At 62.1% G+C, this 56,798-nt stretch carries 53 protein-coding genes and 1 tRNA gene; 23 read left to right on the top strand and 31 right to left on the bottom strand.

What is annotated here, in order from left to right:
* Nucleotides 1-705 (top strand): NAD(P)-dependent oxidoreductase (locus tag WEB61_RS13555; protein ID WP_368064872.1); only part of this gene is annotated, 705 nt, incomplete at its 5' end.
* On the top strand, nucleotides 662-1,519 hold the full coding sequence (locus WEB61_RS13550; protein WP_368064871.1) for a LysR family transcriptional regulator: 858 nt from the start codon (nucleotides 662-664) through the stop codon (nucleotides 1,517-1,519). The genes WEB61_RS13555 and WEB61_RS13550, both read left to right, overlap by 44 nt.
* A gap of 6 nt (nucleotides 1,520-1,525) precedes the next feature.
* On the opposite strand, the gene WEB61_RS13545 is transcribed toward WEB61_RS13550, so the two are convergent.
* From WEB61_RS13545 to WEB61_RS13530, 4 genes are all read right to left on the bottom strand, one after another.
* On the bottom strand, nucleotides 1,526-2,224 hold the full coding sequence (locus WEB61_RS13545; protein WP_368064870.1) for a M23 family metallopeptidase: 699 nt from the start codon (nucleotides 2,222-2,224) through the stop codon (nucleotides 1,526-1,528).
* A gap of 129 nt (nucleotides 2,225-2,353) precedes the next feature.
* Nucleotides 2,354-3,010, bottom strand: coding sequence for a dTMP kinase (tmk, locus tag WEB61_RS13540; protein ID WP_368064869.1), 657 nt, complete (start codon nucleotides 3,008-3,010; stop codon nucleotides 2,354-2,356).
* Between the two features lie 3 nt (nucleotides 3,011-3,013).
* Nucleotides 3,014-4,168, bottom strand: a complete 1,155-nt coding sequence (locus WEB61_RS13535; protein ID WP_368064868.1) for a D-alanyl-D-alanine carboxypeptidase family protein — start codon at nucleotides 4,166-4,168, stop codon at nucleotides 3,014-3,016.
* A gap of 57 nt (nucleotides 4,169-4,225) precedes the next feature.
* On the bottom strand, nucleotides 4,226-5,218 hold the full coding sequence (locus WEB61_RS13530; protein ID WP_368064867.1) for a septal ring lytic transglycosylase RlpA family protein: 993 nt from the start codon (nucleotides 5,216-5,218) through the stop codon (nucleotides 4,226-4,228).
* A 190-nt stretch (nucleotides 5,219-5,408) separates the two neighbouring features.
* Here WEB61_RS13530 and WEB61_RS13525 point away from each other — a divergent pair, with 190 nt between their 5' ends.
* On the top strand, nucleotides 5,409-6,749 hold the full coding sequence (locus tag WEB61_RS13525; protein WP_368064866.1) for an MmgE/PrpD family protein: 1,341 nt from the start codon (nucleotides 5,409-5,411) through the stop codon (nucleotides 6,747-6,749).
* Nucleotides 6,750-6,751: 2 nt separating this feature from the next.
* Here WEB61_RS13525 and WEB61_RS13520 read toward each other — a convergent pair whose 3' ends face one another.
* Nucleotides 6,752-7,015, bottom strand: coding sequence for a hypothetical protein (locus WEB61_RS13520; protein ID WP_368064865.1), 264 nt, complete (start codon nucleotides 7,013-7,015; stop codon nucleotides 6,752-6,754).
* Between the two features lie 319 nt (nucleotides 7,016-7,334).
* Between WEB61_RS13520 and WEB61_RS13515 the strand changes: the two genes are divergently transcribed.
* Nucleotides 7,335-7,424 (top strand) — tRNA-Ser (locus tag WEB61_RS13515).
* 171 nt (nucleotides 7,425-7,595) lie between these two features.
* Here the strand turns inward: WEB61_RS13515 and WEB61_RS13510 are convergent.
* The 3 genes from WEB61_RS13510 to WEB61_RS13500 form a co-directional block, all read right to left on the bottom strand.
* Nucleotides 7,596-8,015, bottom strand: a complete 420-nt coding sequence (locus tag WEB61_RS13510) for a PaaI family thioesterase (RefSeq protein WP_368064864.1) — start codon at nucleotides 8,013-8,015, stop codon at nucleotides 7,596-7,598.
* A 40-nt stretch (nucleotides 8,016-8,055) separates the two neighbouring features.
* Complete coding sequence (locus tag WEB61_RS13505; RefSeq protein ID WP_368064863.1) at nucleotides 8,056-8,451, bottom strand: hypothetical protein; 396 nt, start codon at nucleotides 8,449-8,451, stop codon at nucleotides 8,056-8,058.
* 142 nt (nucleotides 8,452-8,593) lie between these two features.
* Entirely contained in the window at nucleotides 8,594-9,211 is a 618-nt protein-coding gene (locus WEB61_RS13500; protein WP_368064862.1) for a glutathione S-transferase family protein, read from the bottom strand.
* A 166-nt stretch (nucleotides 9,212-9,377) separates the two neighbouring features.
* Here WEB61_RS13500 and WEB61_RS13495 point away from each other — a divergent pair, with 166 nt between their 5' ends.
* The 4 genes from WEB61_RS13495 to WEB61_RS13480 all read left to right on the top strand — a co-directional run bounded on the left by WEB61_RS13495 (nucleotide 9,378) and on the right by WEB61_RS13480 (nucleotide 13,706).
* Complete coding sequence (locus WEB61_RS13495; protein WP_368064861.1) at nucleotides 9,378-10,652, top strand: MFS transporter; 1,275 nt, start codon at nucleotides 9,378-9,380, stop codon at nucleotides 10,650-10,652.
* Nucleotides 10,645-11,214 carry a gamma carbonic anhydrase family protein gene (locus WEB61_RS13490; protein WP_368064860.1) on the top strand — a complete coding sequence of 190 codons (570 nt, stop codon included), beginning with the start codon at nucleotides 10,645-10,647 and terminating at the stop codon, nucleotides 11,212-11,214. Before WEB61_RS13495 ends, WEB61_RS13490 begins: the two co-directional genes overlap by 8 nt.
* Nucleotides 11,215-11,298: 84 nt before the next feature.
* Nucleotides 11,299-12,591 carry an MFS transporter gene (locus tag WEB61_RS13485; protein WP_368064859.1) on the top strand — a complete coding sequence of 431 codons (1,293 nt, stop codon included), beginning with the start codon at nucleotides 11,299-11,301 and terminating at the stop codon, nucleotides 12,589-12,591.
* Nucleotides 12,592-12,662: 71 nt separating this feature from the next.
* Nucleotides 12,663-13,706 (top strand): CoA ester lyase, encoded by a 1,044-nt coding sequence (locus tag WEB61_RS13480; protein WP_368064858.1) that lies wholly within the window; start codon nucleotides 12,663-12,665, stop codon nucleotides 13,704-13,706.
* Nucleotides 13,707-13,722: 16 nt separating this feature from the next.
* Here WEB61_RS13480 and WEB61_RS13475 read toward each other — a convergent pair whose 3' ends face one another.
* The 3 genes from WEB61_RS13475 to WEB61_RS13465 form a co-directional block, all read right to left on the bottom strand.
* Nucleotides 13,723-15,243 (bottom strand): wax ester/triacylglycerol synthase family O-acyltransferase, encoded by a 1,521-nt coding sequence (locus tag WEB61_RS13475; protein ID WP_368064857.1) that lies wholly within the window; start codon nucleotides 15,241-15,243, stop codon nucleotides 13,723-13,725.
* Nucleotides 15,244-15,366: 123 nt separating this feature from the next.
* A complete protein-coding gene (locus WEB61_RS13470; protein WP_368064856.1) occupies nucleotides 15,367-16,167 on the bottom strand; it encodes an esterase/lipase family protein in 801 nt (266 codons plus the stop codon).
* 262 nt (nucleotides 16,168-16,429) lie between these two features.
* Nucleotides 16,430-17,533 carry an NADH:flavin oxidoreductase gene (locus tag WEB61_RS13465; protein ID WP_368064855.1) on the bottom strand — a complete coding sequence of 368 codons (1,104 nt, stop codon included), beginning with the start codon at nucleotides 17,531-17,533 and terminating at the stop codon, nucleotides 16,430-16,432.
* 162 nt (nucleotides 17,534-17,695) lie between these two features.
* On the opposite strand from WEB61_RS13465, the gene hspQ reads away from it, so the two are divergent.
* Together hspQ and WEB61_RS13455 are read left to right on the top strand one after the other, a co-directional pair.
* Complete coding sequence (gene hspQ, locus WEB61_RS13460; RefSeq protein WP_368064854.1) at nucleotides 17,696-18,028, top strand: heat shock protein HspQ; 333 nt, start codon at nucleotides 17,696-17,698, stop codon at nucleotides 18,026-18,028.
* Nucleotides 18,029-18,310: 282 nt separating this feature from the next.
* Nucleotides 18,311-18,832: a DapH/DapD/GlmU-related protein gene (locus tag WEB61_RS13455; RefSeq protein ID WP_368064853.1), complete on the top strand. Its 522-nt coding sequence runs from the start codon at nucleotides 18,311-18,313 to the stop codon at nucleotides 18,830-18,832.
* Nucleotides 18,833-18,835: 3 nt separating this feature from the next.
* Here the strand turns inward: WEB61_RS13455 and WEB61_RS13450 are convergent, their stop codons facing one another.
* The gene (locus tag WEB61_RS13450) at nucleotides 18,836-19,384 is read right to left on the bottom strand and encodes an invasion associated locus B family protein (protein ID WP_368064852.1); all 549 of its coding nucleotides are present in this window, start codon (nucleotides 19,382-19,384) and stop codon (nucleotides 18,836-18,838) included.
* 213 nt (nucleotides 19,385-19,597) lie between these two features.
* Between WEB61_RS13450 and WEB61_RS13445 the strand changes: the two genes are divergently transcribed.
* The 3 genes from WEB61_RS13445 to WEB61_RS13435 are packed head-to-tail and all read left to right on the top strand — an operon-like array spanning nucleotide 19,598 to nucleotide 24,045.
* Complete coding sequence (locus tag WEB61_RS13445; protein WP_368064851.1) at nucleotides 19,598-21,409, top strand: extracellular solute-binding protein; 1,812 nt, start codon at nucleotides 19,598-19,600, stop codon at nucleotides 21,407-21,409.
* A gap of 2 nt (nucleotides 21,410-21,411) precedes the next feature.
* Entirely contained in the window at nucleotides 21,412-22,347 is a 936-nt protein-coding gene (locus WEB61_RS13440; protein WP_368064850.1) for an NAD(P)H-dependent flavin oxidoreductase, read from the top strand.
* 36 nt (nucleotides 22,348-22,383) lie between these two features.
* Nucleotides 22,384-24,045, top strand: a complete 1,662-nt coding sequence (locus tag WEB61_RS13435; protein ID WP_368064849.1) for a class I adenylate-forming enzyme family protein — start codon at nucleotides 22,384-22,386, stop codon at nucleotides 24,043-24,045.
* Between the two features lie 6 nt (nucleotides 24,046-24,051).
* Here the strand turns inward: WEB61_RS13435 and WEB61_RS13430 are convergent, their stop codons facing one another.
* The 3 genes from WEB61_RS13430 to WEB61_RS13420 form a co-directional block, all read right to left on the bottom strand.
* On the bottom strand, nucleotides 24,052-24,651 hold the full coding sequence (locus WEB61_RS13430; RefSeq protein ID WP_368064848.1) for a VOC family protein: 600 nt from the start codon (nucleotides 24,649-24,651) through the stop codon (nucleotides 24,052-24,054).
* Between the two features lie 69 nt (nucleotides 24,652-24,720).
* A complete protein-coding gene (locus tag WEB61_RS13425; RefSeq protein ID WP_368064847.1) occupies nucleotides 24,721-25,479 on the bottom strand; it encodes a histidine phosphatase family protein in 759 nt (252 codons plus the stop codon).
* Nucleotides 25,476-26,606 (bottom strand): CaiB/BaiF CoA transferase family protein, encoded by a 1,131-nt coding sequence (locus WEB61_RS13420; RefSeq protein WP_368064846.1) that lies wholly within the window; start codon nucleotides 26,604-26,606, stop codon nucleotides 25,476-25,478. Before WEB61_RS13420 ends, WEB61_RS13425 begins: the two co-directional genes overlap by 4 nt.
* A 150-nt stretch (nucleotides 26,607-26,756) precedes the next feature.
* Between WEB61_RS13420 and WEB61_RS13415 the strand changes: the two genes are divergently transcribed.
* On the top strand, nucleotides 26,757-28,313 hold the full coding sequence (locus tag WEB61_RS13415; RefSeq protein ID WP_368064845.1) for an acyl-CoA synthetase: 1,557 nt from the start codon (nucleotides 26,757-26,759) through the stop codon (nucleotides 28,311-28,313).
* Here the strand turns inward: WEB61_RS13415 and WEB61_RS13410 are convergent, their stop codons facing one another.
* The 4 genes from WEB61_RS13410 to WEB61_RS13395 form a co-directional block, all read right to left on the bottom strand.
* A complete protein-coding gene (locus WEB61_RS13410) occupies nucleotides 28,314-28,523 on the bottom strand; it encodes a hypothetical protein (RefSeq protein WP_368064844.1) in 210 nt (69 codons plus the stop codon). It abuts the gene before it with no gap.
* Between the two features lie 110 nt (nucleotides 28,524-28,633).
* Complete coding sequence (gene putP, locus WEB61_RS13405) at nucleotides 28,634-30,154, bottom strand: sodium/proline symporter PutP (protein ID WP_368064843.1); 1,521 nt, start codon at nucleotides 30,152-30,154, stop codon at nucleotides 28,634-28,636.
* Nucleotides 30,155-30,208: 54 nt separating this feature from the next.
* Nucleotides 30,209-30,430 (bottom strand): hypothetical protein, encoded by a 222-nt coding sequence (locus WEB61_RS13400; protein ID WP_368064842.1) that lies wholly within the window; start codon nucleotides 30,428-30,430, stop codon nucleotides 30,209-30,211.
* Nucleotides 30,431-30,603: 173 nt separating this feature from the next.
* The gene (locus WEB61_RS13395) at nucleotides 30,604-31,383 is read right to left on the bottom strand and encodes a glucose 1-dehydrogenase (RefSeq protein WP_368064841.1); all 780 of its coding nucleotides are present in this window, start codon (nucleotides 31,381-31,383) and stop codon (nucleotides 30,604-30,606) included.
* 145 nt (nucleotides 31,384-31,528) lie between these two features.
* Here WEB61_RS13395 and WEB61_RS13390 point away from each other — a divergent pair, with 145 nt between their 5' ends.
* Nucleotides 31,529-32,182 carry a DsbA family oxidoreductase gene (locus WEB61_RS13390; RefSeq protein WP_368064840.1) on the top strand — a complete coding sequence of 218 codons (654 nt, stop codon included), beginning with the start codon at nucleotides 31,529-31,531 and terminating at the stop codon, nucleotides 32,180-32,182.
* 20 nt (nucleotides 32,183-32,202) lie between these two features.
* Nucleotides 32,203-32,646 carry a hydrogenase gene (locus tag WEB61_RS13385; RefSeq protein ID WP_368064839.1) on the top strand — a complete coding sequence of 148 codons (444 nt, stop codon included), beginning with the start codon at nucleotides 32,203-32,205 and terminating at the stop codon, nucleotides 32,644-32,646.
* Between the two features lie 7 nt (nucleotides 32,647-32,653).
* Here the strand turns inward: WEB61_RS13385 and mfd are convergent, their stop codons facing one another.
* Entirely contained in the window at nucleotides 32,654-36,157 is a 3,504-nt protein-coding gene (gene mfd, locus WEB61_RS13380; RefSeq protein ID WP_368064838.1) for a transcription-repair coupling factor, read from the bottom strand.
* Between the two features lie 4 nt (nucleotides 36,158-36,161).
* Nucleotides 36,162-36,467, bottom strand: coding sequence for a succinate dehydrogenase assembly factor 2 (locus WEB61_RS13375; protein WP_368064837.1), 306 nt, complete (start codon nucleotides 36,465-36,467; stop codon nucleotides 36,162-36,164).
* Nucleotides 36,468-36,563: 96 nt separating this feature from the next.
* Between WEB61_RS13375 and recG the strand changes: the two genes are divergently transcribed.
* Nucleotides 36,564-38,648 carry an ATP-dependent DNA helicase RecG gene (recG, locus tag WEB61_RS13370; protein WP_368064836.1) on the top strand — a complete coding sequence of 695 codons (2,085 nt, stop codon included), beginning with the start codon at nucleotides 36,564-36,566 and terminating at the stop codon, nucleotides 38,646-38,648.
* A gap of 6 nt (nucleotides 38,649-38,654) precedes the next feature.
* Here recG and WEB61_RS13365 read toward each other — a convergent pair whose 3' ends face one another.
* Nucleotides 38,655-39,467, bottom strand: coding sequence for a DUF502 domain-containing protein (locus WEB61_RS13365; protein WP_368064835.1), 813 nt, complete (start codon nucleotides 39,465-39,467; stop codon nucleotides 38,655-38,657).
* A gap of 117 nt (nucleotides 39,468-39,584) precedes the next feature.
* Between WEB61_RS13365 and WEB61_RS13360 the strand changes: the two genes are divergently transcribed.
* Genes WEB61_RS13360 through WEB61_RS13340 form a run of 5 tightly spaced genes read left to right on the top strand, consistent with a single transcriptional unit; the run spans nucleotide 39,585 to nucleotide 43,969 of the window.
* Nucleotides 39,585-40,619, top strand: coding sequence for a hypothetical protein (locus WEB61_RS13360; RefSeq protein WP_368064834.1), 1,035 nt, complete (start codon nucleotides 39,585-39,587; stop codon nucleotides 40,617-40,619).
* Nucleotides 40,591-41,625 (top strand): phosphotransferase family protein, encoded by a 1,035-nt coding sequence (locus WEB61_RS13355; protein ID WP_368064833.1) that lies wholly within the window; start codon nucleotides 40,591-40,593, stop codon nucleotides 41,623-41,625. The genes WEB61_RS13360 and WEB61_RS13355 overlap by 29 nt, the downstream gene beginning before the upstream one ends.
* Before the next feature lie 10 nt (nucleotides 41,626-41,635).
* Nucleotides 41,636-42,010, top strand: coding sequence for a DUF6285 domain-containing protein (locus tag WEB61_RS13350; RefSeq protein WP_368064832.1), 375 nt, complete (start codon nucleotides 41,636-41,638; stop codon nucleotides 42,008-42,010).
* Nucleotides 42,011-42,029: 19 nt separating this feature from the next.
* Nucleotides 42,030-43,160, top strand: a complete 1,131-nt coding sequence (locus WEB61_RS13345) for a DUF3089 domain-containing protein (RefSeq protein ID WP_368064831.1) — start codon at nucleotides 42,030-42,032, stop codon at nucleotides 43,158-43,160.
* Entirely contained in the window at nucleotides 43,157-43,969 is an 813-nt protein-coding gene (locus tag WEB61_RS13340; protein ID WP_368064830.1) for an enoyl-CoA hydratase/isomerase family protein, read from the top strand. The genes WEB61_RS13345 and WEB61_RS13340 overlap by 4 nt, the downstream gene beginning before the upstream one ends.
* A gap of 60 nt (nucleotides 43,970-44,029) precedes the next feature.
* On the opposite strand, the gene WEB61_RS13335 is transcribed toward WEB61_RS13340, so the two are convergent.
* The 9 genes from WEB61_RS13335 to WEB61_RS13295 all read right to left on the bottom strand — a co-directional run bounded on the left by WEB61_RS13335 (nucleotide 44,030) and on the right by WEB61_RS13295 (nucleotide 55,862).
* A complete protein-coding gene (locus WEB61_RS13335; RefSeq protein WP_368064829.1) occupies nucleotides 44,030-45,232 on the bottom strand; it encodes an acetyl-CoA acetyltransferase in 1,203 nt (400 codons plus the stop codon).
* A 12-nt stretch (nucleotides 45,233-45,244) separates the two neighbouring features.
* Entirely contained in the window at nucleotides 45,245-46,753 is a 1,509-nt protein-coding gene (locus WEB61_RS13330; RefSeq protein ID WP_368064828.1) for a hydroxymethylglutaryl-CoA synthase family protein, read from the bottom strand.
* 131 nt (nucleotides 46,754-46,884) lie between these two features.
* On the bottom strand, nucleotides 46,885-48,156 hold the full coding sequence (locus tag WEB61_RS13325; protein ID WP_368064827.1) for an SPOR domain-containing protein: 1,272 nt from the start codon (nucleotides 48,154-48,156) through the stop codon (nucleotides 46,885-46,887).
* Between the two features lie 164 nt (nucleotides 48,157-48,320).
* Nucleotides 48,321-50,144: a glutamine--fructose-6-phosphate transaminase (isomerizing) gene (glmS, locus tag WEB61_RS13320; RefSeq protein ID WP_368064826.1), complete on the bottom strand. Its 1,824-nt coding sequence runs from the start codon at nucleotides 50,142-50,144 to the stop codon at nucleotides 48,321-48,323.
* 2 nt (nucleotides 50,145-50,146) lie between these two features.
* Nucleotides 50,147-51,511, bottom strand: a complete 1,365-nt coding sequence (glmU, locus tag WEB61_RS13315; protein ID WP_368064825.1) for a bifunctional UDP-N-acetylglucosamine diphosphorylase/glucosamine-1-phosphate N-acetyltransferase GlmU — start codon at nucleotides 51,509-51,511, stop codon at nucleotides 50,147-50,149.
* Nucleotides 51,512-51,631: 120 nt separating this feature from the next.
* On the bottom strand, nucleotides 51,632-52,621 hold the full coding sequence (gene galE / locus WEB61_RS13310) for a UDP-glucose 4-epimerase GalE (RefSeq protein ID WP_368064824.1): 990 nt from the start codon (nucleotides 52,619-52,621) through the stop codon (nucleotides 51,632-51,634).
* A 37-nt stretch (nucleotides 52,622-52,658) separates the two neighbouring features.
* Nucleotides 52,659-54,575 carry an adenylyl-sulfate kinase gene (cysC, locus tag WEB61_RS13305; protein ID WP_368064823.1) on the bottom strand — a complete coding sequence of 639 codons (1,917 nt, stop codon included), beginning with the start codon at nucleotides 54,573-54,575 and terminating at the stop codon, nucleotides 52,659-52,661.
* 12 nt (nucleotides 54,576-54,587) lie between these two features.
* Nucleotides 54,588-55,382, bottom strand: a complete 795-nt coding sequence (gene cysD / locus WEB61_RS13300; RefSeq protein WP_368064822.1) for a sulfate adenylyltransferase subunit CysD — start codon at nucleotides 55,380-55,382, stop codon at nucleotides 54,588-54,590.
* Between the two features lie 144 nt (nucleotides 55,383-55,526).
* On the bottom strand, nucleotides 55,527-55,862 hold the full coding sequence (locus tag WEB61_RS13295) for a hypothetical protein (protein WP_368064821.1): 336 nt from the start codon (nucleotides 55,860-55,862) through the stop codon (nucleotides 55,527-55,529).
* A 260-nt stretch (nucleotides 55,863-56,122) separates the two neighbouring features.
* On the opposite strand from WEB61_RS13295, the gene WEB61_RS13290 reads away from it, so the two are divergent.
* Nucleotides 56,123-56,770, top strand: coding sequence for a carbonic anhydrase (locus tag WEB61_RS13290; RefSeq protein ID WP_368064820.1), 648 nt, complete (start codon nucleotides 56,123-56,125; stop codon nucleotides 56,768-56,770).
* The last annotated feature ends 28 nt before the right edge of the window (nucleotides 56,771-56,798 follow it).

The following is a 56,798-nucleotide window of genomic DNA, read 5'->3' as shown; positions in this document are numbered from 1 at the left end:
CGCAACATTCTGACAGGCGATGCCTCTGTCCGGAACGAAGGCTTCGCCGGCTGGCGGCCCGCGCTCTACGGCGCCGGGCTCGATGGATCGACCGTCGGCATTCTCGGCTTCGGCCTTGTCGGCCGGGCAATAGCTGAAAGGCTTCGGCCCTTCCGCTGCCGTATCCTCGCCTCGGACGCGCAGCCCCGTCCCTTGTCGGATGTTCCCGGCGTCGAATTCGGCGAGGCCGATCGTGTCCTGGCCGAAGCCGATTGGCTGGTCCTCGCCCTCCCCCTCACCCCCGCGACGCAGCACATCATCGGCCGCGCCGCCATCGCGCGCATGAAACCGGGTGCGCGCATCGTCAATCCGGCGCGCGGCTCGCTGGTCGACGAGGCGGCAATCGCAGACGCCCTTGCAACCGGACACCTCGCCGGTTACGCCGCCGATGTCTTCGAATGCGAGGACTGGGCGCGAGCGGACCGGCCGGAGGAAATCGACGCGCGATTGCGCGCCGCCACCGGCCGTACGGTTCTCACCCCGCATATCGGCTCCGCCGTCACGCATGTCAGGCGCGACATCGAACTCTCGGCCGCGCGCGGCATCGTCGACGTCCTCGCCGGTCGCCTGCCCGTCCATGCCGTCAATGCACCGAAAAAACCCGCCCTGGAAATCGTCGAAGATGCTGAACCTGCTTCATACAAAAACGTTTCTCGCGGTCATTGACGCGCGCGGCTTCCGGGCGGCGGCGCGTGTCCTCGGCATCGCCCCGTCGACGGTTGTCGACCATGTCGGCCAGCTTGAGGCCGAACTTGGTGCGCCCCTGATCGCCCGCCGTCGCGGCGCCGTTCGGCCGACGCCGCAAGGCGCCGCCTTGTTGCCGCTCGCCCGTGCGCTTGTCTCGACGGCGGAGCGTGCCCGGACCGCCGTCATGGGCGCGCCGCTGCGGCTCGCCGCTTCGAGCAACATCGGCACTTACCTGTTGCAGGCACCGCTGGCGGCCTTCCGCCGTCGCGGCGGATCGAACGTCGATCTGTGGATCGGCAGCAACCCTGCCGCCCTCGATCGCCTGACGCAAGGCGCGGCCGACATCGCCGTCATGGAATGCTGGCAACCCGCGGATGCCTTCGAGGCGCATGACTGGCGGCGCGAAAAACTGGTGCTGATCGTCGCACCGTCCCATCGCTGGGCGGATCGCGAAAGCGTACGGCCGGATGAATTGATCGGCGAGCCGCTGCTGGGCGGCGAACGTGGCACCGGCACCGGTACGCTGCTGCGCCGCCGTCTCGGCGCCGTTGCCGGACAACTCTCGACGATTGACGGCTTTGGCAACACGGAAGCCGTGAAACGCGCTGTCAGGGAAGGTCTTGGCGTGTCGCTGGTGATGAAAGCATCGGTGATCGACGAGATCGCAAGCGGGGCGCTGGTCGCGTTGCCGCTTGCCGGCGTCGAACTCGTCAAGGAAACGAAAATCGTCCTGCCGCGCGATATGCCCGCCACGGCGCCCGCTCGCCGCTTCCTGGCCCACGCGCTTGCATGAAGGGCGCTACCGCGCCTCGATCAGCCCGCGTGTCCGGGCGATCTGGCCCTCGGGCCGGGCAACATCCGCGGCGAGGACGTTGACCTGTTCGTTGATATCCTCCGCCAACGGATCGACGCGCTCATTGTTGATCGCCACCTCGTAGTAAAGGTGGTTGCCGGTCGCGAGCCCCGTCTTGCCGACATAGCCGATGACATCGCCCTTCTTAACGCCCGAGCCGGCGACGACACCGGGCGCGAAGCCCGACAGATGCGCATAAAAGGTTTCGACATGTTCGGCATGTTTGATCGTGACGAGTTTGCCGTAATTGCCGCGCCAGCCCGCCATCGCGACGATGCCGTCCTCGGCTGCATAGACAGGCGTTCCCTTCGGCGCCGAATAGTCGACGCCGCGATGCAGCCGCTTGTCCTTCAGGACCGGGTGAATGCGCCATCCGTACCCGGACGACATGCGCGCGACACCGAGGTCGATCGGCGCGCCGAAATGGAGTCCCCGGTTGGGTAGCGAAGGCAACGCCGCCACGGGCCGCTCGAGCGGCAGGACGTAATTGGCGGCCGCGGGGTCGAGAACCTCGGCCAGACTGAGGCCGCTCGCCTCGGCGGCGGTGGAGGGAAGAAGGAGGGAGAGCGAAAAGAGGGTGGGAAGGAAGAAGGCGGCGCCGGAAAATGTCGGTCGGGCGACCAGTTTTGGCTGTCGTCGTTTCACCGGCGATCCTCTTCTTCGTGGCCGGCGCGGTCGCCGGGCGGTCCATCCGTTTTCAATACCGGAGATTTCTATAGTTGATGGCTGCTCCGGGGGCAAACCGGATTAACCTTCCCGGGCATTTGTGACAGTTTAATGACTGTTTTGTGACAAAGGGGGGGTAAGGCGTTGTTCGACTGTCTGCCAGATGGCAGCAGCGACAGCCTCTTCTGTGCCGCCGGCATCGATCACAGCGCAGCGTTCGGGCTCGTTTTTGGCAATGTTTAGAAAGGCTTGGCGCAGGCCCTCGTGGAACTCAAGGTCCATGCGCTCGTAGCGGTCCTCGGCCGAATTGTCTTTTCCCTGCCGCGACTTCGCGCGTGCGAGGCCCTGTTCGACCGGCAGATCGAGGATCAGCGTCAGCGCCGGCATCGCATCGCCGACGACCATCTCCTTGAGTTCATTGATGAATTCAGGTCCAACCCCCGGCCCCTGATAGGCGATCGTCGAATCCACAAACCGATCCGAGATCACCCATTCACCACGCGCCAGCGCCGGCAGAATTGTCCGCTCCAGATGCTCCGCCCGCGCCGCAAAGTGAAGCAAAGCCTCGCTTTTTGGGCTCCAGCGCGTCGTTTCGCCGGTCACCAGCAACTGCCTGATCGCCTCCGCGCCCGGCGCGCCGCCGGGCTCGCGCGTCACACAGACCGCCTCGCCGCGCGCCCGCAACTTCTCCGCAAGTCGTTGAATCTGCGTCGATTTTCCGGCGCCCTCGCCACCTTCCAGCGTGATGAACCGCGCCCGCCCCAAGGGTCAGCTTCCAGACAGCATATGCATCAGTGAACCCAGCGCCCGGCTGATAAGTCCTTGTTTTTCAACGCTTCCTCCGGCCACCAGCGGGAATTCCCGCGCCGGCGCGTCCGGCGTCTCGACCTTCAGTACACCGATCTTTTGACCCGCCTCGACCGGCGCCATGATCGGCGATTCATATGCGACGGACACTTTCATGTCGCGGCGCTGATCGACCGACAGGATAACGTCGATGTCCGAGGTGCTCACCAGCGGCACCTCCGCATAGGTGCCTTGCCAAACAGGTGCATTGTCGACGGGCGTTCCAGCTGCCACGAGCTTGTAATTCTTGAACGCACGGAACCCCCAATCGAGAATCCGCACCGTTTCGTCGCCCCGCGCCCTTTCGCTCGGCAATCCGTTCAGCACCAGGATCAGCCGCCGGCCATCGCGCTTTGCCGAAGCCGTAAGGCCATAGCCGGCCGCTTCCGTATGGCCGGTTTTCAGTCCGTCCACGGATGGATCGAGATAGAGCCCGGGATTGCGATTGCCCTGCCGGATGCCGTTCCAGGTAAAGTCCCGCTCCTTGAAGATCGGGTAGAATTCGGGAAATTCCATGATGATGTGACGCGCCAGAAGCGCGAGATCGCGCGGCGTCATCACATGCTCTTCATGCGGCCAGCCGGTCGCGTTCTTGAACACGGAATTCGTGAGGCCGATTTCCTTGCCCCGCTCGGTCATCCGGATCGCAAAGGCTTCCTCCGAGCCGCTCAACGCTTCCGCCACCGCGATACAGGCGTCGTTCCCGGACTGGATGATGATGCTCTTGAGGAGCGCCTTCACCGGAACCGAGGAATTGAGATCGGCAAACATGGTCGACGAGCCCGAGGCCGCGCCCCCTGTGCGCCATGCGTATTCGCTGATGATAAATTCGTCCTCAAGGCTGACGCTGCCCTCGCGGATTGCGCCGAACAGTACATCCAGCGTCATCAGCTTGCTCATGCTGGCTGGATACATCGTCTCGTCTTCGTTCTTGCCCCAGAGGACGTCGCCGGTCTCGTAATCCATCAGGATCGCGAATTTTGCCGACGTATCGAAGGCCTGCGCCGTGTGCGGCGCGGCGAAAGCCGCCCCGATCAGGGTTGCACAGAAGATTAGAAAGGAAGCGGCGCTTTTCATGGTCTGTACTTGTCCTCTTCGGCGACGGGACGACCCGCTTGCCGGCAATGGTACGGTCTAGTCGACAACGATCCGTGCGCCGCTATGTCCTCGCTGCACGACGGATTGCAGTGAGCTGTCGGCAGCCGGAACGTCGGTAAGCGGTCCGAGGCGCACGCGATAGAAAGGCGTGCCTTCGACTGTCGTCGTCTGAATTTCAACCGGCCCCAACCCTGCCAGTTGCTGCCGTACGGCTTCTGCATTCCGCAGATTCTGGAACGAACCGGCCTGCACGTAAATGTTGCCTGTTCCCGTGACCGGTACCTGACGACTTGCACCGGGATCGTCGCGAATGGGTTCCATTGTCGCGCTGGATGGACTCGAAGCCGGCGTGACGTTCTGCGGCGGCGCGCTCACGGCGCCCGCGGGCGGCGCAAGTTGCGACGCAGAAACGGCGGCGACCGATGCAACCGGTGCGGCTGCCACGCGGCGTTCGTCCGGCGGCGTCTCCACCTTGGGCGCGATGAAGGTTTCGGCAACGGCGCGTCCGTCGCCAATGCCGCCATCGAGCGGCGCGCGGCCAATGAATTGCACCCGAACCTTGGCCGTACCTTTTCGCATGAAATCGAGTTCCTCGGCGGCGCGCTTCGACATGTCGATTTCGCGTCCTGCGGCGAAGGGACCGCGGTCGTTGATGCGGACGATCACCGAGCGGCCGTTTTCGAGATTGGTCACGCGCGCAATCGTCGGCATCGGCAGCGTCGGATGTGCCGCGGTCATGGCATTCTGATCGAAAATTTCGCCATTGGCGGTCGGCTTGCCGTGAAACTGCGGCCCGTACCACGAGGCGATGCCGGTCGAGTCGTATTTGTCGTCCTCGCGTGGATAATACCAGATGCCGGCGATCTGATAGGGTTTGCCGACCTTGTAGAGGCCGCCGCCGGTTTTCAGGGGCCCCGACCCTGAGGGCTTGCCGGTCGTTCCGCAGCCCGCCAGCAGCAACGCGAGCGCCAACGGCGCCAGCAGGGCGAACACCGCGCCGCGGACCCTTTCGGAAGCTCGAACAGGCATTGAAGACCCCTCTCCGAGGAGGTTGTCGCTCGTCACGGGCGACGAATCGTTCCTCGAATGTAATCGTTTTTCTTATAGTCAGCCGTGCTTTCGGCGGCAAGCGAGACCGGGCCGACGGGCCGAATTTGCTACGGGCTGCATATGGTTACATCATGCGCGCATCGCCGTCGCGCCTTCTCGGAACAAACAAGTGAACGATCTCTCTTCCCGTCCTGCCCGCTCCTCCCTGACCGCCGACCTGGTCGGCCTGATCCGCCGCAAACCGGTCGCTCCCGCCGATCTTGAAGCCGCCGCCCTCTTCACGCTCGATGCGGTTGCCAACAGCCTGGCCGGACACAATTCTGAGCCGGGGCGTGTTTTGATGGACTGGTGGCGGGCCCGAGGCGTCTCCAACACAGCGCCGGAACCGGCGCGGCTCGCCTTCCTGATGGGCGCGCTCTGCCACATTCTGGAAACGGACGATCTGCATCGCGAGTCCGTCGTGCATCCCGGCTGTGTTGTCGTGCCGGCGGCATGGGCACTGGCGGCGCCGCGCGGCGCCAGCGGGCAGGCATTCCTCACGGCGGTGCTGCATGGCTTCGAGGCGGCGACGCGGGTTGGCATGGCGGTCGGTCCGGCTCACTACCGGATATGGCACAACACGGCCACCTGCGGTCCGTTCGGCTCGGCCATGGCGGGTGCATCTCTCCTCGGCCTGTCGGATGAAGCGGCGGTTCACGCGCTCGGCAATGCGGGCAGCCAGTCCGCCGGCCTCTGGCAATTCCTCGAGACCGGCGCCATGACCAAACATCTCCATGCCGGTCACGCGGCGGAAGCCGGCGTCAACGCCGCCGAGCTGGCAGCATTTGGTTTCACGGGTCCTCCGCAAATTCTCGAAGGTGAAAAGGGTTTCTTTCGCGCGGCCTGCCCGGATGCCGATCCGGCCGCCGTCCTGCGCACTCCCGACGCACCGTGGCAGCTTGTTCGCACCTCGATCAAGCCGTGGCCCTCATGCCGCCATACCCATCCGACGATCGATGCGGCTGCCGAATTGCGCAGGCGACTGCTGGCCGACGGTATCGGCCTCGATGCAATTGAAACGATCGAAGTTTCAACCTATGCGGCTGCAATCGATGTCTGCGACCGGCCGGTGGTGCAGAGCGATTATGAAGCGAAGTTTTCGCTGCAGCATACGGCTGCAGCCGCCCTGTCTTTCCCGGAAGTCGATTTTGCGGCCTTCGGAGCGGCGGCGCGGCAAAGCTGCGCGTCACTCGCGGCGCGCGTTCGGATCGAAACGGTCGATCCCTGGGCGTCGGCCTATCCGGTACACTGGGGCGGCAAGGTGCGCCTCCGCCTGGCGAACGGAACGGAACTCGAGGCCGAGCGAACGGATGCCAAGGGCGACCCGGAGGCACCTCTCGGCCGCGAAGAAATGGTCGAAAAGGCCGCCATGCTTCTCCGCCACGGCGGCATCGAAAACCCGGCACCGTTGATCGACGCCATTCTCGGCCTTGCCGCAAGCCCAGCCCTGCCCGATCTCGCGTTTGGCTGAAATCAACCGGCGGCGTTGTCGACCATCGGCTTGATGAAACTCAGATAGGCCTGTCCGAAAAACCCGATCAGGAAAGGCATCCAGATCCAGGCCGTGCGCCAGCGCAGCTTGCGCTTCCTCTTTTCGGGCACCGAGGACGCGCCGAGCGGCGCGGGCGGAGCGACATCCGTTTTCGGGGCGGCCGCGGCGGCCTCGGCGAGAATCAGTTCACGGGACTCTCGTCGCTCCTCCCGAAACTGCCGGAACATAAAAAGGCCGAGCAACATGATGATGCTCAGCGGAATCCACGGCGACGTCAAATCAACCGGCACAACGATACTCCCCCCGAAAGCTACGCCCGCGGCATTCTTGCCCGCTTTTGTGCCATTTTGGCAAGCATTGTCGGGAGTTGCAAAAGGGAATTGACGTTAACCATAAGGGAAGGACGCGGAACGCCCTGATACGTGCCCAAAAGGCACGGCTTCTCTGTTTTCGGATCAAGCCGCGTCGTCATGCATCGCGGGAAGCCAACTCAGGCCTGTCGGGAACAGCGCCGGCCATCTTCCCGGTTGAGTCACATCGATACAACGGCTAACCAGTGCAGCTGGATGGGTGGCCGAGTGGTTTAAGGCACCGGTCTTGAAAACCGGCGTGGGTTTGCGCCCACCGTGGGTTCGAATCCCACCCCATCCGCCAAACCGTCGGGCTGCTTTATGACGACGTCTGGCCGCGAACGGAATGGCGGCCTCCGGGAGACGGAAACCCGAAAGCCGCCTCCCGTTCAATATTCGTCATGAAGTTTCAGCCAGCTCGTCGTGCCGCCGGTCGCAAGTCGAACGCTTGACGTTGAAACCTGGAGGGTCGAAATCACCGGCCGATCTTGAACGTCGCACTACCCTTGGCGACCAGCTCGCCCGCATCATTGCGCAGTTCCGCTTCAGCAAAGGCGATCGACTTGCCGCGGTGACGCACCCATCCCTCGCCTGTCAGCGTTCCCTTGTCGGCGCGGCCGACAAAGCTGGTCTTGAGTTCAAGTGTGACTTGGGGCGTGCCGGGCTTTTCGTGGGTAAGCCGCACGGCATGGCCGCACAATCCGTCAAGCATGGCCGAGAGGAAGCCGCCGAAAATACGCCCGCCACGATTGAGGAAAGCGTCGCCAGCGACGAAAGAGGCGCGGATATAGCCGCGCGCCTTGTCTGTTTCCAACACTTTCTTGCCGAGCGTGAGCGCCGCAGGCGACTCCCAATTGTCGTCCAGCGGTGGCACGTCACTCGTCTTGTGGCTCAAGGCAATCTACTCCCGGCGGGTTGCGCCGGCACATACTGCCTCAGGATGTCGAGTCTGCAAATGGCGGTGAAAAGCTGCGCTTGAACTCTTCCTTGCAGGCGACGTGTGCTTCCGACAGCAAGGCGTGGCCCTTTGCCGAGCACGCCTTGTCGGCGCGGTATTCGGCGACGCCCTTGTTGGTGCAGGCGCGCAGGTCCGGCTCCCAGAGGAAAATGCAGACCATCGGAATGAACCGTTCCTTGCACTCCAGTTCGGTGATCAGGTGTTTTTCCTCCGCCGTGCGACGACCCCACCAGGCAGCGGTATTTTGTGCGCGGCTGTCGGACGAGTCGATGCAGTCCGGCACCGGCTGGGCTTGCGCGCGCTCGGGCGCGATGAGGAGCGTAAACGTCAATGCAATGCCAAGCGCCAGGCAAATCTGTACGAGATACTTCACAGCGTTTCCTCCCACGGCACCCCCCAAAACTAGTAATTTGCTTTTACTAGCTTGCCAGATTCCGCCGCAACCGCAAGTTGAATTCCGGTAATGAAGCCGGGCTCTGCCCAAAGAGCCCGGATTCCGCATCGAATGGCTGAAATCAGGCGCTCGCAGCGGCCGACGGCCGGGCTTTCATGCGTTCGAACCATGCGCTCACGTTCTTGAATTCCGGGTTGATCGGTTGTCCGACAACGGCGCCGAAATCGAGAAAGCCGAACAACAGAATGTCGGCCAACGACAACCGCTTGCCGGCCAGAAATTCACGGCCATTCATCAGTTTGTCGAGCCAGGCAAGCTTGTCCTGGGCGATAGCCTTCAGGCCGGCTGCCGCCTCCGGCAGACAACGCATCCGGTTCTGGAAGAGCGGCAGGCCTTCGGAATACCGGAAACCATTGGCCATCGGTTCGCAGATGTTGAGGTCGACACGGCGCGTCCACATCCGCGTTTCGGCGCGTTCTTCGGGTGTCGTGCCGATCAGCGTACCGCCGGGAAACTTCTCGTCGAGATATTCGCAAATGGCCGTGATCTCGGCGAGCACCGTGCCGTCGTCAAGTTCGAGCGCCGGCGCCTGGCCGGACGGATTCTTCGCAAGATAAGGTTCCTTGCGGTTCTCGCCAGCCATTAGATCGACTTCGACGAAGGGCAGCTTGATACCCTTCTCCTGCATGAACATTTTGACGACGCGCGGGTTTGGGCCGATCGAATTGTAGAATTTCATGGGTAGCTCCCTGTGGTCCGGTCTCTGAAATGCCGGTATGGCCCCATGATTAGCCGAATGAGGCAGGACACGCCACTGTCTGGCTTTTTCCGACTTGGCGCATGGCGGCATGAAGACTATGTAGGCAGTCCGGCGCGCGTTCCGCGTCCGGCGCGGGAGGCAAATGATGAGCGCGCAAAGCGCCGACCCATCGGGCCCAAAACGGGGCCTTTTTTACGGCTGGTATGTCGTCATCGCCGTTCTCGTCATCATGACGACGACGGCCGGTCTCGGTTTCTACAACCTGTCGGTTTATCTCAAGGCATTCGTTCTGCAGGGCGGCTTCTCGGTTTCCGCGACGTCAGCCGCCACGGCCTGCTTCTTCCTTGCGTCCGGTCTGACAGGACTCGGCGTGGCGGCATTGATCGAACGCCACGATCCGCGCTGGGTCATCACAGGCGGCGCATTGATCGCCGCCTTTGCAATGTTGGGGGCCGGTTACGTCACCGAACTCTGGCAGCTCTATGCCTTTTATATTCTGTTTGGCATCGGCTATGCGGGTGCGGCGCTGATCCCCGGAACGACGCTGGTCGCGCGCTGGTTTGCGCGGCAGCGCTCGGTCGCGCTGTCCTATGCATCCACAGGGCTCTCGCTCGGAGGCATCCTGTTGACGCCGCTCTCGGCATGGATGATCGAGCGCCTTGGTCTCGGCGGCGCCGCGCCATGGCTGGCGCTGATGTTCATTCTCGGCATTATTCCCGTCGCCTGGCTGCTGATCCGTCCCTCGCCGCAATCGATCGGGCTCGGGCCCGACGGCGATCCGATCGCGCGCGATGCGAGCGGTACGCCTCTGCCGGCCGACGGCATTTCCTTCGACCATGCCGTTCGAAGCCGATTCTTCATTTTTCTGACGACGGCTTACATCTTCGCGATGATGGCGCAGGTTGGCGTCATCGCCCATCAGTACAGCCTCGTTTTCGCGCGCACCGATAGCAGCAGCACGGCGCGTCTTGCCGTCGCTACCATGGCCAGCGCCAGCATTGTCGGCCGGCTGATCGGCGGACAGGCGCTTCGATGGATGCCGTCGCGCGGTTTTGTGCTCGGGCTCACCCTCGCGCAAGGCGCCGCCCTCGCCTTTTATGCCTTTGCCGAAACGACGCCGGCGCTGCTCGCGACAACGATTGTCTTCGGGTTGACTGTCGGCAATCTTCTGATGATGCAACCGCTGATGGTCGCCGAGGCCTTCGGCCTCAAGGCCTACGGCCGCATTTATTCCGTGACGCAACTTTGCATGACCGCCGGCGTAGCGACGGGCCCGGCCGCAATTGGCTTTCTCTACGAAGGGCTCGGCGGTTACGAAGTCGCTTTTCTCGCAATGGCATCGGCCTCTCTCCTCGCCTTTCTGCTGATCCTCGCCGCCGGCCCGGTCCGCGCCCTTATTGAAGGCAAATCCCATGCGTGACTTCGGCCCCGGCATCATTCTGGACAATCCGGCCTTCATCCACGAAACGGCATTGATCTATGGCAAGGTCTTCATCGGCGAAGGCGCATCGCTCTGGCCCTATGTCGTCATTCGCAGCGAGATGCATGAAGTCCGCATTGGCCGGCGAACCAACATCCAGGACTTCGTAATGATCCATGTTGGCAACGAGACACCCACGATCATTGGCGACAACTGCTCGATCACGCATCACTGCACGATCCACGGCGCCGAAATCGGCGACAATTGCCTGATCGGAATCAATGCCACGCTCATGGATGGCGCGAAGATCGGTCGGAATTCGATTGTTGCGGGCCATTCGATCGTGACCGAAGGAATGGTCATCCCCGAAAACTCGATCGTTGCGGGCGCGCCGGCCAGGGTCATCAAGACCCGGGACAACGGTCCGGCCAATATCATGAACGCCCGTTTCTACTACGAGAATGCGCGAGCCTATGAGCAAGGCGACCATCGGGTGACGGAGCGGGAAGCCTTCCGCCAGGCAATGACCGAAGAGATGCAGGCGTTGACCACCGCTAAATGAGATTCCGCTTGGGCAAACTGACCGGAAGCTCTATTTAGGTCAGATCAAGTCATTCGCCCATCGGCCTTGCCGGAGTTCGACCACATGAATGCTGGCTCCGCGCCAGAAGCGCCGCGCGCGCCCACGCGCGCCGGCCTCTTTTATGGCTGGTATATCGTCGGCGCGGTTTTCGTCGTTCACACCGTGTCCTGCGGATTGATCTTCTACAACCTGTCGATTTTTCTCGAAGCCTTCGTCACCGGTGGCGGCTTCTCGGTATCCGCCGCCTCGAACGCCACCGCGATCTTCTTTATTTCTTCCGGCATAGCCGGGCTTGGTGTTGGCTGGCTGCTCGACCGCTACGACCCACGCTGGGTCATTACCGGCGGCGCGGTCCTGTCGGCGTTGGTCCTCGCCAGTGCCGGCCATGTCACGGAACTTTGGCAGCTCTACGGCTTCTACGTTCTCTTCGGCATCGGCAATGCGGCCGTCGCCATCATTCCCGGAATGACCATCGTCGCGCGCTGGTTCACACGCCAGCGCTCGAAGGCGATTGCCTATGCCTCGACGGGGCTGTCGATGGGCGGCATCGTTTTCACGCCGATCTCGGCCGGCCTTGTCGGGACACTTGGACTCGGTGAGGCGGCCTATTGGTTGGCGCTGATGATGGTGCTCGGCGTCATTCCCGTGACGCTGGCGGTGTTGCGGCGCAATCCCGAAGCGATCGGCCTCTCGCCCGACGGCGATCCGCCGCGCCGCGCGGCCGATGGAAGTCTTTTGCCACCGGACGGCATCGGTTTCGCAGAAGCTCTTCGCAGCCGCTTCTTCGTCTTCTGCACAGCGGCTTTCGTTTTCGCGATGATGGCTCAGGTCGGGAGCCTCGCGCATCAGTTTCGCCTTGTTCTCACGCGCACCGGCGACACCTCCACCGCCGCACTCGCCGTCTCGGTCATGGCCGCCGCCAGCATTGCCGGACGTCTTGCCGGCGGCTGGTTGCTGGCGCGCGTTTCCTCGCGCCGCTATCTCTTTGCGATCTTTGTGTTGCAGGCCTTTGCCTTTGCCGCTTTCGCCTTTGCCGAGGGCGCATTGGCGCTGCTGATCGCTTCCGTCATGTTCGGTGCGACGGTCGGCAACATGCAGATGATGCAGCCGCTGATCATGGCCGAGGCTTTCGGCCTCAAGGCCTATGCGCGCATTCTCTCCGTCTCGCAGATGGTCACGACTTGCGCCAACGCCGCGGGTCCGGCGTTGCTCGGTCTTTTGTATGTCGCGGCAGGTGGCTACGAGACGGCCTATCTGGCGATCACGCTGTCGCCGCTGCTCGGTTTTGCCTGCCTTTTGGCGGCGGGACCGGTGCGGGCTTTGATCGAGGCTGAGAAGAACGCTATACCATCTTGAAAGCATTAATGGATTCGCTCTGCGCACACAGCTAGACTGATGTGCCACCCCCCTTCTGTCACGGAACTGTCATGAAACTGTCATCAAACTTCTACAAGGCCCTCGCCATCGGCGCGCCGGCCCCCTATCGCGAGCTGCCCGTGGCGCTCGAGCGCATGATCCATTTCTTTCCGGGGCATAACGAAAAGCTCCGTGCACGGATCGGTGAGATCATCCCCCAGGTCGATGTGCTCCTCGGCAATCTTGAGGACGCGATTCCGGCCGACGCCAAGGAGGCGGCGCGCAAGGGCGTCATCGAGGTCGGCAAGGCGCACGATTTCGGGCAGACCAGCTTCTGGACCCGCATCAATCCGCTGAACAGCCCCTGGATGCTCGACGACATAACCGAGCTTGTCGGCGAGATCGGCGACAAGCTCGACGTCATCATGCTGCCGAAGGTCGAAGGACCGTGGGATATCCATTATCTCGACCAGTTGCTGGCCCAACTCGAGGCAAAGCACGGCTTGAAGAAACCGCTCCTCATCCATGCTATTCTGGAAACGGCCCAAGGCGTTAAAAACGTTGAGGAAATCGCCTGCGCAAGTCCGCGTATGCACGGCATGAGCCTCGGCCCGGCCGATCTTGCCGCCTCGCGCCGCATGAAAACCACGCGCGTCGGCGGCGGTCACCCCTTCTATCGCGTGCTCGAGGATCCGAAGGAGGACGGCAGCCCGCGCATCGCCGCGCAGCAGGACCTCTGGCACTACACTTTCGCCAAGATGGTCGATGCCTGCGTCTCGAACGACATCCGCCCCTTTTACGGCCCCTTCGGCGACATTCAGGACGCGGAGGCCTGCGAGCAGCAGTTCCGCAACGCCTTCCTGATGGGCTGCGTGGGCGCCTGGTCGCTGCATCCAAATCAGATCGCCATCGCCAAACGTGTCTTCAGCCCCGATCCGGCGGAGGTGCTTTTCGCCAAGCGCATCCTCGAATCGATGCCCGACGGCACCGGCGTCGCCATGATCGACGGCAAGATGCAGGATGACGCGACATGGAAACAGGCCACGGTCATCGTCGATCTGGCGAGGAAGGTCGCGGCCCGAGACCCCGAACTCGCCAAGGCCTACGAACTCTGAGCCGTAGCGCCCTCCCCTACGCCGTCAGCTTCGCCGCGCGCCTGGGCGCCTTCGCCGCGCCCGCGGGCTTTCGTGCGGCAACCTTCAGTCGCGGACCCGCGGCGGGCTTCGCCGTCGGCGCGGCGGCGACAGCCGTGGCGGCTTTCAGCTCGTCGAACGACGACTGGATGCACTCGGCATAGAAATCCGGATCCGGCATCATTTCGCGACAGGCGGTGAACGAGATCGTGATGTTGCCGCAATAGCTGAAGATCGGGTGGATGATCCCCATGCCGTCCAGGATCGGCGCGAGGCCGAAATGCGTGACCATACGCGCGCCGGTCATGTAGAGCGGGATTTGCGGACCCGGCACATTGGTGATGACCGTGTTGAAGAACGGCTTGATGCGGTTCGCGATACCCAAATTCGAGTAGAGACGTGCGGCGAGCCCGGACATCGTCGATGGAATGAACTGCGAATAGTCGCTCAGCGTTTTAGCGCCGATCGCGTTTGTGAGTTCCTTCGAGCTTTTCGTGGACTGGAACACGGCTGCGAGGCGCTCCGCCGGGTCCGCAATATCGGTGCGAATCGCCAGCATCATGCCGCTGACGAGATTGCCGGCCGCTTTCTTCTTGTCGTCAGAACGCACCGATATCGGCGCCATGGCGATCAGCGATTCCTTCGGCAGTTCCCCTTTGGCCTCGAGATACTTCCGCATCGCGCCGCCGACAATAGCAACGATCGCATCGTTGACGGTCGCTCCCTCAATGGCGCTTTTCATGGCGCGGATATCTGTGAGCGGAAACGAGCGGCCGTCGAAGACGCGGTGCGGGGATATGTGCGAGTTGAAGCGCGTGCGCGGCACGGGCCCTGCCGTCTTCAGCTTGCCTGCCGTGAGCCCTATGCCCACTTTCGCCAATGCAGGGACCGAAGAGGCGACGACGCCCGCAAGCTTGAATGGCTGGCGCAGATTGTTGACATAGGTGCGCGACAGAAGCTCCAGCACATTGGGGTCGCGCTCGGGTACCCAGGGTTTCTCGGGCGGCGCCGGTCTCGCGTCGGGCGCGATGTCGTGAATGGCGGCGACGATCTCCGCGCCGGACACGCCGTCGATGGCGGCATGGTGGATCTTCGACATGATGCCGAAACTGCCGGCCGGCAGGCCCTCGACCTGGTCGAGCCCTTCGATCACCGTGAATTCCCAGAGCGGCCGCGACGTGTCGAGCGCGCGGGCGTGAAGCCGCGCGACCTGGATGCAGAGTTGACGCCAGTTGCCGGGTTTGGGAAGCGCGATATGACGGACATGAAACTCAATGTCGAAGTTCGGGTCTTCGATCCAGTAGGGATGGTCGAGGCTCATCGGCACGCGAACGACGCGCTGCCGGAAGGAGCGTGCGAGATGAAGGCGCGTCTCGTAATTTTCGAGGATGCGCTTGAAGCCGAGCACGCCCCCTTCGACTGTCGACTGGTCGTAAATCGTCAGGCCGCCGATATGCATGGGTGCATTGGCCGTCTCGAAATAGAGAAACGACGCATCCATCGGGCTGAGTTGTTCCATGGTTCTGTCCTCCCAAGGGGTGCATCTCGGGAAGCGGCATGGCCCCTCCGGTTGCACCTTCATTGATCGTTTCGAACCGGCGCCTCCTCCTCCCCCGAGGGAAAGCGGCCGGCTGTCGTTCGTTCAGCGGCGCGGATATCCGAGCCTGAACGGTCCCTTGCGGTCGAAGGCCTTGAACGCGCCTTCCTTCTGCGCCAGACGATCCGCGACGGCCCAGAGCACGGCGGGATTGACGCCGAGGCCGCAATGGCTGCCAAGAACCTCAATATTTTCGGCCTTGTCGCTTTCGCGCAGGACGCAGGTCTTCCAGTTCACCACACCGTCGGTGCGGGTGAATATGGCTGTCGCCGGCATGGGAAGGTCGCTCTGTATACGAATGAGATCAGACTCGGCAATGTCGTCAACGGATTCGCCACCCAGCTTCTCGTAAAGCTTGCCGGCATGTGTCGCCCGCACGTCGTTGGCGAAGGGGCTGCCGAGCGAAATCACATAGCGCACGGCCTCCGGCATTTCGAGCGCGACATCGCGGGCATAGATGCCGCCAAGGCTCCAGCCGACGAGGCTGACCTTGCGGCCGGTTTTCTTGTGAAGCGCCGCGACCTCTTCATAAAGCCGGTGTCGGCGTGTCATCATGCTGCCGATGTTGCGGCCAAGGCCCCAGCCATGAGTTTCGTAGCCCATCCGGTCGAGGTAGCGGCGCAGCATATGCGTGGAACCGTCGGCGGCGAGAAACCCCGGCAGAGCGACAACCGGATGCCCGTCGCCGCGCGGTGCCCGCAGAAGCAGCGGGACCGAAGCAAGCCCGAGACCGAGCTCCAGTAGGGCGCGGGGTTCCGCGAATGTCAGAAGCCGTGAAGGGGGCCGGAGCCGTTTTTTTGTCCGGGGACCGATTCCCATCGCACCTGCATCCGCTGCCGCTACCATATCGTTTCCCCTCAAGGCTCGAAATGCCCCGGTTTGTTGAGCTTCTTCTGGAATATCCCGCTCTCCTTGAAAAAGCGTCCGCCAGATGCCGCCAATCTGAAAAGGCTACTTGTCATTGACGTAGCGTTCAAGCGGCGTAGACGGAGTATCGGATGGCGGAAAACCACGCTTTCCGGCGAGGCGGCGGTACGTAAAAAAGAAGCCTCCCCCCTTTCAGGGAGAGGCCAATTTCCGGAAAGGCCCGAAAGCCGCCAAAGAACCGTCAGGAAAGCGTTGCCAAAGCCTCCGGCTTGAACGGCAGCAGCTGATCGAAGGCGCCGTTGTGGACCTTGTGAGTCCACGCCGGATCGACCAGCAGCGCCCGGCCGACCGCCACGAGATCGAACTCGCCGTGCTCAAGCCTGTCGAGCAGGTCATCGATGCCTGTTGCCTCCGATGCCTCGCCCATGAAGGAACCGATGAACTCGCCCGACAGGCTGACGCTGCCGACGGTGATGGAGGGCTTGCCGGTGAGCTTCTTCGTCCAGCCGGCGAGGTTGAGGTCGGAACCTTCGAATTCCGGCTCCCAGAAGCGACGCTGCGAGCAGTGGAAGGCGTCGACGCCCGCATCCGAAAGCGGTTTCAGGAACGCGCCAAGTTCCTCCGGCGTCTGCGCCAGCTTCACCGTGTAGTCCTGCTGCTTCCATTGCGAGAATCGCAGAATGAGCGGGAAATCCTTGCCGGCCTCACGACGGATCGCTTCGACAATCTCGACCGCGAAACGGGTGCGGCCAACAAGATCGCCACCGTATTCGTCCTTGCGCTGGTTGGTTCCATCCCAGAAGAACTGGTCGATGAGATAGCCATGCGCGCCGTGAACTTCGACGCCATCGAAACCGAGGTCGCGTGCGTCCGCAGCGGCGCGGGCGAAGGCATCGACAGTCGCCTTGATCTCGGCCTTCGTCATCGGCTCCGAAAGCGGCTTGCCGGGCTTTGTCAGACCGGAAGGCCCATGGCTCGGCACGTCCGGATTGGCGGTCTTGGCGGGGTTGCGCATCATGCCCACATGCCAGAGCTGCGGCATGATCTTGCCGCCCGCGTCATGGACTTCCTCAACGACGCGCTTCCAGCCCTTGAGCGCCGCCTCGCCCCAGAACTGAGGCACATTCGGATCGCCGGTTGCGACCGGGCTGTTGACTGTCGTGCCTTCGGTGACGATCAGTCCACACTCGGCCTCGGCGCGGCGGCGATAATAGGCCGCGACTTCCGGGCCGGGAACGCCTCCTGGCGACTGGGAGCGGGTCATGGGGGCCATCACGACCCGGTTGGGCAGCGTCAGCCCGTTTAGCATGAAGGGTTCGAACAACGACGCAACGGAACGGCTCATGCAGGTCTCCTGAATATCGTGAATATCAATGGCGGTCATATTGGTTATTTGACGAAGAATGGCAATCCCGCTTGTGGGATCAGGGTCTTCGACGTACGGGGTTTTCGTGACGCCGTTTCACCTGTTAGAATTGTGCAATGTACGGGGGAGTGCGAAGACGTCATGGAAGTTAACCGGCAAGCGAAATTTCGCATCGGCCAGATTGTTCGCCACAGGTTCTATCCTTTTCGCGGCGTGATCTTCGACGTCGACCCGACCTTCAACAATACCGAGGAATGGTGGCAGTCGATCCCCGAGGAAGTGCGGCCGCGCAAGGATCAGCCTTACTATCACCTGCTGGCCGAGAACTCGGAGACCGAATACGTCGCCTATGTGTCTGAGCAAAATCTGCTGCCGGACGAGTCGGGCAAGCCGGTACGGCACCCTCAGGTCCACGAGCTTTTCGGCACCTTGCAAGGCGGCATCTACGCGATCCGCGCAAAATCCGCGCACTGACGCCGGCCGTCATGCTAGTCAGATATGCCGACGCCCCGAAAGCGGCGGCCTCTTGGTCTCTCTCCACGAAGGGCTTATACCTTGCGCCGCGATACCAGGCCGTATTTCGTTCGCCGGCTTCTCAATGGGTGGGTGCGTTTCTATGCCCGCCGTTTTCTCATCCCCGGATTCGATGCGATCGGGCCGGGGCTCGATGTAACGAGCCCATGGAACGTTGAGCTTTGGGGGGGCGGTATCGTCGCCGGTTCAAATCTTCATCTGCACGCGGCCAGGGGAAACATCGTGCGTCTCGCTACATGGCGGACCGGCGAACGCGAGGGCCGCATCGTCATCGGCGATCATGTGCTGATCAGTCCCGGCACGCATATCGTTGCCTCCGAAGAGATTCGGATCGGCAGCAACACGATGATGGCGAGCGGCTGCTATATCTCGGATTCCGACTGGCACGACACCTATGACCGCACGGCTGAACTGGACAAGCACCGTCCTGTCCAGATCGGTGAAAATGTCTGGCTCGGCGTCCGCGCGATTGTCGGCAAGGGCGTGAGCATCGGCGACAACAGCATCATCGGCGCCGGCGCCGTCGTTACGCGGAGCATTCCGGCCAATTGCATCGCGGCCGGAAATCCGGCGCGCGTCGTGCGTGAGTTTGATCCCACGCGGCCGTTCAGGAAACGTGAGGCGTTATTCGGCGACCCCGAGAAACTTGAGCGCGACATGGACAACCTCATGCGCTATCAGCTGCGCGAAAACACGGCGCTTGGCTGGCTGCGAAGCGTCTTTGCCCCTACGCGTTCCGATTGAGTATCAGGATTTCTTGGGAACCGGGACGGCGGAAATCGCCTTGGTGATGCCGTCGAGCTTCACGGGAATCTTCACATCGCCCTGCCCGACAAGACGAAACACAACCTCCATCTGACTGCCGTTCTTCATTGCATTCAGACGTTCTTCCGAAAGCAGGATTTCGGTTTGGCAGCCGCCGGGGATGCAGAACATGAATTGCTGGCTGAAGTTCTCCTTGCCGTCCACAGACCAGCCGATTCCGGTTGGGAGGAATGTACCGAGCGGCGTAATGGCGAACAGGAAAAGTTCATTCTGGCCGTCGCCGTCGCTGTCCTGCGGACCGTAGCCGACACCGAGATAGAGCAGCCGTTGCTTCTCTTCGCCGCCCGCCACGCCGACAAAGGCATGGCAGCGCTTGCTGCCATTCTCGTTCTCGTCGCAGCGTGTGCTCCACGTTCCGAATTTCTGGATCTCGGGTTCCGGTGCGGCCGATTGGGCCTGTGCCGGAGCAATGCCGGCGGTAGAGAGAAGAACCGCGGCGGCTACGCCGGAAAACAAACGCCGAAGAGACATGGCAAATATCCTTTTCGTACCGAATCGGTCGATGCAAGGTTCCGCATTCCCTTTCTGGCATGCGAACCGCCGACCATGCTTCCTCATAGACTCGCATTTCGGCATAAACAAGGCACTGGAAATCTTTGAAAAATCCGGGAATTTGCTTAACGCTATGCGATGAGATCAGGTTCTCCGGCCCGCCGCCGTCCGACGATTCCAAAGGAACACAACTTGCTTGCGCTCCCGTTTCCCCGGCTCCCGTTCGGCCTCACCTTGCTCGTGGTCCTGCCGCTTCTCACCTCCATCTTTGCCACCCCGGCCGAGGCGGATCACGCGATCGCAATGCACGGTGAACCTCTTTATCCTGAAGATTTTACCCATTTCGCCTACGCCAATCCCGCTGCGCCCAAGGGCGGCTCAATTACCTATGGCGCAACAGGTTCCTTCGACAGTCTCAATCCTTTCATCGTGCGTGGCACGTCGGCCATCGGTTTGCGCGAGCATGTCTTTGAAAGTCTTCTGGCGCGTGGCTACGATGAAGCCTTCACGCTCTATGCGCTTCTTGCCGAAAAGGTCGAGATGCCCGACGACCGGAGCTGGATTTCCTTTACCCTGAATCCGGCGGCTCGTTTTTCTGATGGCGAGCCGGTTACGGTCGATGATGTGATCTACTCGCTGGAAGCGTTGCGCGACAAAGGCCGTCCCAACTACAAGACCTATTACTCGAAGGTCGAGCGCATTGAGCGTCCCGATCCTCGAACGGTAAAATTTGTTTTCGCGGCCGACGGCGATCGTGAAATTCCGTTGATCCTCGGTCTCATGCCCATCATTCCAAAACACGTTTACGAGAAACGTAGCTTCGAGCAATCGGGATTCGATATGCCGATCGGCAGTGGACCTTATACCGTCGGCAACTTCACACCCGGTGCCCGTATCGTCTATCGGCGTAACCATGATTATTGGGGTGCGTCACTCCCAGTGAACGCAGGTCACAACAATATCGACCGCATCACCTATGAGTATTTTCGCGACGCGAATGCTTCCTTCGAAGCCTTCAAGGCGGGAATCTATCATGCCAGGCCGGAAGACGATCCCGGCCGCTGGACCAACGGTTATGACTTTCCGGCGCTTCGTCAGGGCCAGGTTCGCAAGGAAACCTTTCGGAACCGCATGCCCTCGGGCATGCGTGCCCTTGTTTTCAATACGCGCAAGCCGACGCTGAAGGACAGGAACGTGCGTCTTGCATTGATCCGCCTTTTCAATTTCGACTGGGTCAATCGCAACCTCTATCATGGGCTCTACGTTCGCACGCAGAGCTTCTTCGACAATTCCGAGCTCGGTTCGCATGGGCATCCCGCAAGCGCGCGTGAACGCCAACTGCTGGCCCCCTTCCCCGGCGTCGTCTCTGCGGAGATCATGGAAAAAGGGTGGCACGCCCCGGCAGGCGACCCGACCGGTCAGGATCGACGAAACCGCAGAGCGGCGATCGGATTGCTGAAGGAAGCCGGCTACGAATTGCGCGCAGGCACGATGACCGAGGTTGCGACCGGCCGGCCGCTGAAACTTGAAATACTCGTCGCGACGCCGGACGATGAACGCCTTGCTCTCACCTATGCCAGCATGACCCGGCGCATCGGAATCGACATATCGGTGCGCAACGTCGATCCAAGCCAGTATCAGGAGCGACGCAGCAATTACGATTTCGAACTGATGTTCAACGGCTGGTTTTCATCGCTTTCGCCCGGCAACGAGCAAAGTTTCTATTGGGGTTCGGCGGCAGCCGACGCGCCGGGGACACGCAACTATATGGGGGCGAAGGAGCCGGCCATCGACGCAATGATCGCCGAAATGCTGGAAGCCCGCACGCATGAGGATTTTGTCGCCGCCGTTCGCGCGATGGACCGCGTATTGCTCTCCGGCGCCTACATGATCCCGCTCTTCCATCAACCCGACCAGTGGCTCGCGCTCTGGAACAAGGTGAAGGTACCGGAGAAGGCGTCGCTCTATGGCTATCGCAGCAGCGCCTGGTGGATCGAGGAATAGAAATGTCGAAACTATCGCCCGGATTACCCGCCGAATGGCGCGCGCGGCTGACATTGCCGCTGATAGCCGCGCCGATGTTCCTGATCTCGGGGCCGGAACTGGTGCTGGCCGCTTGCCGCGAAGGCGTCATCGGCTCCTTTCCGACACCCAATGCCCGCACGGTGGCCATTCTCGACGAATGGCTGGACAGGATCACGGCCGGCCTGAGCGACCGCGACACGCCCTGGGCCGCCAATGTCGTGGTGCATCGCTCGAATGCACGGCTCGACGAGGATCTCGATCTTGTCATCCGATACAAGGCGCCGCTCGTCATCACCGCGCTGGGCAGCCCGCGCGCCATAGTCGAGCGCGTGCATGATTATGGCGGTCTGGTTTTTGCCGACGTGAATTCGGTTTCCTTCGCCCGCAAGGCAGTGGCGGCGGGCGTCGACGGACTGGTGCTGGTCGCGGCGGGCGCCGGCGGCCATACCGGACAAATGACCGGATTTTCCTTCGTGCCGGCCGTGCGCGAATTCTTCGACGGACCGGTGGTTCTCGGCGGCGGCATCACCAGTGGCGCCGGTATCCGTGCGGCGGAAGTTCTGGGTGCCGATCTTGCCTATATGGGCACGCGCTTCATCGCCTGTACCGAAAGCCTTGCCGCCCCCGAATATCGCGACATGCTGATCGCCTCGACCGTCGACGACCTGGTCCTGACCCGCGCCATCACCGGCGTTGCCGCCAACTGGCTGAAACCCAGCATCGCCCGCGCGGGATACGACCTCGACGCGATGGAGAAAAACCCCGATATCGACTTCACCGACCCGCAATCCGGTGCAAAACGCTGGGCCCAGGTCTGGTCGGCGGGCCACGGTGTCGGCCCAATCGACAGGGTGGAGACAGTCGCCAGCCTCGTCGCGCGGCTGGAGGAGGAATACGAAGAGGCGAAGAAACGATAAGGGCGAAATGCTCACGCTTTGGGAGGAGCGCCGCACATGATCCTGGCATCGCAGCAGGAGATCGAGGCCCATACGCGCGCCGGCTGGTGGGGACGAGAGACCATCGACACGCGCTTTCGCACCAATGCGGACGCGACGCCCGATCGTCTCGCGGTCGCCGATCCGCCCAACCGTGCGGATATCGACGGCCGCGAGCCGCGCCGCCTGACCTATGCCGAGCTTGCGGGTGAAGCAGACAGCATCGCCACCGCCTTTCTCGATGCGGGCCTGAAAAAGGACGATGTGCTGGCCGTGCAGCTTCCCAATGTCGTGGAGCTTGTCGCCGTCTACCTGGCCGCCTGGCGCATCGGCCTCGTCGTCACGCCGGCGCCGGTGCAATGGCGCGCCCATGAGCTCGGCGATGTGCTGGGCTTTGTCGGCGCGAAGGCGGCCGTGACGGCACGCACCATCCGCGGCCACGACCACGCGGCGATGTTCGAAAGCCTGCAACCGAAGCTGCCGGCGCTCGCCCGGATCTTCGTGATCGGCGAAACGGCATGGCCCGCGGCCGACACAGCCCGTCTTGATGCCGTGCCGAAGACGGACGCCAACGATGCCGCCACCATCTGCTGGACGTCGGGCACGGAAGCGCGGCCCAAGGGCGTGCCACGCAGCCACAATCACTGGATGATCGCGGGCCTCGCCTGCGCCGACGCCGCCCAGCTCCAGCCCGGCGACACGGTGTTGAACCCCTTCCCGCTGGTCAACATGGCGGCCATCGGTGGCTGCTTCATGCCCTGGCTGCTGACCGGCGGCACACTGGTACAACATCACCCGTTCGATTTGCCGGTGTTCCTGAAACAACTGGTCGGCGAGAAAATCGCCTACACGGTTGCGCCACCCGCCGTGCTCTCCCTGCTGCTGAAGGAAGAGAAGCTGATGGCCGCGCTCGACCTTTCGGCCGTGCGCAGCATCGGCTCGGGCTCGGCGCCGCTCTCGCCATGGATGGTCAAGACCTGGCAGGAACAATACGGCCTGGCGATCGTCAACATTTTCGGTTCGAACGAAGGCACCTGCCTGATTTCCGGTCCGGGCGAGGTGCCGGACCCGGAGGAGCGCGCGCAGTTCTTCCCGCGCTTCGGCGTCAAGGGCCTCGACTGGCCGGCGAAGATTGCGCGCGCCATCGCGACGAAGCTCGTCGACATCCAGACAGGCGAGGAAGTAAGCGAACCCGGCCGGCCGGGCGAATTGCTGATCAAGGGCGCCACCGTCTTCGCCGGCTATTACCGTGCCGGTGACGGCGGCGGTCCGGCGGATGCGATCGACACGGACGGCTTCTTCCACACCGGCGACGTCTTCGAGATTGCCGGCGCGGGCAACCGCTATTACCGCTTCGTCGAGCGCGCCAAGGACATCATCATCCGCGGCGGCATGAACATCTCGCCGGGCGAGATCGACGGATTGCTGGCCGGCATGCCGAAGATCAAGGAGGCGGCCGTGGTCGGCTATGCCGATGCCGTCATGGGCGAGCGCATCTGCGCGGTCGCGGTGCCCGCCGATGGAGAAAGCGTGACGCTGGACGACATCCGCGCCCATCTGATGAAATCCGACATCGCGGCCTACAAGCTGCCCGAGCGTCTCGAACTCGCCGACGCCCTGCCCCGCAACCCGCTCGGCAAGGTGCTGCGGCGACAGCTCAGGGAGATGATCGGGGCGTGACGCGCGTCAGTCCGCCGCCTGGTTGAGAAGTTTCAGCCGCGCCTTTTTCAAGGTGCGGGTCTTCTCGGTCCATTCATGGATGGCCTGCGCCGCGCGGTCGCCTTCGGCCGCCATGATCTCGTCATGCTTGGCATCGCGCACGGTGATCTCGCAGGCAAGTCCGCTCGGGTCGAAGAAATAGATCGAATGACAGAAGTGATGGTCGATCGGGCCGAACACCGGCACCTTCGCTTCCTTCAGCCGCGCGATGAAAGCCTCCATTTCTTCCATCGAGCCGACCTCGAAGGCGAAATGATAATCCTCGATCCCGTCTTTCATTCGGAAGACGTCGTCGCTGGCACTTGTCGGCGCGTCGAAAAAGGCGATGAAGCGCCCGTCGCCCATCTCGAAAAAGAGATGCATGAAGGGACGCTCCTTGCCGCTGCCCGGCTCCTTGTCGAAGGCCAGCGCGGCGGCGGGCTTGAGACCCAGCAGGTCGCAATAGAATTTGCGCGTCTCCTCGGCGTCGCGGCAGCGATAGGCGATGTGATGAAAGCCGGTGATCGTCGGCGCGGGCGTCTTCGCATCCGCAATATGATCGACCGTGCCCAGAAGCGCGTTGCTCATGCTTTCCTCCCCGGAAGGCGATGACAGGACCGCAAGGCTACTCCCGCATCGCGCCTGAGGCCAGAGCGGCTAGCGTGGTTCCCGCGCGAAAATCGCCTCGAGACTGGTCATGTTCATGCCGTGCTTCACGTAATTATAGGGCGTCACGTTGACGGATTTGATCAGGCTGCGCTGAATCTCGGTACCGACGCTGCCGTCGGCTGCCGGCACCATGTCGAAATCGATGACATTGATGCAGGCCGGGTCCTGCTCGAAAGCCTGTACGGCCCTGAGACCCTCCTTCAGCGAACAGCCCGTGGCCGCCCAGCCGAGGATCAGCCGGTTGGTGCCTTCGTGTGCGGCAACGAGCATCGTGTGCCAGCCGGGCTCGGCCAGCAGCCGCGTGACGGCGCCGATGCTGCGCCGCTGTGCATCTGCGAAGACCTCGCCGCCTTCGAGCATGGTGGCGCCGGGCTCGGCGGCCGTCTCGAAGTAATAGGCCATTTTGGCCGCAAGCTCCGCCCGGCTCTTCACCTTGCCGAAACTGCCGCCATGGATTTCGATGAGATCGGGTTCTTCTTCGAGAAACGGCACCGCCGCCGATTGTTCCGTTAGCACACGCTCGGCCGTTTGCCGCGTCCGCGGTACACCGGAGCAAACCGCGCGGTCGAACCGTACATGGGCGAGCGCCTTGCCGGCCGCTGTTGCCTGCTCCTGTCCGAGCGGCGTCAGCGGCACGACCTTGGTGTCGCCGCCGGCCGCGACGATCTCCGGCCCGAAATAATCGACATGGCCATGCCGCATCAGATAGAGGCGGCGGCGGCCCGTCGTGCCCGGGAGTGTGCTCAAATCGCTTCCGCCTTTTTCAGTGCCTCGATGTCGCCGGCCGAGAAGCCCCAATCCTTGAGCGCGCTTTCTGTATGTTCGCCGATTTGCGGCGCGGGGCCCTGGATTTTCGACTCCGTGCGCGAGAAGCGCGGCGCGACATTGGGCTGCGCCACACCGTCGATTTCGACAATGGTCTGGCGCGCCTTGTTGTGCGGATGGTCCTTGGCTTCCTTGATCGAAAGCACCGGCGCAAAACAGATATCGGTGCCTTCCATGATCTTGCACCATTCATCACGCGTTTTGGTCTTGAACACGGCCTCGATCTTCGTCTTCATCGCGGGCCATTGCGCGCGATCCATCTGCGCATCCCACAGCGCATCGGTGAGGCCGGCTTTCTCGCGCAGGATCGCATAGAATTGCGGCTCGATGGAGCCGATCGAAATCCACTGCCCGTCCTTCGTTTCGTAAGTGTCGTAGAAATGCGCACCGCCATCGAGCATGTTGGTGCCGTGCGGTTCCTGCCACATGCCGGACGCCGTGAAGCCGTAGAACATCGCCATCAGCGAGGCGGCGCCGTCCGTCATCGCGACATCGACGACCTGTCCCTTGCCGCTCCTCTGCGCCTCGACAAGCGCGGCCAGCATGCCCATCGCGAGATAGAGCGCCCCGCCGCCGAAATCGCCGACGAGGTTGAGCGGCGGGACCGGCTTCTCGCCCGGCCGGCCGATCGCGTGCAAAGCGCCCGTCAGCGAGATGTAGTTGATGTCATGGCCGGCCGCATTGGCGAGCGGACCCGTCTGACCCCAGCCGGTCATGCGGCCATAGACGAGCTTCGGATTGCGCTTCAGGCAGACCTCGGGCCCGAGGCCGAGACGTTCCATCACCCCGGGACGAAACCCTTCCTGCAGGATGTCGGCGCCCTCGATCAGCTTCAGGCAGGCCTCGACCGATTCCGGCTTCTTGAGGTCGAGCGCCACCGAACGCCGCCCGCGCGAACCGATATCGAACTTCGAGCCGCCGCGCGCGCCCTTGCGGTCGATGCGGACGATTTCGGCGCCCATGTCGGAAAGCAGCATGGCGCAGAACGGCCCCGGCCCGATGCCTGCGAATTCGACGACCTTGATGCCGCTCAGCGGTCCGCTACCCATGACATGCTCCCTTGGATTCGACTGTTTGCCGTTTGTTGGGGTGATTTGTACAGGCTGCGGTGAGGCCCGTAAACGCTGGCCGATTTGACGCAAGGGCGGGCTGGCGCGGGCTCTCTTGCCGGTTTTCCGTTCCACCTCTACAAACGCGCCATGCCCCTGCCCGCTCCCTCGATCGCTCGCGGCTACACCGGCGAGCCCTGCCCCGCCTCCTTCAACATCGCGCGCTATTGCCTGGCGCGGGCGGCGAAGGAGACCCCGGAGAAGACCGCGCTGATCGTCGTCAGCGATGCCGACGCGCCGCTTGAGAGCGCCGAGCGCTGGACCTATGGCGCGCTCGACGAGGCGGTGCGCCGCGTTGCCGCCGGCCTGCTTGCGGAAGGGTTTGCTCCCGGCGAGCGCCTGATGATCCGCATGCCCAACACCTCGGACTATGCGCTGCTCTTTTTCGGCGCGCTGGCGGCCGGCCTCGTGCCGCTGCCTTCCTCGTCGCAACTCACCGCCGATGAGGCCGATTTCCTGCTTTCCGATTCAGCCGCCTCCGCCGTCGCGCTCGCGCCCGGCATGGCGATGCATACCGGGACCGCGCGTGTCATCGACGCGGCCATGCTCGCGCGGTTGAAGACGCATGCGCGCCTCGCCGGTTTTGCCGACACTGCGGCAAACGATCCTGCGTTCCTGGTCTACACCTCGGGCACAAGCGGTCGTCCGAAAGGCGTCCTGCACGCACACAAGAGCGCCTGGGGCCGCCGGCCGATGTATCGGGGCTGGTACGGCATCGAAGCCGCCGACACGATGCTTCACGCCGGCGCCTTCAACTGGACCTATACGCTCGGCGTCGGCCTGACCGACCCATGGGCCAATGGCGCGACGACCGTTCTCTACAATGGTGAAAAGGACGTGCAGGTCTGGCCGAAACTGATGGAAAAGACACACGCCACGCTCTTCGCGGCCGTGCCGACGCTCTATCGGCAAATCCAGAAATATTGCGATCTCGCCGCGCATGACATTTCGAGTCTGCGCCACGGATTGACCGCCGGCGAAGCCATGTCGCCCGCCCTGCTCGACCACTGGCGCACGGCAACGGGCAAGGAACTCTACGAAGCGCTCGGCATGAGCGAATGCTCGACTTATGTCTCGACTGCGCCCGGTATGGAAATCCGCGCTGAAAGTCCGGGGCGCCCGCAGCCCGGCCGCTGTGTCGCGGCGCTGCCGGTCGAAGGTGGTACGGAGCCCTTGCCGGCGGGAGAAATTGGATTGCTCGCCGTCCATCGCTCCGACCCGGGACTGATGCTCGGCTACTGGCGGCGGCCCGACGAAGAGGCGGAGGTTTATCGTGGCGAGTGGTTCGTCGGCGGCGATCTGGCGAGCTTCGATGACGACGGCTACATGCATTATCACGGCCGCGCCGACGATCTGATGAACGCGATGGGCTATCGCGTCTCGCCGCAAGAGGTCGAAGCCGCGCTCGCTACGCATCCCGACGTGCAGGAAGTCGCCGTCACCGAACTCCATGTGCGCGACGATCTGTCGGTGATTGCGGCCTTTGTGGTTCCGAAGGAAGCGTCAGAGCCCGACGCCGCCTCGATGCTCGCCTGGGCCGAGACGCGGCTCGCCGCCTACAAGCGCCCGCGCGAAGTCGTCTTCGTCGACCACCTGCCGCGCACGGCCAATGGCAAGGTCATGCGCCGCGCGCTCAAACGTATCTAGTCAATAGTACGGATTTGCGGTCGGACGTTCCGGTGGCAGGAGCGCCGGCAATGGCTTCAGCGTCGGGTCCGGTTCCGGCTCGGCGGCGAACGACACCTGAATTTGTTGGAACCGCTCGACAAGCGATGCCGTTGCCGTCACCGGGTTCGCATTGAGCGCCCAGACGCACAGAAAAAATCCCCCGACAATGCCCATCAGAAAGTTAGACATGGGCGGATCCTCCTCGTCCTTTGTAACGCAACACGGTTAAAATTTCGCGCAGCGGAGAGGAAAATACAAGTAGAATCAATGGGTTGTATCAAAAAGATACAGTGAAATGGTTAATCCGTGATCGCGTCATGCGCGGACCACACGGTTTCCGGCGGCTGGCGTTCTGTGATGCTCACCATAACGATCGTCAGTGTAGCGACGATAAACCCTGGCAGAATCTCGTAGAGATCGAAGATGCCGCCGGAGAGCTGTTTCCACACGATCACGGTCACAGCGCCGGCGATCATGCCGGCGAGCGCACCGTTCCGCGTCATCCGCCGCCAGAAGAGCGACAGGATCACCACCGGACCGAATGCAGCGCCGAACCCCGCCCAGGCATAGGCGACCAACGCCAGCACTGTGCTGTCGCGGTCGAGCGCCAGCAGAATGGCCGCTACCGATATCGCGATCACCGAGGCCCGTCCCACCATCAGCAACTCGCGCGCTTCGGCTTTGGGCCGAAAGATGCGCTTCCAGAAATCTTCGGCGATGACGCTCGATGAAACGAGAAGCTGCGAGGAAACGGTGCTCATCACAGCCGCCAGCACGGCGGCGAGCATCACGCCCGCCACCCACGGACTGAACAGCGCTTGTGACAAGGCGAGGAATACGGTTTCGGGATTGGCAAGCGGTGCGGCCGCGAAGTAGCCGATCCCCGCAATACCGGTTGCGACAGCGCCGTAAAGCGCCAGCACCATCCAGGTCATGCCGATGAACTGTGCGCCGGGCAATTCATTCTCGTCGCGGATCGCCATGAAGCGCGCCAGGATATGCGGCTGGCCGAAATAACCGAGGCCCCAGGCCATGAGCGAAATCGCGCCGATCAGACTGACCTCATGATAGGCATCAAGCACGCCTTCCGGCCCGGCAGTATCCGCGCCGGCCAGCGCTGCTTCGAATCCGCCCATCGCCGAAATTGCGACCGCCGGCACGATGAGCAATGCGAAAAACATCATCACGCCCTGCACGGTGTCGGTCCAGCAGACGCCCAGAAAGCCGCCAATGGCCGTATAGGAAAGAATGCTGACGGCGCCGATTGCGAGCGCCCAGTGATAGTCGAAGCCGAAAACCTGTTCGAACAGGATTGCACCCGAGACGAGGCCGGCCGACGTATAGATCGTGAAAAAGATCAGGATGACGAAAGCACTCGCGACGCGCAGGACGCGGCTCTCGTCGGCAAAACGGTTTTCGAAATAGTCGGGCAGCGTCAGCGCGTCGCCTGCAGCTTCGGTGTAACGCCTGAGCCGCCGCGCGATGAAACGCCAATTGAGAAACGCTCCGGCAACCAGTCCGACCGCTATCCATATCTGGTTGAGGCCGTAGAGATAGATCGCGCCGGGCAGGCCCAGCATCAGCCAGCCGCTCATGTCGGAGGCGCCGGCCGAAAGCGCCGCCACCCAGCGGCCGAGTTGCCGTCCGCCGAGAATGTAGTCCTTGAGATTGTTGGTAAAGCGATAGGCAGCAACGCCGAGCGCCAGCATCGCCACGAGATAGACCGCGATGGTCAGCGGCAGCGCCACGCTCATCGTGTCCGCCACCAGCTTGCCGCCGAAAGCAGAATTGCCAGTGCCGGCAGCGCCAGCACGATCCACGTCCAGACCGTCATCGATCGCCCCCTGAGGGGCTACCGAATGCCGGCTGGCGCGTCACATGCCAAAAGCCCCGTCCGCGCGACTAAGCCAGTAAGCGTGATCATGTTCAAGAGTTTCGTCCGGCGTCAGATTTGCCATCGCCTGCTCCTGCGCATAGGACTCACCGACTCGGGCGGCCTTGGCTCCGAAAACGGCAAAGGCCTCCCACGCGTTCAGCTCGTAAGCCCAAACGCAGCCGAGAAATCCAAGCAGGAAGCCGAAGCCGATTTTTCCCATAACAGTCAGTCCTGGTTGCCCAGCAGCACGTTAACTATAAATGATAATGCGCCTTTCATAATACAAGGTTATGGTTTTCTTAAAAAATCGGTAAAGAGTTCAGTAGAGATTCGGCTCATTTCCGTCGATAACTTTCAAATCCGCGACAAACTGCCCCATCTGGCGTAGCCCCGTCAGAGCGACTGACCGTCATCCACGGTGAAAAGAGAGCCGGTGATGAACCGTCCGTGGTCGGATGCAAGGAGCAGCAACGTACCGTCGAGATCTTCTTCGACGCCCATCCGCCGCCGCGGCCAGCTCTTGATCTGCTTTTGCCCGCCTTCCGAAGCGAACCACTCCGAATTGAGCTCTGTCTCGATAAAGCCCGGACACATGGCGTTGACGTTGATCTGCTTCCGCGCCCATTCCTTCGCGAGCGATTTCGTCATCATCCCGACCGCCGCCTTGGTCATGCAGTAGATCGTCAGTCCCGGCAGCACCGTATGGGCGCCGATGGAGGCGATGTTGATGACGCGGCCGCCGGCGGCGCGCGCCATCATCGAGCGCCCCGCCGCTTGCGCCATGAAGAAGGCGCCGCGCACATTGGTGTCGAACATCGTGTCAAAGCCTTCCGGCGTCACGTCCGCGGGCAGCGCCTGCACGTTCATGCCGGCATTGTTGACGAGAATGTCGATGGGTCCGAGTGTCTGTTCCGCCTCGGTCATGCAGGCTGCGATGCTGGCTGGATCGGTCACATCGAGTGCAATCGCGGCCGCCTGCCCGCCCATGGCCTCGATTTCGGCTTTGAGGCTGGCGAGTCGCTCCACGCGCCGCCCGGTAATGGCAACCTTGGCGCCGGCCTTGGCCAGCACCAATGCGAAGCGTTTTCCAAGCCCGCTGGTCGCGCCCGTCACCAGCGCCATTTTTCCGCGGAGATCGTAGTTCGGAAGCCTGACTTCGTTTATCTCGCTCATGCCGTCATCGTCTCCAGCCGTTTGATTTTGTTGGACTCTTCGCAAGCGCCACCCGCCCCGTCAAGCGGTCGCCCGCCGCCGCCTTGCGGCCGTTGCGTTCCCTGCTTCATAATCGGTCATCGGACAACGCGGAGGAGGCCCCGTCATGCAGCTCGATGTCGTCTCGGATACGGTCTGCCCGTGGTGCTACATCGGCAAAAAGCGGCTCGACCAGGCGCTGGCGATGCATGGTGGCGCGGACATCACGCTAGCATGGCGTCCCTTTCAGCTCGATGCCTCGATCCCCGAAGAGGGTGTCGATCGCAAAGCCTACATGGAGAAGAAATTCGGATCGGAACGCGCAAAGGAAGTCGGCAACACGATCCGCGAGTTCGGCGCCGCGGTCGGCATCGAATTCCGCTTCGACAGGATCGAACGCTCGCCCAACACGCTCGACAGCCATCGTCTGATCCGCTGGGCGGGTACAGCCGGCTGTCAGAACCGGATGGTCGATATCCTGTTCCGCCGCTATTTCGAGGACGGCGAGGATATCGGCGCGCATGACGTGTTGGTGGAAGCGGCCGACGAAGCCGGCATGGATGTCGACATCGTACGCGATCTGCTGGCCAAGGATGCCGACAAGGAACTGGTCCGCCGCGAAGACATGACTGCGCGCGAACTCGGTATTCAGGGCGTGCCGAGTTTTGTCATCAATTCCAAATGGGTGATGGTCGGTGCGCAGGAGCCCGAAACGCTGGTGCGTATGTTCGACAAGCTACTTGCGAAGGAAGCGGAAGAAGCGGCCAGCGCCGCAGAGTAAAATTCAACCGGGGGGATTTCATGTCGTCATTGTCGCCGGCTCAAGGCCGGCAAGCGCACGGACTTTTGCTGCTCGGCCTGGTGCTCTTTCTCGCCGGCCTGCTCACCGGATTCGTCTCGGGCAGTTTTACCAATCCGCGCTTGGGCCTCTCCGCCCATCTTGAAGGACTGATGAACGGTACCTTTCTCGCTGTGCTCGGTCTTCTCTGGCCGCGTCTGGTGCTGGGCGCGAAGGCCCTGCTCGCCGCTTTCTGGCTCGTGGTCTATGCGGCTTTCGCGAACTGGTTGGGCGTGTTGCTGGGCGCGATCTGGGGCGCGGGCAGATTCATGCCGATCGCCGGTCAGGGTACGACGGGAACCGACATGCAGGAGGCGATTGTCGCCTTCCTTCTTTTTTCGATTTCCTTCGCCATGGTGATTGGCGTCGTACTCATCATCTGGGGCCTGTGGCGCGCGCGGACGTAGGGACTCATCACGCCGCCTTTGCCGCGCCTGCCAGTTCCGCCAGCTTCCGCATCAGCACAAAGGTGCCGGCGAGCCGTTCCTCAGGCGTGTCCCAGTCGCGCCTGAAGACCAGCTTGTGGTCGGGCCGGAGCTTCGCATTGCCGCGCTCATCGTTGATGATCTCGACCAACGCCGCCGGACTGGCGAACGTATTGTCGCGGAAAGACAGAACGATGCCCTTGGGCCCCGCCTCGATCTTCTCGACATTGGCTGCCCGGCACATGCCCTTGATCTCGACGATCTTGAGCAGGAATTCGACTTCCTCCGGCAATTTGCCGAAACGGTCGATCAGTTCCGCGCCGAAGCCATCGATCTCCGCGCGCGTCTCGACATCCGACAGTCGGCGGTAAAGCGCCATGCGCGCTTCGAGATCGGACACGTAGTTTTCGGGGATGAGAACCGGCGTGCCGACATTGATCTGTGGCGACCAGCGTCCCTCTTCGTCTTCTTCAGCGCCGCCGCCGCGCATGGCAGCCACGGCTTCTTCGAGCATCGACTGATAGAGCTCGTAGCCGATTTCCCGGATATGGCCGGACTGTTCATCGCCGAGCAGATTGCCGGCACCGCGAATGTCGAGATCGTGGCTGGCGAGCGAAAATCCGGCGCCGAGCGAGTCGAGCGACTGCAACACCTTGAGACGGCGTTCGGCCGCCGGCGTCAGCGTCCGGTTTGCAGGCACGGTGAGATAGGCATAGGCACGCGATTTCGACCGTCCAACGCGGCCGCGAAGCTGATAGAGCTGCGCCAGGCCGAACATATCGGCGCGATGCACGATCAGCGTGTTGGCGGTCGGAATGTCGAGGCCGGACTCGACGATGGTCGTTGAAACCAGCACGTCATATTTGCCGTCGTAAAAGGCAGTCATCTTGTCTTCGATTTCACCCGGTGCCATCTGCCCATGCGCGATCGTGAATTTTACTTCCGGCGCGTAATGCTGCAGAAACTCGCTGGCCTCGGGAAGATCGGCGATGCGGGGCACGATATAGAAGCTCTGCCCGCCGCGGAAATGCTCCCGCATCAGCGCCTCGCGCATAACAACCGGGTCGAACGGCGAGACATAAGTGCGGACGACAAGCCGGTCGATCGGCGGCGTCGCGATGATCGAAAGTTCGCGAACGCCCGACAGGGCCATCTGCAAGGTTCGCGGGATCGGCGTCGCCGTCAGCGTCAGCACATGAACCTCGGCGCGCAGGGCTTTCAACTGTTCCTTGTGCGCGACGCCGAAATGCTGTTCCTCGTCGACAATGACAAGACCGAGATTTCGGAACTTTACCTGTTTGCCGAGCACGGCATGGGTACCAATAACGATATCGACCGTACCGTCGGCGAGACCCGATCTCGCTTCCGCCATGTCCTTGGCGCCGACAAGCCGCGACATCTGCCTGAGCTTCACCGGCAACCCGTGGAAACGTTCGCTGAACGTCTTGAAATGTTGTCGTGCCAGCAGCGTCGTCGGCACTACAACTGCAACCTGATAGCCGTTCAGGGCCGCGACGAAGGCGGCGCGCAGCGCCACTTCGGTCTTGCCGAAACCGACATCGCCGCAAATAAGCCGGTCCATCGGCCGTCCGCGCGCGAGATCTTCCAGCACGGCTTCGATGGCCTGTTCCTGATCGTCCGTTTCGGTGAAGGGAAAGCGGGCACAGAACTCGTCATAGGCGCCCGGTTGCGGTTCCATGACAGGCGCCTTCTTCAACTCGCGTGCGGCCGCGATCTTGATGAGTTCGCCCGCCATCTCGCGAATGCGTTCCTTCAGACGCGCCTTCCGCGCCTGCCAGCCGGTGCCGCCCAGCCTGTCGAGCTGAGCTTCGGCATCGTCCGAGCCGTAGCGCGACAGCAACTCGATGTTTTCAACGGGTAGATAGAGCTTGTCGTTGCCTTGATAAATGAGCAGCAGGCAGTCATGCGGCGCGTTCATGACATCGATCGTCTGCAGCCGTTCGAAGCGTCCGATACCGTGATCCACATGCACGACGAGATCGCCGGGCGACAGGCTCGATGCCTCGGTGAGGAAGTTCTCGGCGCGCTTCTTGCGCCGTTGGCGCACAAGCCGGTCGCCCAGAACGTCCTGTTCGCCGATGACGGCAAGATCATCGGTTTCGAAACCGGCCTCCAGACCGAGAACAATCAGCGAAACTGTATTTTTGCTAACACTGTTAACTTCACTCCATTTATCGGCAATGAGAACATTTCCGATACCATGGTCGTCAAGCACATGGGAGAGCCGGTCCCGCGCGCCTTCGGTCCAACTCGCGATGGCGATACGCTTGCCTGCCCGGCGAAGGCCGGCAATGTGGCCGCCCAGCACCTCGAAGATATTGACGCCGTCCTGCGCGCGTTCCGGCGCGAAGCTGCGGCCCTGCTTGCCGCCCAGATTGATGCCGGCCCCTTCGGGAGTGCGAAATGGTGTGAAAGCCCGCACCGGTCGTGCATTGAGGATCGTGTCCCACTCCGCCGCTTCGAGATAAAGCGCCTCCGGCTTCAGAGGCTTGTAGCTCGGCGCGTCAACCGTCGATCTGGTCCCGCGTGCCGCGACACGCGCCTCGTAATAGTCGCGAACAAGCTCCAGCCGCGCGGCGCGAGCTTCCTCGGCCTGCGCATCGAGCGTGATCGTCGCGCCCGGCATATAGTCGAAAATCGTTTCGAGTTTCTCGTGGAACAGCGGCAGCCAGTGTTCCATGCCGGCATGCTTGCGGCCTTCGCTGACGGCGGCATAGAGCGGGTCGCCGTCATTGACCGCGCCAAGCGCCGCCACGTAGCCGGCGCGGAAACGGCGGATCGTCTCGGCGTCGAGATGGATTTCGCTCGCCGGCACGAGTTCGACATGAGAGAGCTGTCCGACCGTGCGCTGGCTTTCGGCATCGAAGCTTCGAACCGCGTCCAGCGTGTCGCCGAACATGTCGAGCCGCAGCGGCATATCGAAGCCCGGCGGAAAAATGTCGACGATGCCGCCCCGGACCGCAAATTCGCCGCGCTCGCGCACCGTGCCCGTTCGGTTGTAGCCATTGGCCGCCAGATAGGCTGTCAGCGCGTCGAGATCGATTTGGTTGCCGACATGGGCCGACCACGCAGCGGCGCCGACCGTCTCCCGCGCGGGCACGCGCTGCAGGGCCGCATTGATGGTGAGCAGCACGATGAGCGGTTTATCCCCGCCCTTCTCCGCTCGCGCCGCCAGCCGTGACAGCGTCGCCATACGCCGCGCGCTGATATCCCCGTTCGGGGATACGCGGTCGTAAGGCAGGCAGTCCCAGGCGGGGAAAAGCTCGACTTCGACATCGGGTGCGAAGAAGGTCAAAGCCTCGGCAAGCATCGCCATGCGGGCATCGTCGCGAGCAACATGCCCAACCATGCCGTTTTGCATGTTTTTGCATGCTCGCGCGATGTCGGCCAACGCCAGCGCATCGAAGCCTTCCGGCGCTTCACCGAGCGTCAGTCGACCCGGTGTCGTCGCCAATTCTTGCAGTTTGTTCAAGGAATTAGCTCTCGCTCCGGTCCGCCCAAAGCGTTCCCTTCAGGTGATTGAATGTACGAATACGGCCAAGAAGCGGCGTGTCGTGCTCCGCGGGCACGGGTTCACGCCCCGTGATCCAGTTGTAGAGGGACGTATCTTCGGCCTCGAGCAGCGCCTCATATTGGTCGAGTTCCGGAAAGCTCAACGATTCCAACGTGCTGTCGGCGAAGTGGCCGAGGATGAGATCCATCTCCCGGATGCCCCGGTGCCAGGACCGGAACCCGATCCGCCGCAGCCGCGCTTGGTGCTCTTCGGCGCTTGTTTCAGCCATTCCGCTTGTCCCTTTCACGCTCGGGATATAGACCGCTCCGGCCTCTATGTCATTAGAATGGAAGCATGATTCCCACTTGTGCCCATGGGGGCGGCGATGCGGCCTGAGATTCTTTTTCCGCTCTTCGCGCCCGCGCGCACCCTGCCCGGAATCGGTCCCCGTCTCGAAAAGCTTGTGGAAAAACTGGCAGGCAACAAGGTCGCCGACCTTCTCTGGCACCTGCCCTCGGGCCTGATCGATCGTCGCAGCCGGCCGAAGATCGCCGAAGTCCGCGACGGCGAGATCGCCACCATCGAAGTGACCGTCGGCCTGCACGTGGCGCCGCGCAATGCGCGACTGCCCTACAGGGTGCATGTCTTTGACTCTACGGGTGAAATGCAGATCGTCTTCTTCAATGCGCGGCCCGACCATCTTGTCAAAACACTTCCCGAAGGCGCACGCCGTATCCTCTCCGGCCGAGTCGAGTTCTATCAGGGTCAGGCGCAAATGACCCATCCGGATCACATCGTCAGACCCGAAGAAATGGCGACATTGCCATTACTCGAACCGGTCTATCCGCTGACTGCCGGCCTACCTCAGAAAGCGATTCAAAAGGCCACCCTCGGCGCGCTGAAGCTCCTGCCTGACCTGCCGGAATGGCAAAACGCTCCATGGCTTGAGGCGAGAGGGTGGAAGCCCTGGCGCGCGTCGCTGCAGGCGGCCCACACCCCACAGTCCCTGGCCGATCTCGAAACCAATGCGCCGGCCCGCGCCCGCCTCGCCTACGACGAACTCCTCGCCAACCAGCTCGCCCTCGGCCTCGTGCGGCTGCGTATGCGGCGGCTGCCCGGCCGCTCGGTCGCCGGCGACGGCCGCCTGCGAAAACAGGTCATTGCTGCCCTTCCCTTCGCGCTCACAGGTGCGCAGACGCGTGCCCTGGATGAAATCCTTTCGGATATGACGGGCACCCACCGCATGCTTCGCTTGCTTCAGGGGGATGTGGGCAGCGGCAAGACCGTGGTGGCGCTACTTGCCATGCTGAATGCGGTCGAGGCGGGCTATCAGTCGGCGATGATGGCGCCGACCGAAATTCTCGCCCGCCAGCACTATGCGACGTTGGCGCCCTTGTGCGCTGTAGCCGGCGTCCGGCTCAAATTGCTGACCGGTCGTGAAAAGGGAACCCGCCGCGCGGACATATTGGCTGCCGTCGCGAGCGGCGAAATCGACATTCTCGTCGGCACCCATGCGCTTTTTCAGGAAGACGTCGAGTTCCATGCGCTGGCCTTTGCGGTCGTTGACGAACAGCATCGCTTTGGTGTTCACCAGCGCCTTATGTTGACGGCCAAGGGAGGTGTCGGGACCGATGTTCTGGTCATGACGGCAACGCCCATTCCCCGCACGCTGACACTCACCGCTTATGGCGACATGGACGTCTCCCGACTGGACGAGAAGCCGCCCGGTCGGAAGCCCGTCGATACACGCGCCCTGCCGCTTGATCGGCTGGAGGAAGTTGTCGATAGCCTACGGCGTGCACTGACAAAAGGCGCGCAAATCTACTGGGTTTGTCCGCTGGTGGAAGAGTCGGACGAGATCGACGCCGCAGCGGCCGAAGATCGGAGCAAGCATCTACAATCGATCTTCGGCGGCATTGTCGGCCTTGTGCACGGGCGCATGAAGGCGTCGGAGAAGGACAGCGTGATGGCGCGGTTCGCGGCCGGCGACATTCGCATCCTTGTCGCCACCACGGTCATCGAGGTCGGCGTCAACGTTCCGTCGGCGACAATCATGGTGATCGAGCATGCCGAACGCTTTGGTCTCGCTCAGCTTCATCAATTGCGCGGCCGCGTCGGTCGTGGCGACGACAAATCGTCCTGCCTCCTGCTGTATCAGGCGCCGTTGGGTGAAACGGCGGCGGCACGCATTCGGATCATGCGTGAAACGGAGGACGGGTTCCGTATTGCCGAAGAGGACTTACGCTTGCGCGGCGCCGGCGAACTTCTCGGCACGAGACAGAGCGGATTGCCGTCGTTCCGTATCGCTCGCGTCGAGGAGCAACAGGAACTTCTCGCTGCCGCTTATGACGACGCACGGATTGTTTTGAATGGAGACCCTGAACTGGAAAGCCAGCGCGGCAGTGCCCTGCGCATATTGCTCTATCTCTTCGAGCGAGACGAGGCTATCCGGTATCTGCGATCCGGATGATGGTGCCTAGAGACCGACGGGATTGCGGACAGCAACAAGTTCGTCCTCGCTCGTTCGGTGCTTCGGCTGGACCAGACCCGCCGAAATGATCAGCTTGGCGCCTTCCTCGATCGACATATCCAGCACCTGCACGTCTTCCTTCGGAACGAACAGCAGGAAGCCGGATGTCGGATTTGGCGTCGTGGGCAGGAAAACGCTGACAAGCTCTCGCCCGACATGATCCACAATTTCTCCGGTCGTCTGAGTGGTAATGAAGACAATGCAATAAACTCCCTTGCGGGGATACTCGATGAGCCCGACCTCCCGGAACGATGCGCTCGACTGCGATACAACGGTTTCGAATATCTGCTTCAGCGCGCCGTAGATGCTGCGAACGACGGGCATCCGGGCAACGATCCGTTCGCCGAAATTGAGCACGGTGCGGCCGAAAATATTGGCCGTCAGTGCGCCCAGAAGCGTCAGCAGAAAAAACGCAATAATGAGGCCGAGGCCAGGAATATCGAACGGCAGATAATTGTCCGGATGGTATTGCCGCGGCAGGATCGGCGTGAACCAGGTATCGATAAGGTCGATGAACCAGCGCGTAATCCAGATGGTCAGCCCGATCGGCGCGGCCACCACCATGCCGGTCAGAAAGTAGTTTCGAATACGCGTCATGAAGCTCGGCCGCTTGGCGGGCAATAGGAGATGCGGTTCGCCGCCCGCCTGCGGCACTTCGTCGTCCTGCCGGTCTTTCATGCCATCCGCCGTCTGCGTTGCCTCGATTGCCTTGCCCGACCCTTCGGTTGACGCCGGGGCGCGCTGGTCTGCCGCGCGCATGGCTGTTTCATATCATCGTGCCTCTTCCCTGTCAGGCTCAGCCGTTCCATCATGCTGAAATAGATATAAATGGAGCCCTTCCGAGGCTCCTGGAACGATATCAAGGGAGAAGACGGCATGGCCAAGCTCCAGCCGGGAACGAAGATTCGCCTCGCGCCCGAGGACGAATACACCCACAAGCCCGACGCTGCGCAGAATTATAATGAGAGCATGTATTTCAACATGTTCGATCCGGTCCGCAAGACCGGCGGCTGGTTTCGGCTCGGCAATCGCCCCAACGAGGGCTACGCTGAAATGTCGAATTGCCTCTATTTGCCAGATGGCCGCGTCGCTTTCATGTATGCCCGGCCCAAGATCACGGGCAACGCGGCCATGGATGCTGGCGGGATGAAATTCGATGTTATCGAACCGTTCAAGCGCCTCCGCCTGTCCTACACCGGAAATGTCGTGGTCCTGGCCAACCCCCTCGAAATGGCCGACCCTGCGCAAGCCTTCAAGAGCAATCCGGTCGTGCCCTGTGAGGTTGTCCTCGACTATGAAGGTGTTTCGCCGATGTTTGGCGGAGAGACGGTCAAGGCCGACGGCACGCCGCTCGATCTCGATCCGGAGAAATCCTTCGCCAAGGCTCATTACGAACAACATATGGCGGCCAAGGGACACTTCACCGTTGGCGTCGAACGCTTCGAGGTGTCGGGATTTGGCTTGCGCGACAAGAGCTGGGGGCCCCGCTACTGGCAGGCGATTCACTGGTACCGCTGGCTGCCGATGAATTTCGGCCGGGATTTCGGCATGATGATTTCGATCGTCACCAATGACGAAGGCAAGCAACGCCAGGGCGGCATGGTGCTGAAAGACGGTACCTACGATCTCATCGAGTCTTGTACGATCGAGAGCGATTGGGACGACAACTGGTACCAGACCGCCCTCCGTGCGCATGTAAGGACAGAGTCGGGCGCCGAATACGATGTCGAGGGGAAAGTGCTGTCATTGATCCCCCTGCGCAATCGCCGTAAGGCTCCAGACGGGACCGATCTCAACACCCGCATCACCGAAGGCATGACGGAGTATCGTTGCAACGGCATGACCGGCTACGGCCTCTCGGAATATCTCGATCAGATTGTCGATGGCAAGCCTGCCGGCGCGGGACACTGACATGGGTGCCGAGACGAATCCGCTCGCCGGCCCGCTCGATTCAGTCGCGCGCGCCCGATTTCCCGAGGCAACCGGTATCGCAAACCTCAAGCGTCTGTCGGGCGGCGCAAGTCAGGAAACATGGTCGTTCGACGTTTCCACCGCCGAGGGCTCTATACCTCTCATTCTTCGCCGCGCTCCGGGGGGCTCGCGAGACGCCCGAGCAACGGCCGTACCGCTTGAAACCGAAGCCCGGCTGATCGATTTGGCCAGTCACGCAGATGTACCCGTCCCCATCGTTCGTCACGTATTGGCCCCCGACGACGGGCTTGGTCACGGCTTTATCATGGATCGCATTGACGGTGAAACGATTGCGCGAAAGATCCTGCGCGACGAAGAGTTTGCGTCTGCCCGACCGAAACTGGCACGCCAATGCGGTGAAATTCTCGCGCGCCTGCATCGTGTGGATATGGCATCGCTTCCGCCCCTGCGGACGTCGCCGGCGCGCAGCGAAATCAAACAATATCTGGAAACCTACAAAACGCACGGACATCCCCACCCTGTTTTCGAGATGGCCTTTCGCTGGCTTCACGACAACGCGCCACCCGAGGCGACCGCACATACGTTGGTGCACGGTGATTTTCGCAATGGCAACCTGATGATCGGACCAGACGGCGTGAGGGCTGTTCTCGATTGGGAGCTGGCGCATATTGGCGATCCGATGGAAGATCTCGGCTGGATCTGTGTCAATTCCTGGCGGTTCGGGAATATCGATCAGCCTGTGGGCGGTTTCGGCTCGCGCGAGGATATGTTCGCCGGATACGAGGCTGCGGGAGGTACCAGAGTCGACCCGGCTCGCGTCAAATACTGGGAAGTGCTCGGGACGCTGAAATGGGGCGTGATGTGCACCATCATGGTCACGGCCTTCAAGAGCGGGACGGACCGGTCGGTCGAGCGGGCGACAATCGGCCGCCGTTCATCGGAAACCGAAGTGGATTTGCTGCGCCTTCTGGCGCCGCGCGGCTGAGGAGCGAGAGATGCAGGATCAACCATCCGCCGCCGAACTTGTCGAAGCCGTCGCGGAGTTCATTCGCAATCATGCGATGCCGCAACTCCAGGGTCACACCGCTTTTCACGCCCGTGTCGCGGCCAACGCTTTGGACATCGTCAAACGCGAGCTTGAAATTGCGCCCGCGGCCAACGCCAGTGAAGAGGCAAGGCTCAAAACCCTGCTTGGCCGCGACGGCACGTTGGAGGAACTCAATCGCGACCTATGCGCGCGCATCGAAAACGGCACCATCGGTCTCGAAACGCCCGGCCTGACCGATCATCTCTGGGCGACGACCTTGACCAAGCTCGCGATCGACCAGCCAAACTATTCGGGCTACAAGCGCGCTGTCGAAGAAAGCTGATAAAGACGAGGATTATTCGATGCTGCAAAAGGTTCTTTGGGTTGTTGGCGGCTTGGCGGTTCTCGCTGTCGTGGCGGGCGGCTTCCTCTATCTGAACAAGCCCGCTCAATACTATGTTCTGCTGAAACCCTGGACCGGCTTCGACGAAGCCAAGGCGCCGCCAGCGCCGGACTATACGTCGGACGACGCCTGGGCTGCACTTCCCGGGCGGACAGACCTTGCGGATGTTGTGCCCGCCGGAAGCGGCCTCACGGACAATCAGTCGAGCGCCGAAGTCGATGTGTTCTTCATCCATCCGACGACCTATTACGGCAAGGCGGCATGGAACGCGCGTTACGACGAGCCGGGTTTCTCGCTCGACCGGCTGGAAAGCGGTGTCCTGCGCTATCAGGCGAGCGTATTCAACGGATGTTGCCGCGTCTTTGCGCCGCGCTACCGCCAGGCGACCGTCTATGCCTTCATTGGCAAAGGTGAGGACGAGCACGCGGCCCTGGATTTCGCCTATCGCGACATCCTCCGCGCTTTCGAAAATTTCATCACCGAACGCAATGACGACCGCCCGTTCATCCTGGCCGGACACAGTCAGGGTGGGTTGCATGGCTCCCGCCTGTTGCAGGAACGGATCGCCGGTACGCCGCTTGCTGATCGAATGATCGCCGCCTATCTGATCGGGTCGGCCTTGCCGGCGGACCTCGGCATTGAGGGCATCGAACCTTGCGATGGTCCGACTGCCACCGGTTGCACCATTAACTGGAATTCCATGAACGCATCGGCGCCGCGTCGCGGTTGGGTCGAGCAAGGCACAACCTGGCTCGGCGGCACCTATCGCCTGCTTGCGGGCGCACCGCTCGCCTGCATCAATCCGCTGAACTGGATGTTTGGGGGCGCGGCTGAGGCATCCGCAAACCTCGGCAGCCTGCCCTTTGTCGGTTCGGACGACGACTTTCCGGGACCGCAGCCGGAACTGACCGGCGCCGCCTGCGACGACGGCGTCTTGCTGGTCACGGTCGACGAGAACGAGCCGGGCTTCACGATGGGCGTGCGCAGCGGCGACTATCACATCTACGACTACAACCTCTTCTACATGAACATTCGCGCCAATCTCGACGAACGGGTCTCCGCATTCCTTGCGGCAGGAGGCCGGTCATGACCCTGACGAAGCTCGATATCGATCAGGGCATTGCCACCGTCACTTTCGCCAACCCGCCGCGCGGTTACATGAATGCCGCGCAGATGCAGGAAATCGACCAGCTCGCGGAGGAGCTGACAGCCGACGACGCTATCCGCGTCGTCGTTTTCACCGGCGGCATCGAGAATATTTTCATTCGCCACTACGATGTGGCGGAAATACTCGGCTTCGCCGACGCATTGCAAAAAAGCGCGATGGAACCCGACGCTGTCTTTGAGAGAGCACGTGCCGAGACGGCGCTTTCCCGAACTTTCGACAAGGTCGACCGGATGCCCAAGCCCACCATCGCCGCCATCAACGGCTTTTGCCAGGGTGGCGGTTTCGAATTCGCGCTGTGTTGCGATCTTCGCATCGCGCAGGCGGGCGACTACCGGATCGGCCTGCCGGAAACCAATGTCGGCATATTCCCGGGCGCCGGCGGCACGGAGCGCCTGCCGCGCCTGATCGGCGAAGCCCGCGCGCTCGAACTGATCCTGCGCGGCCGCACGGTCGGGCCGGAGGAAGCCGCACGGCTCGGGCTCGTCCATGAATATGTCGAGGGCAGCGCCATCGAAAGGGCCCGTGAATTGGCGAGAGAACTCGCCGCCAAGAGCCCACGCGGCCTCGCCGATGCCAAGGCACAGGTGAAGTCGGCCGCCTGCCTGTCGCTGGCCGACGGTCTCGCCAATGGCCGGGGCCGCTTTGCCGCTCTCGTTGCCGGCGACCCGGACGCGGTGCGGCTGATGAAGGAATTCGTGGCGGGCGACGAGGACATCAACCGCGGCGGTTGATGCAAGCGACAAAAAAGGCCGGGATCACGCCCGGCCTTTTCCGTCTCTTCGACCGAATTTTCAGGCGCCGTGCGCGCCGATGATTGCCACTGAACAGACATTCTGGGAGGGCGAGCCGCCCAGATTGTGGGTCAGGCCGATCTTCGGGTTCGCAAGCTGCCGCTCGCCGGCCCGGCCTTGAAGCTGGAGATACATCTCGTAGGCCATGCGCAAACCGGAAGCGCCGATGGGGTGGCCGAAACATTTCAAGCCGCCGTCGATCTGGCAGGGAACCTTGCCGTCGGCGTCGTAAAAGCCGTTCATGACGTCCTTCACCGCACCGCCCTCCGGCGAGATGAAGAGATCTTCCATCGTCACAAGCTCAGTGATCGAGAAGCAGTCATGCACCTCCATCATGCTCACGTCCTCACGGGGATGGTCGATGCCGGCCTCTTTGTACGCCTTCTTCGCCGCGATCCGCGCGGTGTGGAAGTAGCTGCCGTCCCAGCTGTTGTGCTGGGATTCAAGACCGTTCGAGACGGCGAGCTGCATCGCCTTGACCGTCACGATGTCCTTCTTGCCCAGCGCACGGGCGATCTCCGGTGTCGTTACAATCGCGGCCGCCGCGCCGTCCGAGACGCCGCAGCAGTCGAAAAGACCCAAGGGTTCGGCGATCATCGGTGCGTTCATGACCTGATCTTCTGTCACCGCGTTGCGGAGATGCGCCTTCGGGTTCTTCGCACCATTGGCGTGGCTCTTCACCGACACATGCGCGATGGCACGCTTCAGGTCTTCCTTCGAGACGCCGTGTTTGGCGCGATAGGCAGACGCCAACTGGGCGAAGTTGCCCGGTGCCGAACCCGATGGTGCCCATTGCGGGATAAGCGTACCCATATTGCCGGTCGGCAATCCGCCATAACCCGTATCCTTGAGCTTCTCGACGCCGAGAGCGAGCGCGATATCAGCAGCACCGGAGGCGACCGCGTATACCGCGCCGCGCAAGGCTTCGGAGCCGCCGGCGCAGAAGTTTTCAACGCGTGTAACCGCGATGTTGGGGAGCCGCAGCGCAACCGAGAGCGGCGTGCCGCCCTTGCCGGTGCCGATCTCGTCGATATGCGTGGAGAACCACGCCGCATCGATTTGCGTCGGCTCGATGCCGGCGTCCTGCATGGCTTCGAGATAGGCCTCGACCATCAGTTCTTCGGGACCCGCATCCCAGCGTTCGCCGAACTTCGAGCATCCCATGCCGAGGATCGCGACCTTGTCCTTGATACCTGCCGCCATGTCCGTTTCTCCCTATTCGGCCGCCTGGCCCGTTTGTGATTTTGCTGCGCTCGCCGCGACAGGCACCGCCTTCCAGAAATACCGCCGGAAACCGCGCTTCTCGTCGAATTCCTTGATCCGGAATACGAGCTTCACTTCCATACCGGAATCAACCGTGCCGGCTTCGACATCGGTGAAATCCATCATGATCCGGCCGCCTTCCTCGAACACGACCATGCCGTAATGGTTGGGCGGGTTCATGCTGAAGGAAAGGAAGTCCGCGGACCAGGAGAGTATTTTCGCCTTCTTCTCAGCGAACTTGTAAGGCTCCTGCGTGTCGACCGTATGGTTGTTCGGATTGACCGAAATGCGGGAGCGGGGAAACTGGACGACGCCCGTTTCCGTGCACCGCCCGCCCACGAGCCCCATCAGCATGTCTTCGTTGCGGTAGAGCGTGGTGAGCGCGGTCTTCCTGTCCTGCTCGGCCCGCATCCCCTTTTCCCATTCGATGAGACCGTTGAAGGTGAGGAATTTGAGGTAGTTGGTCTCCTCGGTGCGGTTGGCAAGCGAGCCGACAATGCCGCGTTTGCCGACCTGGCTCGACAGCTTGTCCGTCACCTCGAACACGAGTGCGTCGCAGCCGCCGCCAAAATGCAACAACATCGCCTTGTCGCCGGGTTTGGCTTCCGTCTGGAGGGTGTGAATGAGCATGACGAGTGAATGGGCCGCTCCTGTCTCGCCGCAATTCCCGGCCAGCGTATCCCGCGCCGTTGCCGGATCGAGCCCCGATCGTTTTGCAAGTTGCTGAACGAACTTGTCTCCGAAGCTGCACGGAAGAATAAAATGCTTGATATCGCCAGCACTTACGCCTGACTTCTCGAGTGCCGCCTTCACTGCGCGAGGGATGATTTTCGCGAATCCTTCGTCGCGTATCCAGCGTTCCTCCCAGTTGTAATCGTACTCTTCCGTCTCGCCGCGGAAGTGATCGACAAAATCGACCGTGATGCTGGCGCCGCCGAGATAGGCCGCAATCACATTGTCGGTGCCGACGGCAACCGCGGCGGCACCATCGCCGAAATCGAGCTCCTGCGCTGTGACGGCTTTGGTTTTCCGATGATCGGAGGCGAGCACAAGCGCGTGTTTCGCTTCACCGGCCTTGACGGCGGACAGCGCCTGCATCAGTGCTGACGTGCCGGCCCGCTGGGTGGAGGCGACGTCGACCGCACGAACACGTTCATCGAGCGTCAGCGCGGCGGCGATGATACCGCTGTTCAGCCGGTCCTTGAAGGGCATCGTTGTCGAGCCAAAATAGAGCGCATCTATATGGCTGCGGTCGTCATCCGGTCCGAGCAGATCGCGCGCTGCTTCGACGGCCATGGTGACGGAATCCTCGTCCCAGTTCGCCATCGAGCGCTCACCCTTCCCCTTGCCGAGGAAGTTGGGCGCCACCCATGCGTTGGCCTGCGCGACTGCCTTGCGCTGAAGCCGAAGGCGCGGGATATACCCGCCATAAGCTGTAAGTCCCACCATCTGCTGGGCCATCGGTCTCCCTTTCCGAACACTCGGTTGTTTATTGTTATCGGGAGTTTATCGATGAAATCGGGCTCCAGACAACCGTCCCAATGGGCAGTGCCGAGCAGCCATGCCGCCGCTACGTCAAGTGCCGCCGGTCATCATCCATCCACGACGATGCACTCGATCTTGCGAGCTTCGAGTGCCTTGCAGGCGGCCCGGGCATCGACAATGCCATCAAAGGCTCCAGCCCTGAGTCTGTAGAAAATGCCGCGTTCACCGAGATCGACGCGCTGCACGAAATGCTCATAGCGACCGACCAGCACTTCGGCTGCCTGGGAAATCTTGTCCCATTCATGAACCGCGCTCTGCTCGTCGCGGAAGGCACCGAGCTGTAACCGGTACTGCGCCACCAATGCCGGAGGTTGCGTCGCCATCGTCGACGCAGTCGCGTCGTTCGGCATGGGCGCCGTCGGCCGCAATGAGGCCGTCGTCAACCGATCGGCCGGAGCGATCTCTTCGACGGGCTCAGGTATGGCGGCGGTGATATCTCTTGGCTTTCCGTCGGCTTGGAAACGGACCGCCGTCGTCTCCCAGCCTCCTGAACTCGCGATCCGGGTGACTTGCCCGCCTTCGTTCCCCGACGAAGCGCTCTGGAATGGCGTCAACATGGCCGGCAGCACGCGAGGCTCCCGTGTTTTTGCCGTTTGATCTACCGCGGCAATTTTTCTGCCGCGGGAATCCACATCTTTCGAAAGCTCGGCAAGCTTGGCGCCAGCCACCTCGAACTCGGGGTCGATCGCCAATGCCGCCCGCAGATCGGCCTCGGCGCCGGTCAGGTTTCCGACCTGTTCACGAGCCAGTGCCCGGCCGAAAAGCGGCAGCTTTCTTTCGCTGCCCAGCATGAGCCGGATTGCGGTGGAGTAATTATCGATGGCGGCGTCATAGGCGTGCCGCCGTCGCTCCAGGTTGGCCAGATTGTGGTAGACCGCTGCGTAGTCCGGCGCGAGCGAGATCGTCGCTCGGTAGTCTGCTTCCGCCCGCGCCGCATCACCTGCATTGGCAAGCGCAATCCCGCGATTGTAATGGGCGCGTGCCTGAACCGGGGTCGGCAGGGTGCCGGCTGCAATTGCGCGCGTGTAGTCCCCAATCGCCGCGTCCTGTTGGCCGGTCTTCTGAAAAGAGATGGCGCGATGATAGTGAGCGAGGGCCCGCCCCTCAGCGTCGAGCCCGCCGCTGTCGAGCGCGTTCGAAAAATCGGCCGCCGCCTTTTCGAAATGGCCGTTCTCGATGGCTTCGGCCCCAGCGTTCATAAGTGCCATGGCTTCCGCCACCTCCGCCTGCGCCGATGCATCGCCTGCAGCCAGAACCAGGCCCGCCACAAGCAGAGCGGCCAACGCATGGCGCTGCATGAAACTTGTCAGGCTGGGCATTCTGGACGCCGCATCCGCCGGCCCTCCCCAAACATCGTCGCTGTCGGTGCAACAAGTCTAGCACGCCCGCGTCAGGCGTTAGCTGAGGAGGAGAATGAGAGCAAAATCAAAGCCTTGCAGAACGCACTTCGCTGTTCATGTACGGCCTTGGCCGCGAATCGTCGCTACTCGACCGTCACCGACTTCGCGAGATTGCGCGGCTGGTCGACATCCGTGCCCTTGGAAACGGCGGCATGATAGGCAAGGAGCTGCACCGGAATGGCGTTGACGATGGGCGCGATCAGGGGATCGACGGCCGGCACTTCGATTGTCGCCCAGATACCCGGCCCTGCCCGTTTGATGCCCGCATGGTCTGAAATCAGAACGACCCGCGCGCCGCGTGCGATTACTTCCTGCATGTTGGAGATCGTTTTCTCGAACAGGGCGTCGACCGGCGCAATGACCACGACCGGGACCTCTTCGTCGATCAACGCAATGGGTCCGTGCTTCAGCTCGCCGGCCGCATATCCCTCCGCATGGATGTAGGAGATCTCCTTGAGCTTCAGGGCACCCTCAAGTGCTATCGGATAATTGTGCCCGCGGCCGAGATAGAGAACGTCCCGCGCCTTCGCGAACTCCGCACTCAATGTCTGGATGGCCTCATCCTGCGCCAGCGCTTCGGCGATGTGCCGCGGCACCTCCATCAAGGTCCTCACGAGACGCTCTTCGTCGGCGCGGTCGAGTGTCCCGCGCGCAAGCCCGGTACGGATCGCCAGCACTGCGAGCGTCGTCAACTGACAGGTGAAGGCCTTGGTCGAGGCAATGCCGATCTCGGGGCCCGCATAGGTCGGGAGGATCGCGTCCGAGGCCCGCGCTATTGACGACTCCGTTACGTTGACGACCGAAAGGATTTTCTGCCCTTGCGCGCGACAGTAGTGCAGAGCCGCCAGCGTGTCGGCCGTCTCGCCCGACTGAGAAATGAAGATGGCAAGGCCACCCTCCGGCATCGCCGCTTCGCGGTAGCGGAATTCGGACGCGATATCGACCTCAACGGCAACGCGCGCATAGCGCTCGAACCAGTATTTGGCAACCATCGCTGCGTAATAGGCCGTCCCGCAGGCGACGATGGTAATGCGGGGAACCAAAGCAAGGTCGACCGGCAATGCCGGCAAGCGAATCGTGTCGTCGAGCGGGTTCACATATTCAGATAATGTATGACCGACGACCTCCGGCTGTTCGAAGATTTCCTTCGCCATGAAGTGCCGGTGATTGCCCTTGTCGACAAGCGCCGCCGAAACATCCGTGATCTTGACCGGACGTTGAACCTTGTTGCCGGTTGCGTCGAATATGCTCGCCTCGTCGCGCGTCAGTTCGACCCTGTCGCCGTCTTCGAGGAAGCAGACGCGGCTCGTCATCGGCGCAAGCGCAAAGGCGTCAGATCCGAGGTACATGGCCCCCTTGCCATAGCCGACGGCCAAGGGCGGACCCCGGCGCGCGCCGACGATGAGGTTTTCCTCGCCGCGAAAGACGATCCCGAGCGCAAAGGCGCCCTCAAGTTCGACGAGCGCAGCGGCGGCGGCCTCGCGCGGCGCCAGGCCCTTGTCGAGGTGGTGCGTCACCAGATGGGCAACGACTTCCGAGTCCGTTTCGGTCACAAAATTTGCGCCGCCGGCCGTCAGCCGTTCCCGCAGCTCGCGAAAATTTTCGATGATCCCGTTATGGACGATGGCAACGCGATCGGTCGCATGCGGATGTGCGTTGCGTTCTGTCGGCGCACCATGCGTGGCCCAACGCGTATGACCGATGCCGATGACGCCATCGAGCGGATTGTCCGTCAACAGTCTGTCCAGATTGGCGAGCTTCCCTTCGGCCCGCCGTCTCTCGATCGCGCCGCGGTTGAGCGTCGCGATGCCGGCGCTGTCGTAGCCGCGATATTCAAGCCGCTTCAGCGCTTCCAGAATGACTGGCGCGACGGGTTCTGTTCCAACAATGCCGACAATGCCGCACATGACTATTCGCCCGTTGAAACTTTCTTGGCACCTTCATGCGCCGCCCGGAAGGAGGCAGCCCAGCCACCCTTCTCGAATTGCCTGCCGCGCGCCACCGCCAGAGAATCGACAGCAACATCTTTCGTAATGACGCTGCCCGAACCGATATACGCACCATCCCCGATCTTGACCGGTGCGACCAGCGCCGTGTTGGAACCGACAAAGGCTCCCGAGCCGATATCGGTGAAGAACTTGTCGTAACCGTCATAGTTGCAGGTGATCGTGCCGGCGCCGATGTTGGCATAGGCCCCGACGCGAGCATCGCCGATATAGGAGAGGTGGCTGATCTTGGCACCTTCCTCGATCTTTGCTTTTTTCGTCTCGACGAAGTTGCCGACTTTCGCTTTGCGGCCGATTTCGCTGCCGGGACGGATGCGCGCAAACGGACCGATCTCGGCGCCTTCGGCTATCGTTGCGCCTTCGATGTGGGAGAACGCCTTGATTGTCGCACCGTCGGCAATCGTCACGCCCGGCCCGAATACGACATTCTGGCCGATCGTCACGTCGCGACCGAGCTTCGTGTCGAAACTCATGTAAACCGTTTCCGGATCGAGCATCGTCGTGCCGTCCTCCATTGCCGCCCTACGCAACCGGCGCTGTAGCGCGGCTTCGACAATGGCAAGCTCGGCACGGCTGTTGACGCCCTGGAGATCTTCTTCGGCTGCACGGATCACCGCGCATTGAAGGCCTTCGGCCCGCGCCAAACCGACGACATCGGGCAGGTAGTACTCGCCGCTCGCATTGTCGTTGGTAACTTTAGCGAGGAGGCGGAACAGGTGTTCCCGCCGCACCGCCATCGCGCCGCCGTTGCAGAGATTGATCGCAAATTCCGCGGGCGTCGCATCCTTTGCTTCGACAATCCGCGTCAGCATTCCCGCATCATCAAGAACGAGGCGGCCGTATGGCGCCGGGTTGCTCGCTTCGAAACCGAGTACAACGACGGGCGTATCCGTGCCGCAAGCGTCGATCATTCCGGAAAGGGTTTCGCTGCGCATGAGCGGCGTATCGCCGAACACGACAAGCACCACGCCTTCGTCCTCACCGACCGCCGTCTCCGCGGCGCGCACGGCATCGCCCGTACCACGCGGGCTGGGCTGAATGACGGACGAGACTTCAGGCAGCAGTGACCGCGCAAAAGAAGCGATCTCTTCCATGCCAGGAGCAAGAACCAGTACAGGGCGCGCATCACCCGCGCGCTCGACCGCCGCCAGGACATGACCGAGCATCGGTCGCCCGGCAACGGGATGCAGCACTTTCGGCAAGCGCGATTTCATGCGCGTGCCCTTGCCGGCGGCAAGAATGATGGTGCTGACGTTTCCTCTCGTCATGATCTCCGACTGTCTCCCTTTTGGGCTGGCCGAAACTGGCATATCGCCCGATTTTCCGGGAAATAAATTTATATTTCACTATATTGCCCCACCCGCCCGAAACGGGGACAAGATCATCGATCAGTGTCTGTTTCGGGCCGCGAGCCGGCGCTCCCAGTCGAGCGCATGGCTGACGATCGTGTCGAGATCGTCATAGGCCGGGACCCAGCCAAGCGTCTGCTTGATTTTCGATGGATCGGCGACGATGGAGGCCGGATCGCCGGCACGTCGCGGTGCGTGGCGGATATCGAAGCCGTGCCCGGCCTTGCGTTCGACCGCACGCAGAACATCGCGGACCGAGAAACCGTGTCCATAGCCACAATTGGCAACCATATTTTCGCCGCCCCGCCTGAGGTGGTTCAGCGCCGCCGTATGGGCGGTCGCGAGATCGCTGACATGAATGTAGTCGCGAATGCAGGTGCCGTCCGGCGTCGGATAGTCTTCGCCGAAAACCTCGATATAGGGCCGCTGGCCAAGCGCGGTCTGACAGGCGACCTTGATGAGATGCGTCGCATTGGCGGTCGACTGACCGATACGGCCTTCGGGATCCGCGCCCGCCACGTTGAAGTAGCGCAACGCTGCATAGGTCATCTCATGGGCATCCGCGACGTCGCGCAGCATCCATTCGGTCATCAGCTTGGAGCGGCCATAGGGCGAAATCGGCGCCAGCGGTTCGTTCTCGCCTACCGGCGAACGCTCCGGCATACCGTAGACCGCGGCGGTCGATGAGAAGATGAAATGCTTGACGCCACCCCTGACGCACCGCTCGATCAGCGTCCGGGATCTGGCCGTATTGTTGAGGTAATACTTCAGTGGATCGACCACAGACTCGGGCACGATAATCGAGCCCGCGAAGTGGATAACAGCCTCAACATCGCGTTCCGCGATGACCCGATCGACCAGTGCTTCGTCGGCTATGTCGCCGACAACAAGCGCCTCGGGCGCCTGCACGGCCCAATCAAAACCGGTCGACAGATTGTCGATGACGACAACGTCTTCGCCGGCGTTCATGAGGTCGATAACGGCATGGCTGCCGATATAGCCGGCACCGCCGGTCACGAGAATGCTCATTCAGGGCCCTGTCCGCATCTGGATTCCTGCGGAGCCCTTATACCTTGAACTTCGTCTCCACATAATTGACGAGCCGCTCGACGCATTCGTCGATCTGGGCAGCGGCGGTGTCGACCACGAGTTCGGGGCTGTCGGGCGCTTCGTAAGGCGCAGAAATGCCTGTGAAATCCTTGATTTCGCCAGCCCGCGCCTTCTTGTAGAGGCCCTTCGGGTCGCGCGCCTCGCAGGTCTCCACGTCGGCCTTGACGTGAATTTCGTGGAAATTTTCCGCCGCCTCGCGGGCCCGATCCCGGTCCGAGCGATAGGGGGAGATGAAGGAGGTAATGGCGATCATGCCCGCGCGGCCGAAAAGAGCGGCAACCTCGCCGACGCGCCGGATGTTTTCCGCCCGGTCTTCCGGCGAAAAGCTCAGATTGGCGTTGAGGCCATGACGAACGTTATCGCCGTCCAGCACATAGACATTGTAGCCCTTCTCGAAGAGCCGCTTTTCGAGCGCCACCGCGAGCGTCGACTTGCCGGCACCCGACAGGCCGGTGAACCAGAGAACGCCGCCCTTGTGTCCATTGCGGAAGGTACGCGCATCGGCGTTGATGCCGTCCGCGACAAGCGTGATGTTGGTCGAGCGAGCGGTGATAAGATCACGCTGGTCGGCATAACCCTCCATCGAAATGATGCCGCCGCCCGCGATGTCGTATTTGTCGACGAGAACGAAACGACCGCTTTTCGGCGCCTTGGCGAACTCATCCAGCGCCAGCATCCGCCGGGCCCGCATGACGACTTCGGCGACCTGGTTGCGCTCGACTTGATGCGACGAGGTGTTCGAGAGGTCGCTCGTGTCGATGATGCTCTCGATTGATTGGACAGTAACGGGCGCCTCGAGCGTACCGAGTTTGATGCGGTAGCTCTTGCCCTTCACCATCGGCTCATGCCCGAGCCAGAAAATCCGGGCGCGGAACACGTCGGTTTCGACCGGCGAATGCTCGACATGGCTGACCAGTTCGCCGCGCTCGACGAAAATCTGTTCATCGAGTGTAATGCCCACGGATTCGCCGGCAGACGCCTCGGTCGGCTGCTTCTTGCCCGGAACGGTCGACCAGGACTCGATGCTTTGCACCCGCGCCGACTTGTTCGAGGGCGAAAAAAGCAGCGTGTCGCCGACACGCAGACGGCCTTCCTCGATGCGGCCGGCAATGATGCGCCGGTGATCGAATTTGTAGACATCCTGCACCGGGAAGCGCAGCGGCCGTTCGACCGGTGACGCCGTCGGCATGAAACTGTCCAGCGCCTTGACGACGGTCGGGCCCTTGTACCAGGGCATCTGCGTCGACTGGTCGACGATATTATCGCCCTGCCGCGCCGAGACGGGGATAACGAATGTCGGCGTCACCCCGATCGAGGTCAGATAGTCGCGATATTCGGTTTCGATAAGGTCGAACTGATCCTTCTCGTAGTCGATGAGGTCCATCTTGTTGACCGCCACCGCAACCTGCCGAATGCCGAGCAGATGCAACAAGTAACCGTGCCGGCGGGACTGTTCCCTGACGCCTTCGGCCGCATCGATAATCAGCAGCGCCGCGTCGGATTGCGCGGCACCCGTAATCATGTTCTTGAGGAACTCCTTGTGGCCCGGCGCATCGATGATGGTGTAGTCGCGGAAATCCGTCTTGAACCAGATCTGGCTCGTGTCGATGGTGATACCCTGATCGCGCTCGGCCTGCAGCGCGTCCATCAGAAAGGCCCATTCGAAGGGAACGCCGCGGCGCTCGCACATGGCCTTGATGGACTCGTATTTGCCGTCCGGCAGCGAGCCGGTGTCGTGGAACATCCGGCCGACAAGCGTCGACTTGCCGTGGTCGACGTGACCGACGATGACAATGCGCAGAAGATCGCGCGCAGAGGCGGGGTTGGGGTTCACGGCGGCCAGTCTCACCTTGGCTTCTGATGCTTCGGACATGCTCGGATTTCCTTACAGATAGCCGTCGGCGCGAAGACGCTCAAAGGCATCTTCCGACTCGTGATCCATGGCGCGGCCCGACCGCTCGGAAATCTTCGTGGTGCGCAGTTCCTCGATGATTTCCTCGATGGTCGTTGCTGTGCTGGCGACGGGCGAGGTGATGTCCTTGTCGCCCAGCGACCGGTACCGCTTGCCGTCCTTGGCGAAATAGAGCGCGATTGTGGGGATTTGCTCGCGCAGCGTGTAGAGCCAGATATCGACTTCGGTCCAGTGCAGCAGCGGGTGGATGCGGATATGGGTGCCCGGCGGGAAGTCGGTCTTGAACTGGTCCCAGAATTCCGGCGGCTGATCCTTGAAATCCCACTGGCCGGTGAGGCCGCGCGGGCTGAAAACGCGCTCCTTGGCGCGGGTCGCCTCCTCGTCGCGGCGGATGCCGGCGAAGAGCGCATTGAAGCCGTGCTTCTTGATCGCGAGCTTCAGGCCTTCGGTCTTGCGCGCCGCCGAACGCGCGGCGGGCGGCAGGGTGTCATCGATCGTTTCAAGTAGCGGGCACTCTTCGCGAATGAAATTGAGGCCCCATTCGGCGGCATAGCGATCGCGGAAATCGTACATTTCCGGAAACTTCTTGCCGGTATCGACATGCATCACCGGAAACGGCACGTGACCGAAAAAAGCCTTTCGCGCCAACCAGATCATCACGTTGGAGTCCTTCCCCAACGACCACAGCATCGCGATGTTTTCGATCCTGTTGAAGGCTTCGCGGAAGATGAAAATGCTCTGGCTTTCGAGCTGATCGAGACGGTCCATAACGGCCTTCCTGCGCAGGTCCCGCCTGCGACGCGCGATAATACACAAGAAAACGGGGTTTAATTTTCAAACCCCGTCTGTGCCTGTGATTTAGTGCGGTCGGCGCCTCTTTGCAAGCGTCAAAAACGCCGCAGATTGAGCCGCTTACGCTATTCGCGACCGAACCCGCCGCTGCGGCACCAGCCCGTTGGACGGGCAACGCGCCGCCGGAACCGACTTGGCGGCTGTCCGCTGCAAGGGGCGCGGACGGTCGACGGCGGGGCTGAGACGGCCGCCTTTGCCGCTCTTTCCTTCAAGTTTGCGCATCAGCGCGTCGATGCGCGCGTTCATTTCGTGACTTCTGCGCTCGGCGCGCTCGGCCTTGAGCGCCAAGAGGCTGCGCACGTGAAGCGTTGTCAGGATCAGCAGCAAAAGCAACAGCCCGCCTATCGAAATCTGGCTTTCCACCGACAGATTTTCGATCATTTCGACATACGACATGTCTTTCCCCATCGACTGAACCGGCGGCCCGCGGCGCGCCCCTTTTTGGCGCAAAGTCTATGCAGAATCCGGGCCTTTGCCTATGGCGCAGGAGACCGGACGCGACGGGGAGGCGGTTTCGCCGGCGCCTGCATATTTGGCAGGCACCCTGCCCGTTCCGCCGCCACACGCGACCGCAACCCTTTGCCGCCGCGGCATCTTTCATCGACGGCGCTGCTTGTGTATGAAGGCCGCCGGGACCAGCGAGGAGCGCCGCACGCATGGACACGATCGACAGCCTGATTGACGGATACCGCGCCTTCCGCGCCGGCGCCTACAAGCAGAATGAAGCGAGATATCAAGCACTTGCGGCCCGCCGCCAGCGCCCCAAGGCGATGATCATTGCCTGCTGCGACAGCCGCGCCGACCCCGCGATGATCTTTTCGTCCGACCCCGGAGAACTTTTCGTCGTCAGAAACGTCGCCAACCTGGTGCCGCCCTACCAGCCCGACGGCAATTATCACGGCACCAGCGCGGCGCTGGAATTCGGCATCAATGCCCTTGAAATCACTGAGATAATCGTGATGGGCCATGCGAGCTGCGGCGGCATCGAGGCGCTCTACGACGCCGGCTGCGGCCACCCGCCGGAAGGCGAATTCATTTCCGCCTGGATGTCGCTGGCGACCGGTGTCGAAACGGCGGTGCGCGAAGCCCATGGCGACCTCGACAAGGCGGCGCTGCTGCGCCTGATGGAGCAGAGGGCCGTCGTGCAATCGCTTGAAATGCTTCGAACTTTTCCGTTCGTCGCCAAGCGCGAAGCGGATGGACGCCTGCGCCTGCATGGCTGGTTCTACGGCATCGGCAGCGGCAAGCTGTCGATCTACGACGCCAAAACCGACCGCTTCGCCGAGGTTCCGGACCAGGCCTGACCTCTCTCTGTCATCGAACTGTCACAAA

The organism is Parvibaculum sp. (assembly GCF_040882025.1).
Classification (GTDB): Bacteria; Pseudomonadota; Alphaproteobacteria; order Parvibaculales; family Parvibaculaceae; genus Parvibaculum.
The sequence above is the reverse complement of the archived record's forward strand: the minus strand, read 5'-3'. Positions and strand labels throughout refer to the sequence as shown.

Coding starts and splice junctions, on each gene's coding strand:
- WEB61_RS13360 (WP_368064834.1), top strand. CDS start 39,585: ATGGCCAAGCTCCAGCCGGGAACGAAGATTCGCCTCGCGCCCGAGGAC.
- cysC (WP_368064823.1), bottom strand. CDS start 54,575: ATGTCCGAAGCATCAGAAGCCAAGGTGAGACTGGCCGCCGTGAACCCC.
- galE (WP_368064824.1), bottom strand. CDS start 52,621: ATGAGCATTCTCGTGACCGGCGGTGCCGGCTATATCGGCAGCCATGCC.
- WEB61_RS13410 (WP_368064844.1), bottom strand. CDS start 28,523: ATGTCTAACTTTCTGATGGGCATTGTCGGGGGATTTTTTCTGTGCGTC.
- WEB61_RS13355 (WP_368064833.1), top strand. CDS start 40,591: ATGGCAAGCCTGCCGGCGCGGGACACTGACATGGGTGCCGAGACGAAT.
- WEB61_RS13385 (WP_368064839.1), top strand. CDS start 32,203: ATGTCGTCATTGTCGCCGGCTCAAGGCCGGCAAGCGCACGGACTTTTG.
- WEB61_RS13325 (WP_368064827.1), bottom strand. CDS start 48,156: ATGCCCAGCCTGACAAGTTTCATGCAGCGCCATGCGTTGGCCGCTCTG.
- WEB61_RS13290 (WP_368064820.1), top strand. CDS start 56,123: ATGGACACGATCGACAGCCTGATTGACGGATACCGCGCCTTCCGCGCC.
- WEB61_RS13345 (WP_368064831.1), top strand. CDS start 42,030: ATGCTGCAAAAGGTTCTTTGGGTTGTTGGCGGCTTGGCGGTTCTCGCT.
- WEB61_RS13295 (WP_368064821.1), bottom strand. CDS start 55,862: ATGTCGTATGTCGAAATGATCGAAAATCTGTCGGTGGAAAGCCAGATT.
- glmS (WP_368064826.1), bottom strand. CDS start 50,144: ATGTGCGGCATTGTCGGCATTGTTGGAACAGAACCCGTCGCGCCAGTC.
- glmU (WP_368064825.1), bottom strand. CDS start 51,511: ATGACGAGAGGAAACGTCAGCACCATCATTCTTGCCGCCGGCAAGGGC.
- WEB61_RS13470 (WP_368064856.1), bottom strand. CDS start 16,167: ATGGTAGCGGCAGCGGATGCAGGTGCGATGGGAATCGGTCCCCGGACA.
- WEB61_RS13365 (WP_368064835.1), bottom strand. CDS start 39,467: ATGCGCGCGGCAGACCAGCGCGCCCCGGCGTCAACCGAAGGGTCGGGC.
- WEB61_RS13415 (WP_368064845.1), top strand. CDS start 26,757: ATGCCCCTGCCCGCTCCCTCGATCGCTCGCGGCTACACCGGCGAGCCC.
- WEB61_RS13435 (WP_368064849.1), top strand. CDS start 22,384: ATGATCCTGGCATCGCAGCAGGAGATCGAGGCCCATACGCGCGCCGGC.
- WEB61_RS13350 (WP_368064832.1), top strand. CDS start 41,636: ATGCAGGATCAACCATCCGCCGCCGAACTTGTCGAAGCCGTCGCGGAG.
- WEB61_RS13475 (WP_368064857.1), bottom strand. CDS start 15,243: ATGGAACAACTCAGCCCGATGGATGCGTCGTTTCTCTATTTCGAGACG.
- WEB61_RS13535 (WP_368064868.1), bottom strand. CDS start 4,168: ATGAAAAGCGCCGCTTCCTTTCTAATCTTCTGTGCAACCCTGATCGGG.
- WEB61_RS13395 (WP_368064841.1), bottom strand. CDS start 31,383: ATGAGCGAGATAAACGAAGTCAGGCTTCCGAACTACGATCTCCGCGGA.
- hspQ (WP_368064854.1), top strand. CDS start 17,696: ATGGAAGTTAACCGGCAAGCGAAATTTCGCATCGGCCAGATTGTTCGC.
- WEB61_RS13490 (WP_368064860.1), top strand. CDS start 10,645: ATGCGTGACTTCGGCCCCGGCATCATTCTGGACAATCCGGCCTTCATC.
- recG (WP_368064836.1), top strand. CDS start 36,564: ATGCGGCCTGAGATTCTTTTTCCGCTCTTCGCGCCCGCGCGCACCCTG.
- WEB61_RS13500 (WP_368064862.1), bottom strand. CDS start 9,211: ATGAAATTCTACAATTCGATCGGCCCAAACCCGCGCGTCGTCAAAATG.
- WEB61_RS13340 (WP_368064830.1), top strand. CDS start 43,157: ATGACCCTGACGAAGCTCGATATCGATCAGGGCATTGCCACCGTCACT.
- WEB61_RS13550 (WP_368064871.1), top strand. CDS start 662: ATGCTGAACCTGCTTCATACAAAAACGTTTCTCGCGGTCATTGACGCG.
- WEB61_RS13375 (WP_368064837.1), bottom strand. CDS start 36,467: ATGGCTGAAACAAGCGCCGAAGAGCACCAAGCGCGGCTGCGGCGGATC.
- WEB61_RS13330 (WP_368064828.1), bottom strand. CDS start 46,753: ATGGCCCAGCAGATGGTGGGACTTACAGCTTATGGCGGGTATATCCCG.
- WEB61_RS13430 (WP_368064848.1), bottom strand. CDS start 24,651: ATGAGCAACGCGCTTCTGGGCACGGTCGATCATATTGCGGATGCGAAG.
- WEB61_RS13520 (WP_368064865.1), bottom strand. CDS start 7,015: ATGTTGCTCGGCCTTTTTATGTTCCGGCAGTTTCGGGAGGAGCGACGA.
- WEB61_RS13335 (WP_368064829.1), bottom strand. CDS start 45,232: ATGGCGGCAGGTATCAAGGACAAGGTCGCGATCCTCGGCATGGGATGC.
- WEB61_RS13400 (WP_368064842.1), bottom strand. CDS start 30,430: ATGGGAAAAATCGGCTTCGGCTTCCTGCTTGGATTTCTCGGCTGCGTT.
- WEB61_RS13420 (WP_368064846.1), bottom strand. CDS start 26,606: ATGGGTAGCGGACCGCTGAGCGGCATCAAGGTCGTCGAATTCGCAGGC.
- WEB61_RS13440 (WP_368064850.1), top strand. CDS start 21,412: ATGTCGAAACTATCGCCCGGATTACCCGCCGAATGGCGCGCGCGGCTG.
- WEB61_RS13390 (WP_368064840.1), top strand. CDS start 31,529: ATGCAGCTCGATGTCGTCTCGGATACGGTCTGCCCGTGGTGCTACATC.
- WEB61_RS13495 (WP_368064861.1), top strand. CDS start 9,378: ATGAGCGCGCAAAGCGCCGACCCATCGGGCCCAAAACGGGGCCTTTTT.
- WEB61_RS13485 (WP_368064859.1), top strand. CDS start 11,299: ATGAATGCTGGCTCCGCGCCAGAAGCGCCGCGCGCGCCCACGCGCGCC.
- cysD (WP_368064822.1), bottom strand. CDS start 55,382: ATGGACCGTCTCGATCAGCTCGAAAGCCAGAGCATTTTCATCTTCCGC.
- WEB61_RS13465 (WP_368064855.1), bottom strand. CDS start 17,533: ATGAGCCGTTCCGTTGCGTCGTTGTTCGAACCCTTCATGCTAAACGGG.
- WEB61_RS13530 (WP_368064867.1), bottom strand. CDS start 5,218: ATGCCTGTTCGAGCTTCCGAAAGGGTCCGCGGCGCGGTGTTCGCCCTG.
- WEB61_RS13480 (WP_368064858.1), top strand. CDS start 12,663: ATGAAACTGTCATCAAACTTCTACAAGGCCCTCGCCATCGGCGCGCCG.
- WEB61_RS13450 (WP_368064852.1), bottom strand. CDS start 19,384: ATGTCTCTTCGGCGTTTGTTTTCCGGCGTAGCCGCCGCGGTTCTTCTC.